Source organism: Pseudomonas sp. 313, from assembly GCF_000316965.1.
Classification (GTDB): Bacteria; Pseudomonadota; Gammaproteobacteria; order Pseudomonadales; family Pseudomonadaceae; genus Chryseomonas; species Chryseomonas benzopyrenica.
The window spans coordinates 171,739-228,429 of the sequence record NZ_ANBZ01000067.1 but is presented as its reverse complement, the minus strand read 5'-3'; the positions used below and the strand labels follow the sequence as shown (position 1 = coordinate 228,429).

Here is a 56,691-nt window from a genome sequence, read left to right as displayed (position 1 = left end):
GGGAGCTTGAGGGCTACCTGACAGCCAAGGTGCGGCTTGAGGTCTGCAAGAGCACCGACAGCCCGGCTACGCCGGGCTGTCGTGTTTGAAGCGCAGCAAGGGGCCGGTGTAGGTTGGCGCTGAGCGTAGCGAAGCCAAACGATCAGGTCTGCTGCAGGGATCAAGCGCACTGCGGCGGAGCGTCGAGGAGGCGAGGTTGGCTTCCAGGTGTTGGGCTTCGCTAGGCTCAGCCCAACCTACGACAGCGTTATGCGAGCAATAAAAAGCCCGGCGTGTGCCGGGCTTTTTGCGTTCTGGAAGGGCTCAAGCGGGGTCGGGCAGGGCCAGGTCGCGTTTGGCGATGTACTTCCAGTCGGCTTCGTCGATGTAGATACCGCCGGGGCCGCTGCCACCTTCGAGGTCGATGGCGACCTGGGCGCTGACCTGGGGTTTGACGCTGGCCAGGATGGGCACGAAGCCCAGTTGCTGGCTGGTCTCGATCAGGGCCTGCTGGTTGCGTTCGTCGATGTCGGCGGCTTCGTCCAGGTAGTAGGGCAAGCGGATCTTGGCGGCCTGCTCCCGGTCCATCAGGTGCAGCAACAGGTACATGTTGGTGAGCGCCTTGATGGTCATGGTGGTGCCATTGGACGCGGCGCCGTCGATGTCGGTGTGCAGGATCGGCTGGCCGCCCTGCTTGGTGATCTCGAAGGCCAACTCGAAGAGGTCCTTGAGGCCGAGCTGGTTGCCGTTGGCGGCCACCAGGCGTGCCAGGTATTCCTTGGCGTCCTCGTTCTTCTGGTCCTGGCTGCTGTCCTGGGTGAGATCGAACACCGAGAGGGTCTCGCCTTCCTCGTACTGACCCGCGCTGTGGATGATCTGGTCGATGTGCTTGAGCGCTTCCTTATTGGGCGCCAGGACAATGCGGAAGCTTTCCAGGTTGGAGACCTGCTTGCGGTTGATCTCGCGGTTGAACAGCTGCAGCTGGTGTTCCAGGTTGTCGTAGTCGCTGCGGATGTTTCTCAGGGTGCGGGCGATATCGGTGACGGCGGCGCGGCGGGCCTTGGCCAGGGTCAGGGCTTCGTCCTGGCGATGGGCATAGGCATTGACCAGCAGCTGCAGGCGACGCTCGGGGTCTTCCTCGTTATCGAACTTGGCGACACCCTTGAGGCGGACCTGGGCATAGAGCGCCTCGATCTGGGTGTCGGCGCGCTGCAGGGCCTGCCAGGTGTCCTGGTAGTCGTTGAGCAGCGGCAACAGGTTCTCCAGGGAATCGTCCACCGCTTCCATGAAGGGCCTGCCCTGGGGCAGGTCGCTGGGCAGCAGCTGCCGGCGGCGCAGGGCGTCGGCCAGGGTGCGGTCCTTGGCTTCCAGGTCGGCCAGCTGGCGGCCGATCAGCTGCAGCTTGGCAGAGAGTTGCTGGACGCGTTCGGTGAAGGCGTCACCAGCGCGCCTCAGTTCGTCCTGGGCGGCTTCCAGCTGGGCCAGCTGTTCGAGTTTTTCGTTTTCTTCGGCGCCGAGGGTCTGGCAGCGGCGGAAATCTTCCAGGGCCTTCTGGGCATCCAGGACCTGCTGGTAGAGGGCTTCGGCCTGGGCCTTGCTGGCCTGGCGGTCAAGGCTGACGCCCTGCTGGGCCTTGAGTTGCTTGAGTTCGCGCTCCAGGCGATCTTTCTGGTCGCGCAAGGCGGCACGGTCGGCCAGGGCCTGCAGGGTGGGCGGCTCGATCCCCGAAAGGTCGACGGACAGGCCCGGCAGTTCGAGGTGATCGCCCTGAAAACGTGCCAGGATGCCTTCGAAGGTCTTTACCCAACTGCCGTCTTCGGCCAGTTCGACGCCCTTGGGGCCGAGTGGCAGACTGAACAACTGGCCGTTGAACAGCCGCATCAGGCGGTCGACGTCGGCTTGGCTGAATTCCTCGCGCAGGCGGGCGTAGCTGTTGTTGTCGGCGTGATCGAGTTGCTGACGAATACCCTTGAGGCGCTGTTCCAGTTCGCGGACGCGCTGGTCGAGGTCTTCGCTGCTGAACTGACGCGCCTGGGAGAGGGCGCCGGCCAGCTCGTCATGGGCGTCCTTGGCCGCCAGCAGCTGAGCTTCCAGGGGCGCGGTGGAGTCCACCAGGGCGAAGCGGTGCTTGAGCTGGGCCAGGTCGGCGAGCCAGCGCTGCAGGCTGCTGATCTCGCGCTCGCGGCGCATCAGCTCACTGGTGCCGTCGCGCTGGCTCTGCTGCAGGCCGTCCTGTTCCTGGCGATAGTGCTCGGTCTGGGCCAGCAGCTCGTCGCGACGATCGATCGCGTAGTGCTGCCAGGTGCCGAGTAGGCTGTCGAGCAGGGGCGAAAGGCGATGCAGCTTGCCTCTCAGGTGATCGCGCTGTTCGACGCCCTTGGCCAGGGCTTCCACCAGGGGGCCGGCGGCCACCAGGGACTGATAGTCCTGCTCCATGCGGCGTACGTCGCGGAAGGCTTCCTCGCAGGCGGCGATGTAGTCGACGCTGCCGGATCTCAGGCTGTGCTCGAAGGCGTCGAGAAACAGCTGCTTGAGCTTGGCGGCGGTAATCTCGCGCATGTGCAGCAGATTGATGAACAGGGCGCGGAAGGTCTTGAGACTCTGTTCGCTGGTGGATCGGAGCGGAATCAGGGTCAGGTCCAGCGGAATGCTGGTGTGGCCGCCGACCAGCAGGCGGCGCAACTCCTCGGGTTTGACCTCGTAGGCCTTGAGGCCGGCACGCTCCAGGCTGGCGAAGAGTTCGCGCTGGCGCAGGCAGGCACCGTCGCGCTGGTAGTGGGCCAGATCAAGTTCGCCGGCATAGGCGAAGAACTGGTGACCGAAGCCGCCCCCCGGACCGCGACCGGCCACGCCGATGACGTGGGGGCCATGGGCCAGGCGCAATTCGATGAGGATGTAGCTGGTGTCGGTGGCGAAGTAGAACTTGCGCGACTGCTCGTTGCTGTACTTGCCGAAGCTCATGTCGGAGAGCCGCGCCAGGATGGGGAATTGCAGGGCGTTGATCGAGGCGCTCTTGCCAAGGTTGTTGGCGCCATAGACCGACAGCGGCTGTTCCAGCGGGAAGAGGCCGAGGCTGTAGCCGGCGGTATTGAGCAGGGCGAAGCGGCTGATGCCGTAGCGGATCATAGGTCGAACTCCCGTTCTGCGGCGATGGCGCGGGCCAGGGCGGCCTCTTCGTCATCCTCGTCGGCGCTCTCCTCGTCGCTGGCCAGGGTCGGAGCCGGCAGCGGCAGGTCGCTGGCATGCAGGCCGGCGGCCAGGTCGCGGTCCTGCTGTACGGTCAGGCAGACATCCAGGAAACGGTGCATGGGCGGCAGGAAGCGGTAGGTGCCGTTGCTGTCCAGGGCGAAGCCGAGCTGGGTCAGGCGGCGCAGGATCTTTTCCTCCAGTTCTTCCTGGGTGGTCACCTCGGCCTGCAGGAAGAGATCGCGGTACTTGTCCAGCAGCGCCGGCAACTCGTGCCGACCCAGGGTGCCGCCGTCGAGCACGGCCAGGGGGTCGCGGCCCTGGTCGGCCAGGTGCTCGACCAGGATGAAGGTGAACAGCGCCAGACGCTGGGCGGTCTTGTTGACCTGGGCGCCCATTTGCTCGGGGACGAAATAGTAGAAGCCGCGTGGATCGCAGACCAGTTCGAAGCCGAGTGCGCGGAACAGGGCGCGGTACTGGTCCTGCAGCTGGCTGAGCTGGGCGTAGCTCTCGGGCTCGCTGCGGGACAGGTGATAGCCCTTGAACAACTCGCGGAAGATGGGCGCGAGCTGGGTCATTTCATTGAGATCAAGTTGCATGGGCGTCGCTCGCGAGAGATCGGGCGGTCAGGGCGTAGGAGCATAGGCTGACGCGGTGTTCGAGGGTGTCGTAGTGGCGCCGATCCAGCCGCTGGCGCTGGAAGCGCGTATCCCGGGACAGGCGCGAGAACCAGTAGAGCAGCTCGTCGGTGTCGCCGGCCGGCTCCTGTTCCAGCAGCCAGGCCATGAGGTCGGGCAGCGGCAGGGCGTCCTGGCAGAGATCGAGCATCTCGCGGGCGGTACGGGGCGCGGCCGGGCGTTCGCTGTCACGCGGGCGACTGGTCTGGCTGGGGAAGCGCGCCGGCTTGGGCTCGAAGCGGGCCAGGGCGTAGACATAGCTTTCCACCTGGGCGGTGGTGCCGAGGAAGACGCTCTGCGGCCGGCTGAACAGCGGCAAGGCGGCCTGGGGCACGGCGTCGAGACCCTTGCGGCGAATGGTGGCCAGGGCCAGGGCGGCGCCGCGGGTCACGGCGTTGTGCCGACGCGCTTCCTCGCGCAGCGGCAGCAGCAATTCGCGGGCGCGTCTGAGCGCCAGCTGGGCGGCGTTGTGCATCTCCAGGATGCGCGCCTGGGTGCGCAGTAGCAGGTCGTCGTCGACCAGCTGGCCGAGGCGCTGCTGTTCGCCCAGCAGGTGCAGGAGGACCTGCTCGACGCGATGCACCCCACGCTCGAAGGCGCCATCGGCGGCCACCAGCTGGATCATCGGCTCGACGTATTCGTCCCAGGTGGCCAGCACCTCGGCATAGCGTTGGCGCAGGGGAATCTGGCGGTCGCTGGTCTTGGCGCGTTCGGCGACGCCTTCCAGGGCATGGCCATCGTTGGCGAGCTTCTTGAGGACGTCGCGCACGCGCATGTCCAGCAGGCGCAGCTGGCGAACGAGATCGGGGCCGTCGCGGTTGTCGAAGGCTTCGCGGATGTGGCCGGCGAGGCGTTCCAGGTGGCGCAGGTAGGCCTCGATTTCCAGGCACAGGCCCAGGCGGTGTTCGCGCCTGAGGTAGCCGAGGAAGTCGTGGATCTGGCCATTGAGTTCGAAGCGGTTGGGGCTCTTGGCCACCGGCACCAGGATGTCGAGGCGGATCCAGGTGTCCAGCAGGGCCGTCAGGTCGGCCGGCGTGCGTTCGGGCAACTGCTCGGCGAGGCGGGCGCGCAGTTCGGCCAGGCCCAGGGTACCGCTGTCGAAGTGGGTGCACAGCGGGTCGATGAGGTGCCAGTGTTCGGCAAGGGTACGCAGGACGCGTTTGGGGTCGATCATGGCGGGGACCGCACCAGACAAAAGCGCCATTGTACTCCAGACGCCAGAGCCTTCGATGTGACCGCGGTGGGACCGATGGGCAGGGCGGCCTTTCGATCCGGGACGATCCGAGCGACAATGCCGCCCCGCATAATCCCGCCGCGTGTCCGAAGGATCCGCCCATGTCCGACCCCGCCCCTTCCACCAGCCCCTCGCTTGCCGCCGAGGCGCGTCGTCGCGCCTATCTGCAGGCGCTGCAGCTGGATGTCTGGGTGCCGCGTACGGTATTGCCCTTCGCGGCGCCTTCGCGGCCGGAAGCCCTGTGGGTCGAGGAACCGGAGCAGGCGCCCGTCGCCGCCCGGGTGGTACGCCCGGAGCCGGTAGCCAAGGCTGCGCCAGCCGCAGCAGTAGTCGAGGCACCGACGGCGAATCGTCCGCGCATCGAGATCCCGCGACCCAGCGCAGTAAAACCGGCTGCGGCCACGGTGGTCGAGGCGGAGCCGGAGCGCGTGTCTCCACCACCGCGCGAGCCGGCGCCGCGCTTCGCCTTGCAGCTGTTGCAGGCCGGGCGTTGCCTGTTGCTGCTGGAATTGCCCACTGGCGATACTCTGGGTTCGCGCGATCCTGCCTATCTGTTGCTGCGGGATCTGCTGCGCGCTGCTGGCCTGCCGGATACGCCGCGGATCGTCAGTGAAGAACCCATTCGCTGGCCACTGCTCAACAGCGGTCAACTCGACCAGGGGCCGGCCGCGGCCTGCGAATTCGTGCAGAGCTTCGTCTCGGGGCACCAGGAGCGCCTGGGCGAAGGCCTGGGGCTCTGGCTGCTCGGCGGCGCGGCGCGGCGCTGCGGTGGCGTCGAGGATGCGCAGCTCACCGGTGTGGAACAGGACACCGCCCTGGGACCGGCCTGGCTGGTGCCAGGGCTGGATATCTTGATGGAAGAGCCGGCTGCCAAGGCCAGGCTCTGGCAAGCCATGCGCCCGCAGCGGCGCCGCTGGATGGAACAGCAATGAACGATGCGGTGAGCTTTCGGCGGATGACCGAAGCCGATCTGAACACGGTATTGAAGATCGAATATCAGGCCTTCAGCCACCCCTGGACCCGCGGCATCTTCCTGGATGCGCTCAAGTCCTACGACTGCTGGGTGATGACGGCCGGCGAGCAGCAGGTGGGGCATGGAGTGATCAACGTCATTCTCGACGAAGCCCATCTGCTCAATATCACCATCAAGCCGGAAAGCCAGGGGCGCGGTCTCGGTCTGCGCCTGCTGGAGCATTTGCTGCAGGAAGCGCGCAAGGCCAAGGCTAACGAGTGCTTTCTGGAGGTGCGCGCCAGCAATCAGTCGGCCTATCGGCTGTATGAGCGCTATGGCTTCAACGAGATCGGCCGCCGGCGGGACTATTATCCCGCGGTCGGCGGCCGGGAAGATGCGCTGGTGATGGCCTGTACGCTGCTCGACTAGGCCGTCAGCGGTTTTTAGTGATCGGCGCGTTTTTCGTCCAGATCCAGGCTGGTGTCACCGGCGAGGTCTTCGTCGTTGGCGTCCAGATCGGCGTAGCGGGCGTCCCGTTGGGTTTCGGCTTCGTTGGGCTCGTCGGCCTCGCCGTCCCACGCCTGGCCGTCCAGGGGATGGCTGCGACCGAGTTCGGCTTCGTCCTGGCCCGAGCCGCCGCCGATGTCCGTGTCTTCGACCACGCTCAGCTCCTTGTCATTGGGCCAGGCATCGCCGTAGTCGGTCGGCGAACGGGCGCCGGTCTCGTCCAGCAGGGTTTCCGGACTGGCGTCGTCCATGGTCGGTTGATGATCCAGGGTTTCGCCACCGGTCATGCCGGCCTGGCGCACGCGCTCCTCGGGGAATTGGCCTGCATAGTCGCGCTCGTCCATTTCGTCGCCGATGCGACCACCGCGCTCGTCCTTACGCTCGCTGAAGTCGAGTTCGCGCATGTCGCCCATGCGGTCCTGGATGTCATCGATCTCTTCGGGGGTCTTGGTGATGTCGGGCTTGTTCATGGTGGTCTCCAAAGGCAGGGCTGCTAGAGCATCTCCCTGAATCCGACTACGCGTCGGCAAGGGGAATTCCTCGGCACCGCCGGAAGGTGTGAACGAACCATACGGTGACCCGGCAGTCGTACCTTCCATGATCGACCTCGACAGCCTCACCTCATCGGGCCAACCGCTGGCCTTCTTCTTCGATCTGGATGGCACCCTGGCAGAATTGCAGCCACGTCCGGAACAGGTTTTCATTCCCGCCGAAACCCTCGCCGCCCTCGAACAGCTGGCGCGCCACCATGGCGTCGCCGTGGTTTCCGGGCGCCCGCTAGCCGAGATTGATGGCTTCACGGCGCCGCTGCGGCTGGCCGCGGCTGGAGTGCATGGCGCCGAATGGCGCGATCCCCAGGGCAAGACCCATCGGGTGACCCTGGACGCTGAGATGCTGGCGCAAGTCGGTGCCCGTCTAGAAGCGGCCCTGGCCGAACATCCGGACCTGCTGCTCGAACGCAAGAGCGTGGCCTTCGCCCTGCACTATCGCCAGGCGCCGGACAAGGAAGCCCTGGTACGCGAGCTGGCCGAAGGCATCGCGGCCGATCATCCCGAATTCAAGTTGCAGCCGGGCAAGTGCGTCTTCGAACTCAAGCCCGCTGCGGCGAGCAAGGGCGAAGCCATCGCCCGTTTTCTCGAACTGGAACCCTTTGCCGGCTGCCTGCCGGTGTTTCTCGGTGATGATCGCACCGATGAAGAGGGGTTCGCCGTCGTCAATGCGCGAGGCGGTCTGACCGTCAAGGTGGGGGAGGGGGAGACGGTCGCCAAGACCCGCCTGCCTTCGGTCCAAGCGGTAGCCCTCTGGCTGCAACAGCTGAGCCGCGACCTCGCGCCACATTATAAGCAAGGAGATTAGGATGAGCCGTTTAGTGGTGGTATCGAATCGGGTAGCCCCGATCGAAGAAGGCAAGGCGACCGCGGGTGGTCTGGCGGTGGGCGTGCTGGACGCCCTGCGCAAGTCGGGTGGCATCTGGTTCGGCTGGAACGGCGAGACGGTCAAGGAAAACGGGCCGGCCAAGACCCAGACCAAGGACAACATCGACTACGTAACCTTCGGCCTGACCAAGCGCGACTACGACCACTACTACCGCGGCTTTTCCAACGCCACCCTCTGGCCGATCTTCCATTACCGGATCGATCTGGCGCGCTACAACCGCGAAGAGTACGACGGCTATCGACGCGTCAACATGGCCATGGCCGAGCGCCTCAAGCCCCTGCTCAAGCCCGATGACATCATCTGGGTGCACGATTACCACCTGATTCCCTTCGCCGAAGCCTGCCGCATGCTGGGCATTCGCAACCGTATCGGGTTCTTCCTGCACATTCCTTTCCCGGCGCCGGAAATCCTCACCGCGATTCCGCCGCACAACGAATTGCTCAAGACCCTGTGCTTCTATGACCTGATCGGCTTCCAGACCGATACAGACCAGCTGGCCTTCCAGGACTACATCACCCGCGAAGTACGCGGCGTGCTGGAAAAGGATGGCAGTTTGACCGCCTATGGTCACAACTTCCGCGTGGGCGTCTATCCCATTGGCGTGATGCCGGACGTCATCCAGAAGCAGGCCGAGTCCTATCGTACGCGGCGCCAGTTCATCTCGCGCAGCATCGAGGGCGTGCCCTACAAGACCATCGTCAGCGTCGACCGGCTCGACTATTCCAAAGGTCTGGTGGAGCGCTTCCAGGCGTTCGAGAAGCTGCTGGAGCATTTCCCCGAGCATCATCGGGCGGTGCAGTTCGTGCAGATCGCGCCCTCGTCGCGGGCAGACGTGGTCTCTTACCAGAACATTCGCCGCCAGCTGGAGAGCCATGCCGGCCATATCAACGGCCACTTCTCCGAGCTGGACTGGACACCGATCCGCTACCTGAACAAGAGCTACGACCGGCGCACAGTGATGGGGCTGTTCCGCTCCTCCGACGTCGGCCTGGTGACGCCGTTGCGCGATGGCATGAACCTGGTGGCCAAAGAGTACGTGGCGGCCCAGGATCCGGAGAATCCCGGCGTGCTGGTGCTGTCGCGCTTTGCCGGTGCGGCGCGCGAACTCAATTCGGCGTTGATCGTGAATCCCTATGACCACGTTGGCATGGCTGAGGCGTTGGACCGGGCGCTGCGCATGTCGCTGGAAGAGCGCAAGTCGCGCTACGAGGACATGATGCGGGTGATCCGCCAGGCGGACCTGGCCTCCTGGCGCGACAACTTCTTGCGTGACCTGCGAGCCTTCAGCTCCAAGGCGCTGGTGCAGTCCATCGATACTCAGGACGCGGCTGCTGCGGAAGAGCTGGAGAGCAAGCAGAAGGTCGCGCTGTAAGCTTTTCGCGGTGCGATTGAGCCCGGCTTAGGTCGGGCTTTTTCATGGGGCGAGGCTGAGGTCCGGAGTGAAAGGCCCCTCACCCTGGCCCTCTCCCGGAGGGAGAGGGGACTAAAAGCGGTGCCACGGTGGACTTTTTCGTGGGCAATAAAAAAGGGCCAGCTTACGCTGACCCTTGGAAATAGGTGGTGGCTACGCAGGGACTTGAACCCCGGACCCCAGCATTATGAATGCTATGCTCTAACCAGCTGAGCTACGTAGCCATCCGAGGCGCGCATTATTGGCAAGGCGCCGGTGGCTGTCAAGCCTTCTGCTCAAGAAATTTCTGTTTGTCGATCAAGCGTTTGCGCGGCGCTGTCTCAGCGTAGCCAATGCTTGCCTACGTACTTTTGAATCTCCTGACGCATGAAACGCCCCGACTCATCGGCGCGTTCTTCCCAGCCGAACACACAGGACGTGACGATGCCGTCGAAACCCACCTTGGCCAGCGAGGAGAAGAACAGGTCCCAGTCGATCTCGCCCTGGTACATGTTCATATGCTGATGCACGCTTACCTGGGCACCTGGCGGATTGACGATATAGCGCAGGCCTGAGGAAGCCTTGTGGTTCCAGGTATCGGCAATGTGCACGTGGCCGATCAGCGAGCCGGCATCCGCGATCATCTGGGCCATGTCGTCGCCGAAGTAGAAGGTGTGGGGCGCGCAGTAGAGAAATTTGACGTTGGCGGACCCGATGCTTTTGAGCATGTCGATGGCCGGATGCAACGTCTCGCACCAGTCTTCCGGATGCGGCTCCATGTTCAGGGTGATGCCTTCGCGCTCGAAGATCGGGACCAGTTCTTCCATCGAGCGCCACCAGGCCGCTTCACTGGACTCATGACTATGGCTGCCGCCACAGCAACTGATCTTGTGACCGCGCTCGGGCGAGGGACCACGACCGAATTCGGAATTCATGGTGTCGCAGCCTAGCTCCACCGCTACCTGGATGGCTTCCTTCCAGTAATTGACTGCGGCCTGGCGTTCGTCCTCGTGGGGACTGGCCCAGCGGTACATGGGCAGTAGCGAGGCGACCTGCAGACCATGGTCCTTGAGCGCTTTTTTGAGTTCGGCGATGCGCTCCGAATGTGCTCGCGGACGCTTCCACCAGGGTAGGAAGTCTTCCCTCGGCGAGAGCTCCAGATATTCGAAGCCGGACTCCGCTACCCGCCGACAGGTCTCCGCGAGGCTCAGGTTGCGATACATGTAGGGATCAATGGCGATCTTCATGGCATGACTCCTGGATACGATGATCTTGAAGGTGAATGGCGAGCAGTGGCATCAGCCCAGCTTGCGGAAGTAGCGTTCGAGGGATTCCAACGAGTGGCCGCGGGTCTCTGGCAGGTAGCGGAACACGAAGGTCAAGGCCACCAGTCCTAGCGCGAAGAACAGGAAGAAGGTGGTGGAGATGCTGAACCAGGCCACCAGTTGCAGGAAGAAGAAACCCACCAGGAAGTTGACCAGCCACAGTACGAAGCCGGACATGCCCAAGGCGAAGCCGCGGATGCGCATGGGGAAGATCTCCGCCAGCATCAGCCAGGTCACTGGCGAGATGGCGCCTTGCTGGAAAGCCAGAAAAGCCACGGTCAGGGAGAGAATGGCGAAGCCGCGGGTAAGGCCCGGCTCGAGGATCAGGGACAGCACTCCGATCAGCAGCAGCGAGGTGGTGGTACCGAGCAGACCGATCAGCAGCATGGGGCGGCGGTTGACCCGGCCCAACAACCAGATGCCGACGAAGGTGGCCACCACCGAGATGGCGCCATTGGCGACGTTGGCGATCAGAGCGCCCTTCGTTGCGAATCCGGAATCGGTGAGGATCTGGGTGCCGTAGTACATGATGGAGTTGACCCCGGTGATCTGCTGGGTGACGGCGATGCCCAGGCCGATGAGAAAGACGCGGCGGATCCAGGGGGTCTTGAGGTCGGCCCAGCCACCTTCACCCTGGCGGGCGTCGTCTTCGGCCTGCTGGCGAACTTCACGAGCTTCAGCTTGAGCGTGGTGCTCCTCGCGAATCTGGCGCAGGGTGCGCAACATCTCGCCGAAGCGTCCCTTGGAGGCCAGCCAGCGTGGGCTCTCCGGCACGCTGAGCATGCCGATCCACAACACGATGGCGGGAAGGGTGGCGATCACCAGCATCCAGCGCCAGGTGTGGTCGCCGTCGTAGAAATTGGCGATCAGGGCGTTGTTGGTGAAGGCCAGCAACTGACCGGTGACGATCATCAGCTCCTGACGGGTAACCAGCTGCCCGCGTAAATGCTTGGGAGCCATCTCGGCCAGGTAGACCGGCACGGTGACCGAGGCGCCGCCCACGGCAAGACCAAGCACGAAGCGGGCGAGCACCATCGTGGCGGTATTGGGCGCGAAGGTGCAGCCCAGGGTGCCCAGCATGAAGATGAACGAGAGCAGCAGAATGATGCGCCGGCGGCCATGGGCGTCGGAAAAACGTCCGCTGACGATCGAGCCCAGGGCTGCGCCGAATACCAGTGAGGAGACCACTAGGCTTTCGGTGAGCGGGGTCAGGTGCAGGTCGTTCTTGATGAAGGGCAGGGCGCCGTTGATGACGCCGGTATCGTAGCCGAACAGCAGGCCGCCAAAGGTGGCTATGGTGGTGATGACCTGGAGTTTGCGACTACTGGGGGTGGCACCGGCGGGCGATGCGGTGCCGGCCAGAGCGATCTTGCTGGTTTCCATGGAAAGAGCCTCGACGAGTCGTGAAAAGAGGGGGACTAGGCGAGAGCTGAGGGCGGCCGACCGAGCGGAAGGGCTTGGACTGACAGCGTGCGGTGAGGGGGCATGGGCATGAGGACTCCTTGTTGTTCTTGTCGACCGAGGCGCGGGAGTGATCGGCCATCGAAAGGCTTGGCCTCATCCTAGGCACAGGTCTTCGCTCATGCAATTAAAATATCGTTTATATCATTTTAGAAAATATTTTCTAAAAAATGGACAAGGCTTCTTCGAGAGCGGAAGGTCTGCTCTGGCCCGCCCTTATCAAGCTAGTCGTCTTCTTCCTGAGTCAGCTGAATCTCATCCATCTTCAATTCCAGGCGATAGCCAAGGGCCAGGAACAGCGCCTGACAGAGGCACAGGGTGGCACTCAACGATCGGAAGGCGAAGGCGCTGCCTTCATTGACCAGTAGCAGCGCGCTGGCGCGCTTGGCCAGGGGCGAGAGGTTGCTGTCGGTGATGATCAGCGTCTTGGCCTTGTGGTGCTGGGCAATGCGCACGCATTGCTGACTTTCCTTGCCATAGGGGCTGAAGCTGATGGCGATCAGCAGGTCGCCCTGGGCGATGCTGCGCATCTGCTCGCGATAGCCGCCGCCCAGACCGGTGATGAGGTGGATGCGCTTGTTGGTGTGCTGCAGGTTGTAGACCAGGTAATCGGCTACGGCGAAGGAGCGACGCACCCCCACCACATAGATGTTCTCGGCATTCACCAGCAGGTCGACGGCCTTGGCGAAGGCGGCATCGTCCAGTTCCTCGGCCAGTCGATCCAGGCCTGAACGGGTGGCGTTGATGCACTCGCGAGCCAGATCGCCGCTGCTGGCCCGCTGGCTCTTGTTGGCGATCATGTTGCGGATGCGCTGCTGGTAGTTCTGCACCGGCGTGGTCTTGTGGGTGTAGGCCTCGCGAAACAGTGCCTGCATTTCGCTGAAGCCCTTGAAACCGAAGCGCTGGGAGAAGCGCACGATGGCTGAAGGATGGACTTCGCACTGGCTGGCAATGTCGCTGATGCGATCGACCATGACCCTGTCGCTCTGCTGGCTGACATAGGCCGCAACGCGCTTGAGCTGGCGTGGCAGGGCGTCGTAATCGCGGGTGATACAGGCCAGCAGTTGCTCGACATTGCCAGGCGGATCGGCCAGCGGAGCGCTGCTGGTAACGTCGTCGGCCAGGGAATCAGAGGGCATGGGCAATCTCACGGTGGGATTCTTATGTCGGCAACTTAACCCATTCGGCGGGTGGCGTCGAAGTCGGGTACCGGTCCGGGCGTCTTCCGGATATGGAAATTAAATTCCATAAATACTCATGTGGAATTTTTGTTGATTTGTTGGTGGCGGCGTTCTAGCCTGAGCTCACTTCAAAACGTATTCGGCCCTCGGGTACGAACGGTCGGCCGATAACAATAAGCAGGAGCCACCAATGGGTGACAATTTCTTCGCCAGTGGACGCCAGTTCGACGTGATCTGCCTCGGGCGGCTGGGCGTCGACCTCTATGCGCAGCAGATCGGCGCGCCACTGGAAGACGTCAGCAGCTTCGCCAAGTACCTGGGCGGGTCCTCCGCCAACATCGCCTTCGGCACTGCGCGCCTGGGGCTGAAGTCGGCGATGCTGACCCGGGTCGGCGATGACCATATGGGCCGTTTCCTGACCCAGACCCTGGCGCGCGAAGGCTGCGACACTCGCGGCGTTCGGGTGGATCGCGAGCGCCTGACCGCCATGGTGCTGCTGGGCATCAAGGACCGCGAGACCTTTCCCCTGGTGTTCTATCGCGAGAATTGCGCCGATATGGCGCTGGGCGTGGACGACATCGACGAGGCCTTCATCGCCAGCAGCAAGGCGCTATTGATCACCGGTACCCACTTCTCCACCGAGGGCGTGTTCCAGGCCAGCAGCCGGGCGCTGGACTACGCCGAGCGCAATGGCGTGAAGCGGGTGCTGGACATCGATTACCGCCCCGTGCTCTGGGGGCTGACCGGCAAGGCCGATGGCGAGACCCGCTTCATCGCCAGCGCCGAGGTCAGCGCCCATGTGCAGCGCATCCTGCCGCGCTTCGACCTGGTGGTGGGCACCGAAGAGGAATTCCAGATCGCCGGGGGCAGCGAAGACCTGCTCACCGCCCTGCGCCGGGTCCGCGAGGTGACCGCGGCGACCCTGGTGGTCAAGCTCGGCGCCCAGGGCTGCACGGTGCTCCACGGCGCCATCCCGGCGCGTCTCCAGGAGGGCGAGATCCATCGCGGCATCCGCGTCGAGGTGCTCAATGTGCTGGGCGCGGGCGATGCCTTCATGTCCGGCTTCCTGCGTGGCTGGCTGACCGGTGGCGACGATGCCGAATGCTGCCGGCTGGCCAATGCCTGCGGTGGACTGGTGGTATCGCGCCATGGCTGTGCGCCGGCCATGCCGACCCTGGCCGAACTGGACTACCTCCACCACAGCCCGGTGCCCATCACCCGGCCGGACCTCGATCCCGTGCTCACTCGCCTGCACCGGGTCAGCGTCCGCCGCCGCGTTTGGCAGCCGCTGTTCATCTTCGCCTTTGATCACCGCTACCAGCTGGTGGAAAGCGCCCAGCAAGTGGGGGCCGATCCGGCGCGCATTCCCCAACTTAAGCAGTTGTTCGTCCAGGCCATCGCCGAGGTCGAGCAGGCGCTGGCGTGCCAGGGCGTGGCGGCGGATGTCGGGCTGCTGGCCGACGAGCGCTTCGGTCAGGATGCACTGAATGCCGCCACCGGCCGTGGCTGGTGGGTGGCCCGGCCGGTTGAATTACAGAATTCGCGGCCGCTGGCCTTCGAGCATGGCCGCTCGGTGGGCAGCACCCTGCTGAGCTGGCCGGACGAGCAGATCATCAAGTGCCTGGTGCAATTCCACCCCGATGACGAGCCGCTGCTGCGGCTGGAGCAGGAGGCCCAGCTCAGGGGGCTGTACCAGGCGGCCCAGGCCAGCGGTCATGAGCTCCTACTGGAGGTCATCCCGCCGAAGAACCATGCGTCCACCCGGCCCGACGTGCTCTACCGCGCCATCAAGCGGCTGTACAACCTGGGCATCTACCCCGACTGGTGGAAGATCGAGGCCCAGCCGGCCGGTGTCTGGCAGCAACTCGACACCCTGATCGCCGAACGCGATCCCCATTGCCAAGGCGTAGTGCTGCTGGGCCTCAATGCCCCGGCCGAGGAACTGGCCGAAGGCTTTCGTCAGGCCAGTGCCAGTACCCGCTGCCGCGGCTTTGCCGTGGGCCGGACCATCTTCGGCCAACCGAGTCGGGCCTGGCTCGCCGGTGAGATCGACGATGCCGGGCTGATCGCCCAGGTGCGCGCCACCTTCGAATTCCTGATCCAGGCCTGGCGCGCCGCTCGCGCCTGATCGCTATCCAATGAGTAGGGCTGACATGACTGCACAACAACAACTCAAGATCGGCATCAATCCCATCTCCTGGGCCAACGACGACCTGCCGGCCCTGGGCGGTGACACCCCGCTTTCGACCATCCTGCGCGAGGGCAAGGAAATTGGCTTCCAGGGCTTCGAGCTGGGCGGCAAGTTTCCCAGCGAGCCCAAGGCCCTGGGCGAGGTGCTGGGTCAGCACGGATTGGAGCTGGTGTCCGGCTGGTATTCCAGCGGCCTGGCGCACCGTGATGTCGAGGCCGAGATCGAGGCGATCCGCCCACACTGCCGGCTGCTGGCCGAGAACGGCGCCAAGGTGCTGGTCTATGGCGAGGTGGCCGGGTCGATTCAGAGTCAGCGGGTGCCGCTGATCGAACGGCCGCGCTTCCACAGCGAAGCCGCCTGGCAGGCCTATGCCGATAAGCTCGATCGGCTGGCCGCCTTCACTCTGAGCCAGGGCGTGCGCCTGGCCTATCACCACCATATGGGCGCCTACGTGGAGTCGCCCGAGGACATCGCCCGGTTGCTGGCACTGACCTCCCCGGACGTCGGCCTGCTGTTCGATGCCGGTCATTGCTACATGGGCGGTGGCGATCCCTTGAGCGTGCTGCAGCAACACATCGACCGGGTCTGCCATGTGCACTTCAAGGACGTGCGCAAGGACGTGGTACAGCTGGCGCGCAACAACCAGTGGAGCTTTCCGGATTGCATCCTCAACGGCACCTTCACCGTGCCGGGGGATGGCGACATCGACTTCTCGGCGCTGCTCAAGGTGTTGGTGGCCGCCGGCTATTCAGGCTGGCTGGTGGTGGAAGCCGAGCAGGACCCGGCCGTGGCGCCGGCCTACGAATACGCCAAGAAAGGCTACGACCATCTGCGCCAACTGGTGGCGCAGGCCACTGCCTGAGGAGACCCGCGATGAATCTGCTCGTCAAAGCCGACCGGAGCGCCCGCGACATCGTCAGCGTCCCGGCCGGTGCCCTGGACTATGTCGGCTTCGCCGCCCACCGCCTGCAACCGGGGGAATCCCTGCCGGTGGTGGCGGGTGACCTGGAAGTCTGCATCGTGCTGCTCAGCGGCGGCGCCAGTATCGAAGGCGGGCATCCGCAACTGGGCGACTTCGCCTGGCGCGGACTGGCCGGTCGCCAGAGTGTCTTCGAGGACGTCTCGCCCTATGCCGCCTACCTGCCGCCCGGCAGCGAGGCGCGGGTGACCGCCGACAGCGCCGCTGAAGTGGCCGTCTGCACCTCGCCCGGCAATCCGGTGGTAGCAGACCGGCTGCCACCGCGGCTGATCGAGCCGGCGAGCATGCAGAGATCCACCCGTGGCAAGGGCGCCAATACCCGTTATGTCTGCGACATCCTGCCGGATACGGCGGCGGCCCATTCGCTACTGGTGGTGGAGGTGCGCACTCCATCCGGGCATTCCTCCAGCTATCCGCCCCATCGCCATGACCGCGACAACCTGCCTTCGGAAAGTCTGTTGGAGGAGTCCTACTACCACCGTATCGATCCGGGGCAGGGGTTCATCTTCCAGCGCGTCTACACCGACGAGCGCGACCTGGATCAGGCCATGGCGGTGGAAGACCACGACGTGGTGCTGGTACCGCGCGGCTATCACCCGGTCAGCGTGCCCTATGGCTATGAGTCCTATTACCTCAACGTGATGGCCGGCCCCAAGCGCGTCTGGAAATTCCACAACGATCCGCAGCACGAGTGGCTGCTGGAGCGGTAAGTCCCCCTTCATCAGCCGCACGGCGGCTCAGACACAAGGATGCAGCACATGAGCGAAACCCCCGTCATCGGGCATTACATCAACGGCGAGATCGTGGCCCAGGCCGAGCGTTTCAGCGACGTCTTCAATCCGGCCGAAGGCGTCGTTCAGGCGCGGGTCGCCCAGGCTACGGCGCAGACCGTCGAGCAGGCCGTCGCGGCGGCCAAGGCGGCCTTTCCTGCCTGGTCCGAGCAATCAGCCTTGCGCCGTTCGCGCATCCTGTTCCGCTTCAAGGAGCTGCTCGACCAGCACCACGAGGAACTGGCGGCGCTGATCACCCGCGAGCACGGCAAGGTGCTGTCCGACGCCATGGGCGAGGTGACCCGCGGCATCGAGGTGGTGGAATTTGCCTGCGGCGCGCCGCACCTGGCCAAGACCAGCTACAGCGATAACATCGGTGGCGGCATCGACAACTGGAACCTGCGCCAGCCGCTGGGTGTGTGCGCCGGCATCACCCCCTTCAACTTCCCGGTGATGGTGCCGCTGTGGATGATTCCCATGGCGCTGGCCACCGGCAATACCTTCATCCTGAAGCCCTCCGAGCGCGATCCGTCCGCCAGCCTGCTGCTGGCCGAGCTGCTCAAGCAGGCCGGCTTGCCCGATGGCGTGTTCAATGTGGTCCAGGGTGACAAGGTGGCGGTCGACGCCCTCCTGCAGCATCCGGACGTGGAGGCCATTTCCTTTGTCGGCTCCACTCCCATCGCCGAATACATCCACCAGGAAGGCACCCGCCGCGGCAAGCGCGTCCAGGCCCTGGGCGGTGCCAAGAACCACATGATCGTGATGCCCGACGCCGACCTGGACCAGGCCGCCGACGCCCTGATCGGCGCCGGTTTCGGCTCGGCCGGCGAGCGCTGCATGGCCATCTCCATCGCCGTGGCGGTGGGTGAGGTGGGCGATGCCCTGATCGAGAAACTGCTGCCGCGCATCGATGCCCTGCGGGTGCGCAACGGCGTGGAAGCCGATGCCGACATGGGGCCGCTGGTGACCGGGCAGCACAAGGCCAAGGTGGAGGGCTATATCACGAAAGGTGTGGAGGAGGGTGCCAAGCTGCTGGTCGATGGCCGCAACTTCAAGGTGCCCGGCGCCGAAAACGGCTTCTTCGTTGGCGCCACCCTGTTCGATGGCGTGACTCCGGAAATGACCATTTACAAGGAAGAGATCTTCGGTCCGGTACTGGGCATCGTGCGGGTGCCGGATTTCGCCAGCGCGGTGGCGCTGATCAACGCCCACGAATTCGGCAACGGCGTCTCCTGCTTCACCCGCGACGGCGGCATCGCCCGCGCCTTCGCCCGCACCATCAAGGTGGGCATGGTCGGCATCAACGTACCCATCCCGGTGCCCATGGCCTGGCATTCCTTCGGTGGCTGGAAGAGATCGCTGTTCGGCGATCACCACGCCTATGGCGAGGAAGGCCTGCGCTTCTACACCCGCTACAAGAGCGTGATGCAGCGCTGGCCCGACAGCATCGCCAAGGGCGCCGAATTCAGCATGCCTACCGCCAAGTGACCCCAACCTCAACGCCCCTGGAGTACAAGAACAAATGAGTCAGCCGCTGCGTTTTGCCTTCAATCGAATCGTTGCCCCCTCCCTGGACCTTTCGGCGTTCATTCGCTTGACCAAGGCCATGGGCAGTGACGCCATTGAAATCCGTAACGATCTCAATGATGTGGAAATAGATGATGGCACTCCACCAGAGCGGGTTCGTGACCTTTGCCAAGGCGAAAGTATCCGCCTTCTGTCCATCAACGCCCTCTATCCCTTCGACGTCTGGAACGACGAACGCCGCGCCCAGACGCTGAAACTGGCTGCCTATGCCAAGGCCTGTGGCGCCGAGGGGCTGGTGATGTGCCCGCTCAATGACCGTACCGACAGCCGCGACGCCGCTCAGCGTGCCCGTGACCTGCGCACGGCCCTGAGCGAGTTGGCCCCCATTCTGCGCGACCACGGCATCCTCGGCTTCGTCGAACCGTTGGGTTTCGAAGAGTGCTCACTGCGCCTCAAGCGGCAGGCGGTGGAGGCCATCAAGGCAGTTGGCGGACTGGACGTGTTCCGTCTGGTGCACGACACCTTCCACCATCATCTGGCGGGCGAGACCGAGTTCTTCGCCGAGCTGACTGGCCTGGTGCACATCTCCGGCGTTGAAGATGCGGACTTGCCTCTTAATCAGATTCGCGATGTGCACCGGGTACTGGTAGGTGAGGCGGATATTCTCGGCAACGCAGAGCAGATCAAGCACCTCCTCGACGACGGTTACCGCGGCTATCTCTCGTTCGAGCCCTTCGCTGCCAGCGTCCATGCACTCGCTGATCCGCAATCAGCCCTAGCGCAGAGCGTAGCCCTGTTGGAAAAACAGGTGGCTGGCGAAGCTGTCGCTGGGTGACGCGCCTCCCGGGTGGATAACTCCCGGGAGTCTCTAGATCGAAGAGGTGAATCCATGAGCACCCAACGTTTGACCATGGCCCAGGCCCTGGTGAAGTTCCTCGATAACCAGTACCTCAGCGTCGACGGCGTGGAAACCAAGTTCGTCGCCGGCGTCTTCACCATCTTCGGTCACGGCAACGTACTGGGCCTGGGCCAGGCGCTGGAGCAGGATGCCGGTGACCTGGTGGTGCACCAGGGGCGCAACGAGCAGGGCATGGCCCACGCCGCCACCGGTTTCGCCAAGCAGAAGCTGCGTCGGCAGATCTATGCCTGCAGCTCCTCGGTGGGTCCGGGCGCGGCCAACATGCTGACCGCCGCAGCCACCGCTACTGCCAACCGCATTCCGCTGCTGCTGTTGCCCGGTGACGTCTATGCCAGTCGCCAGCCCGATCCGGTGCTGCAGCAGATCGAGCAATTCCACGACCTGTCGATCAGCACCAACGATGCCTTCCGCGCGGTGAGCAAGTACTGGGATCGCATCAACCGGCCCGAGCAGCTGATGAGCGCGGCGATCAACGCCATGCGCGTGCTGACCGATCCGGCCGAGACCGGTGCCGTGACCCTGGCGCTGCCCCAGGATGTCCAGGGCGAGGCCTACGACTATCCCGACTACTTCTTCGCCAAGCGGGTGCACCGTCTGGATCGGCGGCCGCCGGTGGCCGCTGCCATCGAGGAGGCGGTGCAGCTGCTCAAGCGCAAGCGCAAGCCGCTGCTGATCTGCGGCGGTGGGGTGAAGTATTCCGGCGCCGCCGAGGCCCTGCAGCGTTTCGCCGAGCGCTTCGAGATGCCCTTCGCCGAGACCCAGGCCGGCAAGAGCGCCATCGTCTCCAGCCACGAACTCAATGTCGGCGGCATCGGCGAGACCGGCTGCCTGGCCGCCAACCTGCTGGCCAAGGACGCGGATCTGATCATCGGCGTGGGTACGCGCTACACCGATTTCACCACCTCCTCGAAGTGGCTCTACCAGCATCCCGAGGTGGAGTTCCTCAACCTCAACGTGGCCGCCTTCGATGCTGGCAAGCTCGACGGCCTGGCCGTGGTGGCCGATGCCCGCGAAGCCCTCAGCGCCCTGACCGAGGCCCTGGACGCTGTCGGTTATCGCGCCGACTGGGGGGCTCAAGTGGGCGAGGCCCGTGAGCAATACCGGCAGGAAATCGATCGAGTCTACGCCGCACGCTACGACGCGCCCGACTTCGTACCGGAGATCGACGACGACTTGCCGCGAGCGGTGCTGGAGGATTTCGTCCAGCTGACAGGTTCTTCGCTCACCCAGAGTCAGGTGCTCGGCCGTCTCAACGAACGGCTGGACGACGACGCCGTCATCGTCGCCGCCGCCGGCAGCCTGCCCGGTGACCTGCAGCGCGCCTGGCGCAGCAAGGGGGTCAATACCTATCACCTGGAATACGGCTACTCCTGCATGGGCTACGAGATCAACGCCGCCCTGGGCGTGAAGCTGGCTGAACCCGAGCGTGAGGTCTACGCCTTGGTCGGTGACGGCTCCTACCAGATGCTGCACTCGGAACTGGCCACCTCCATCCAGGAGCGCCGCAAGATCAATGTGGTGCTGCTCGACAACATGACCTTCGGCTGCATCAACAACCTGCAGATGGAACACGGCATGGGCAGCTTCGGCACCGAGTTCCGCTTCCGCAATCCGGAGACCGGCAAGCTCGACGGTGACTTCGTGCCGGTGGACTTCGCCATGAGCGCCGCCGCCTACGGCTGCAAGACCTATCGCGTGAAGACGCTGGAAGAGCTCGATGCCGCCCTGGCCGATGCCCGCCAGCAACAGGTCTCTACCCTGATCGACATCAAGGTGCTGCCCAAGACCATGATCCACAAGTACCTGTCCTGGTGGCGCGTCGGCGGCGCCGAGGTTTCCACCAGCGAGAAGATCGCTGCCGTCTCGCAGATGCTCAAGGAGAAGACCGCCCAGGCTCGCCAGTACTGATCGCTTTCGTCCCCGGCTTTCTCGCGTAACAACAATTTCAATCGGAGAACAGAAGTCATGACCTTGAACATCGGTGTTATCGGTACTGGCGCCATCGGCCGCGAACACATCCGTCGTCTCAGCCACAAGCTGCTGGGCAGCCGTGTGGTGGCGGTAACCGACATCAACCTCGAACAGGCCGCCCGGGTTGTCCAGGAGGAAGGCATTACCGCCGAGGTCTATCCGGATGGCCACGCCCTGGTCGGCGCGGCGGACGTCCAGGCGGTAGTGGTCACCTCCTGGGGTCCGACTCATGAAGAATACGTGCTGGCCGCCATCGCCGCCGGCAAACCGGTGTTCTGCGAAAAGCCACTGGCGGTGACCGCGGAAGGTTGCAAGCGCATCGTCGACGCCGAGCAGGCCCATGGCAAGCGTCTGGTCCAGGTGGGCTTCATGCGTCCCTACGACGCTGGTTATCGCCAGCTCAAGGCGGTGATCGATGGCCAGCGGATCGGCGAGCCGTTGATGATCCATGCCGCACACCGCAATCCCAGCGTGGGCGAAGGCTATACCACCGACATGGCCATCACCGATACCCTGATCCACGAGATCAATGTGCTGGCCTGGCTGCTGGACGATCAGTATGTGTCGGCCCAGGTGGTCTTCCCACGCAAGACCTCACAGGCCCTGGCGCACCTCAAGGATCCCCAGGTGGTCCTGCTGGAGACGGCCAAGGGGGTACGTATCGACGTCGAGATCTTCGTCAATTGCCAGTACGGTTACGACATCCAGTGCGAGGTGGTTGGCGAGCATGGCATTGCCCGACTGCCGGAGCCCTCCTCGGTGCAGCTGCGCAGCGACGCCAAGCTGTCCAACGAGATTCTGGTGGACTGGAAGCAGCGCTTCCTGCTGGCCTATGACGTGGAGCTGCAGGCCTTCATCGACGATCTCAAGGCCGGCCAACTGACCGGGCCGTCCTCCTGGGACGGCTACATCGCTGCGGTGACCGGCGATGCCTGCGTCAATGCCCAGCGCAGCGGCACCATCGTGCCCATCACCCTGCCGACTCGGCCAGCCTTCTACGGCTGAGTCCCGACCCCCGCTGGCGCGCTGCCTGCGGGGGTTTTTCTTTGCTGTACGAGGAGAATCGAACCATGCGTATCGGATTGGTCGGCTATGGCCTGGGTGGCCGTTTCTTTCATGCCCCCCTGATCGTCAGTACCGCAGGCGCGCGGCTGGTCGGCGTCGTCACCCGCTCCCCGCAGCGGCGTGCCGAGGTGGCTCAGGATCATCCCGGGGTGGCCTGCCACGATGACCTGGCCAGCCTGGTCGCCGCCGGGATAGATGCCCTGGTGATCTCAGCGCCGGTCGCCGAGCGCAAGGCCCTGGTTCTGGAGGCGATCCAGCACGGCATTCCCGTGGTAAGCGACAAGCCGTTCGCGCTCAATTTTCAGGATGCCCAGGACATGGTGCAGGCGGCCGAGCGTGCCGGCGTAGCTCTGACCGTCTACCAGAATCGTCGTTGGGACTCGGATGTGCTCACCGTCGCTAAATTGCTACGCGAAGGTACTCTGGGCCCGGTGCGGATCTTCGAGTCGCGCATCCAGGTGGATGAGCCGCACAAGGCCAGCGCCACCAGCGGTGGTGGGCTGCTGCGCGATCTTGGCAGTCATCTGGTGGACCAAGCGCTGACGCTGTTCGGGCCGGTCACTCAGGTGTATGCCGAGGTGCTTTTCCATCAGGGCGATCCCGAGCGGGACGATGAATTCTTCATCTCCCTGCAGCACCAGGGCGGCGTGATCTCGCATCTTTCCGGCAGTTGTCTGCAGGGTTGCCCCTGGCGTCTACGGGTAGTGGGCGAGGAGGGCGTCTACACGGTGGAGGGGCTGGATGGACAGACTCAGGCGCTGTTGCAGGGCCTTTCGCCGCGTAGCGAGAAAGGCAACTGGGGGGCTGAAGAGCATCAGCGCTGGGGTTGGCTCAGTCGGGGCGAAGAGCGTGAACGGATACCCAGCGAACGCGGTCGCTGGGACCTTTTCTATGCCAGGTGGCTGGCGACGCTGACCCAAGGCAGTGCCCCGCCGGTCTCCACCCGCGAGGCGCTGGCCTGTCAGGCCGTGCTGGATGCCGCGCGCCAGAGCGCCCTGGATGGGCAGGCAGTGAAGGTAGCGTCCGTCCCTTCGCAGCCTGACGCTCAGGCATTCGAGCAGGCGTCGTGAAGCTCGAAACAAGACCTGGATAGTTGTCTCGCGTAGATTTTGAATTCTATTTTTATCTTGTTATGGAATTAAATTTCCAATAAAGTCAGATGCAGTTGCTGTAACGAGTCACCAGGGTACTGCGCACGTCAGGTGCGTCCCGACAACAATAATGACAGGTGCCGCGACATGAACTCCTCCGCACACTCCACCCATCTTCCGCTCTTCGCCGTTCACCGCCTGCGCATTCGGCGGGATTCACGGCTGCTCGCCTTGCTGGGTCGGCTGTTCTGCCACGAGCGCCAGGGCGTGGTGCTTTGCGCCTCGCCTGGAGCAGCCGTGCTCTTCCGCTCGAGCTGACCTGGGCGGCCTGCGGCCGCCTCCCAATGCCTTATCTCGATAGCCGCGCGCCTGGCTACAGGCGCGTGGGCATCCGATCGCCAGCAAAAAGCCTTACCACCGCAATAAAACAATAACGACTGGAGCTATCTCGATGCGCATGAAAATCCGTTTTGCCACCCTGGCGCTTTCCCTGCTCGTAGCCAGCACGTCCGCCTTGGCCGATCTCAAGGTCGGCGTGAGCATGTCGCAATTCGACGACAATTGGCTGACCTACTTGCGTGAGTCCATGGCCAAGAAAGCCAAGAGCGAGCACGTCCAATTACAGTTCGAGGACGCCCGCGCCGATGTCGTCAAGCAGTTGAACCAGGTGCAGAGCTTCATCAGCCAGAAGGTGGACGCCATCATCGTCAATCCGGTCGACACCGCTGCTACTCGCAACATCACCGAGGCCGCGGTCAAGGCGGGCATCCCGCTGGTCTACGTCAACCGTCGACCGGATGAACTCAAGCTGCCTGAAGGTGTGGTCACCGTAGCCTCCAACGATCTGGAGGCCGGCACCCTGCAGATGCAGTACCTGGCGGAGAAAATGGGCGGCAAGGGCAGTGTCGTCATCATGCTGGGGGATCTGGCCAACAACTCCACGCACAACCGCACCAAGGGCGTGAAAGAGGTCCTGGCCAAGTATCCGGACATCAAGGTGGTGGAAGAGCAGTCCGCGGTCTACCTGCGCGACAAGGCCATGGACCTCATGAGCAACTGGCTGCTGGGCGGCAAGGAATTCAATGCCGTGGCCGCCAACAACGACGAGATGGCGATCGGCGCGGCCATGGCCTTGCAGCAGGCCGGCAAGGCCAAGGGCTCGGTACTCATCGGCGGCGTCGACGGTACCCCGGATGGCCTCTCGGCGATCAAGCGTGGCCTGCTCGCGGTCTCGGTGTTCCAGGATGCCAAGGGCCAGGCCAATGGCGCGGTCGAGGCAGCGATCAAGCTGGCGAAAAAGGAGAAGGTCGAGCAGAACGTCTGGGTGCCTTACCAGCTGATCACCCCTGAGAACGTCGACAGTTTTCAGCAACGTCTGAAAGACTGATAGTCCGCCTCGCTCCAGTCGCTCCAAACCCTTACGCCTTAGCCACCGCCGCGAGCACGAGTCCTGGACCCGTGCTCCGCGAGCGGCTGGGCGGCGTTTGGCTTCCGGGCCGGCAATGGCTCGCTCAAGACAGGCGCCCTGCAGTGCGCCGGTACGTTTCGCCTCATAAATAAAAAATAGAGAGAGCATGATGAACAGAGCTATCACCAGGGTCATGTTGACGGGCTTGTTGGGTGGCACCCTGCCGCTGGCGCACGGCCTGGATTTTTCCGGCTACCTGAGAGGCGGTCTGGGGACGTCCACGGGGTCGCAGTCCCAGCAGTGTTTTCAACTGCCAGGAGCGTCTTCCAAGTTTCGTCTGGGCAACGAATGCGAGCAGTTGGCCGAACTCGCCTTGTCCCACGATCTGCTCAGGCTCGACGACGGCTCGCGTCTTGGGCTCTATGGCATGGTCCAGCTATACAACGCCTATGACCATACGCCGCGCTTCGACGGCGACTTCGGCAGGACCCGTCTGGTCCAGGGCTATGCCTATTGGAACGGTGTACAGGCCCTCAACGGCGGCGCGGTCTGGGTGGGGCGCCGTTACTACAAGCGCAACTCCATCGATATCTCCGACTTCTTCTACTGGAATCAGAGTGCTACCGGTGGCGGCCTGGAAGACATCCCCATTGGGGATCTCAAATACAGCCTGGCCTTCTCCCGCAAGGATAACTTCGACCAGACACGTTACATCAGCCGCTACGATTTCAACGTGGCCGGTTTCCAGACCAACCCCAACGGCCTGCTGGAACTGGGCGCCAGCTACATCGACAAGCCATCGAACATGCAGGACGCGCACAGTGGCTGGTCGGTGACGGCCCAGCACAAGCAGCAGAACTTCCTGAATTGGGGTGGGGTGAATACGCTGGCCCTGCAATACGGCGAGGGGCCCGGGGTAGCGCTGGGTTCCACCGGTGACATTGGCACCCGACGCGACTCAGCCAGCTATCGCCTGGTGGAGTTCTTCGACTGGCAGATCGGTCCGCGCTGGGGTGGTCAGTTGCAATTCGTCTACCAGACCGACAAGCGCGATACGGGTGACCAGCACTGGTTGTCCACCGGCGGCCGGACCGTCTATGGCTTCGCCGAGCAGTGGAAGCTGGCGACCGAGCTTGGCTACGACCAGGTCCAGGCGCCCGGTGGTACCCGCAAGCTGACCAAGCTGACCCTCGCGCCGACCTGGTCGCCGCGCGGGTTGACCTTCAAGAACGCCCATCCCGAGGTTCGCTTCTACGTGACCTATGCCAAGTGGAATCGCGCAGCCCAGGACGCGGCCAACCTGCTGGCGGCGGGATCGGCGCTTTCCGATACCGGCAGCTTCGGTTCCTCGCTGGATGGCGCCAATCTCGGCGTACAACTCGAGCATTCCTGGTAGACCAGGGTACGACCGGTCGATGCCAGCTATTAAAATTCCAAACTCTATTGATATGGAATTTTTTTTCTAATAGATTGCGAGTCATTGACCGCCAAGGCGGGCACGGGTCGCCGTGTACCGCCGCTCCAACAATAAGTAGGTGATGTCGATGTTTCAGAGCCCCGCTGCCCGTCCGTCCATTTTCCGTCGTCTGCTACTCGCCCTGGTCCTGGCCTCGCTGCCAGGTCTATCCCTGGCGGAGCTGCGCATCGGCGTTACCGTCGGCAATCTCGACAATTACATCGCCTACCTGGTCCGCGCCATGCAGGACCGTGCCAAACAGGTAGAGGGCGGCGCCACCTTGCAGGTGGAAGACTCCGCCAGTGATGTGGTCCGTCAACTTGGCCATGTCGAGAACTTCATCGCCCAGAAGGTCGATGTGCTCATCGTCAATCCAGCCGATACCGCGGCTACCCGCAAGATCACCCAGCGTGCCACTGCCGCCGGCATCCCCTTGGTCTACCTCAACAGCCGCCCGGAAGTGGAGAGCTTCCCGGCCGGGGTGGTGTTCGTGGGCACCGACGAGCGCGCCATCGGCCAGCTGCAGATGGAGTATCTGGCCAAGCAGATGGGCGGCAAGGGCCACCTCGCCATCCTTCTCGGCCGCCTGGCCCATGACGACACCCGCAAGCGTACGGCCGGCGTCAAGGACGTACTGACCAAGTACCCGGATATCAAGGTGGTGGAGGAGCAGTCCGGCGACTGGCAGCGCGAGAAGGGGCTGGACCTGATGAGCAACTGGCTGCTGGGCGGACGCGAGATCGATGCCGTGGCAGCCAACAACGACGAGATGGGCATCGGCGCGGCCATGGCCCTGCAGCGCGCCGGTCGCCGGGACATTCCCGTGGGCGGTATCGACGGCACTCCCGATGGCCTCGCCGCTATCGCGCGCAAGCAGCTGGCCGTGACGGTGCTGCGTGATCCGGTGGCCATGGGCAACGGCGCCGTGGACGCTGCCGTCAAGCTGGCCCAGCACCAGGCGCTGCAGGGTGATCTCTGGATCCCGGTGCATCTCGTCACCCCGGACAACTATCAGCAGTTCCAGCGTCAATGACCTAAACCGCCGGCCGGCTCAGCACGGCCGGCGAGGAGATCGTGATCATGCTCAGTCCTGCCACCCCTGCGGCTGTAATTCCGCTATCGGCCACGGCCGCGCCCAGCGAATACCTGCTGGAAATCGTCGATGTCACCAAGGAGTTTCCCGGCGTCAAGGCGCTGTCCCACGTGCAGTTGCGGGTGCGTCCCGGCACCGTGCTGGCGCTAATGGGCGAGAACGGCGCGGGCAAGTCGACGCTGATGAAGATCATCGCCGGCATCTACCAGCCCGATGCCGGCGAAGTGCGGTTGCGCGGCGTGCCGGTGCGCTTCGAGACACCGTTGCAGGCGCTGCAGTCGGGGATCGCCATGATCCACCAGGAACTCAACCTGATGCCCTTCATGACCGTTGCCGAGAACATCTGGCTGGGTCGCGAACCACTCAATGCCCTGCACCTGGTGGACCACGGCAAGATGCGTCACCAGACCCAGGCATTGCTGGACCGGCTGCGCATCGCCCTGGATCCGGAAGACAGCGTGGGCAGCCTGTCCATCGCCGGACGGCAGATGGTGGAGATCGCCAAGGCGGTGTCCTACGACAGCGATGTGCTGATCATGGACGAACCCACCTCGGCCATCACCGAGACCGAAGTGGCGCACCTGTTTTCCATCATCGCCGACCTCAAGGCCCAGGGTAAGGGCATCGTCTACATCACCCACAAGATGGACGAGGTGTTCCAGATCGCCGACGAGGTCGCGGTGTTCCGCGATGGCCAATACATCGGCCTGCAGCGCGCCGACAGCATGAACGGCGACGGACTGATCGCCATGATGGTGGGGCGCGAACTGACCCAGCTGTTCCCGGAGCGGACCGCGCCGCGCGCCGAGGTGCTGCTGTCGGTGCGCGACCTGGCGCTGGATGGGGTGTTCTCCGGCGTCTCCTTCGACCTGCGCGCCGGCGAGGTGCTGGGCATCGCCGGGCTGATGGGCTCGGGGCGCACCAACGTCGCCGAGACGCTGTTCGGCGTGACCCCGGCCACCGCTGGCGAGATCCACATCGACGGCCAGTCGGTGCGTATGAACGATCCCTGTCTCGCCATCCAGAAAGGGCTGGCGCTGCTGACCGAAGACCGTAAGGACACCGGCATCTTTCCCTGCCTGTCGGTGGGGGAAAACATGGAGGTGGCGGTGTTGAAGGGTTTCGCCAGCGGCGGCTTCGTGCAGCAGCAGCGCCTCGACCAGCTCTGCGAGGAGATGCGCCAGCAGCTGCGAGTGAAGACGCCCTCGCTGGACCAGTGCATCGCCAACCTCTCCGGCGGCAACCAGCAGAAGGCGCTGATCGCCCGCTGGCTGATGACCCGCCCGCGCATCCTCATCCTCGACGAGCCCACCCGCGGCATCGACGTCGGCGCCAAGGCCGAGATCTACCGGCTGATCGCCAAGCTGGCCGCAGAGGGCCTGGCGGTGATCATGATTTCTTCCGAACTGCCCGAGGTCCTGGGTATGAGCGATCGGGTGATGGTGATGCACGAAGGCACCGTCACCGGCTTTCTCGATCGCGGCGAAGCCACCCAGGAGCGGGTCATGCACCTGGCCTCGGGTAATCCCGTACTGCACTAGCGCGCGTCATGCGCGGCGGGTGCCTACCCGCCGCCTCCGGCCTACAACGAGGTAGAACAAGATGAGTGCCCTCCTGGACAAGAAAACCGCCGAGCTACCCACCGCGCGCCCGCGGCGCCGCATTCCCACCGAGCTGGGCATCCTGCTGGTGCTGCTGGGCATCGGCCTGGCCTTCGAGGCCTTCGGCTGGGTCCTGCGCGACCAGAGCTTCCTGATGAATTCCCAGCGCCTGGTGCTGATGATCCTGCAGGTCTCGATCATCGGCCTGCTGGCCATCGCCGTGACCCAGGTGATCATCACCACCGGCATCGACCTCTCCTCCGGCTCGGTGCTGGCGCTGTCGGCCATGGTGGCGGCGAGTCTGGCCCAGACCTCGGACTTCGGCCGCGCGGTGTTTCCCTCGCTGACCGACCTGCCGGTCTGGGTGCCGGTCATGGCCGGCCTCGGAGTGGGGCTGCTGGCCGGCGCCATCAACGGCAGCATCATCGCCGTCACCGGTATTCCGCCCTTCATCGCCACCCTCGGCATGATGGTCTCGGCCCGCGGCCTGGCGCGCTACTACACCGAAGGCCAGCCGATCAGCATGCTGTCCGACGACTACACCGCCATCGGCGCCGGGGCCATGCCGGTGATCATCTTCCTGGTGGTGGCGGTGATCTTCCACATCGCCCTGCGCTACACCAAGTACGGCAAGTACACCTATGCGATCGGCGGCAACATGCAGGCCGCGCGCATCTCCGGCATCAACGTCAAGAAGCACCTGATCATCGTCTACAGCATCGCCGGCCTGCTGGCGGGCCTGGCCGGGGTCGTGGCCTCGGCCCGCGCTGCCACTGGCCAGGCGGGCATGGGCATGTCCTACGAACTGGACGCCATCGCCGCGGCGGTGATCGGCGGCACCAGCCTGGCGGGCGGGGTAGGGCGCATCACCGGCACCGTGATCGGCGCCCTGATCCTCGGCACCATGGCCAGCGGCTTCACCTTTCTCGGGGTGGACGCCTACGTCCAGGACATCATCAAGGGCCTGATCATCGTGGTCGCCGTGGTCATCGACCAGTACCGCAACAAGCGCAAGGCCAAGCGCTAGGGCTTGCGCCTTCCCCTGTCCTTGGGAGAGGGCCGGAGGTGAGGGGCGAGCCAGCACCCGATTGCTCTTCCCCCTCTCCCCCTGGGAGAGGGCCGGGGTGAGGGGCGCCCCCACCCCTAAGCCATCCCTTTTACCCGGTCGGCTACTGGCTTGGCCGGCCGGGTCTTTCTACACCCCTGACGGAGAACGACATGCGCGACATCGGCATCGGTCTGATCGGCACCGGCTTCATGGGGCATGCCCACGCCCAGGCCTTCCATCACGCGGCCAGCAGCTTCGCGCTCCCGGTCCGCCCGCGGTTGGTGGCCCTGGCCGATGCCGATCCGGAGCGCGCCGCTCGCTGCGCCGACGCCTGGGGCTTCACCCGCAGTTGCGACTGGGAGCGCCTGATCGCCGATCCCCAGGTCGAGCTGGTGGCCATCACCACCCCCAATCTGCTGCACGCACCCATGGCCCTGGCCGCCCTTGCGGCCGGCAAGGCGGTCTACTGCGAAAAGCCCCTGGCGGTGAGCCTGGAGGAGGCGGCGCAGATGCGCGACGCCGCGCGCCAGGCCGGGGTGGTCAATCGGGTCGGCTACAACTACCTGCAGAATCCCATGCTCAAGCAGGCGCGCGAGCTGATCGAAAGCGGAGAACTGGGCGAGATCGTCAGCTTCAGCGGCGAATTCAGCGAAGACTTCATGGGCGATCCCCAGGGGCCCTTCACCTGGCGCTGCGAAACCCGCCAGGCCGGCGGCGCCCTGGCCGATCTGGGCAGCCATATCCTGTCACTGGCGCGCTTCCTGCTCGGCCCGGTGGCGGCGCTCTGCGCCGATCTGCACACCGCCCATGGCCAGCGGCCCCATCAGGGTGGCCCCCGGGCGGTGGAGATCGACGACCAGGCCCATCTGCTGCTGCGTTTCGCCAATGGCGCCCGCGGCACCCTGACCACTAGTTGGCTCAAGCACGGGCGCAAGAATCGCCTGGCCTTCGAGGTCTGCGGCACCCGCGGCACCCTCAGCTTCGACCAGGAGCGCCTCAACGAACTGCGCCTCTACCAGGTCGGCGACCGTCCGGGCCTGGCCGGTTTCCGTACCCTGCTGGCCGGTCCGCACCTGCCGGACTACGCCGCCTTCTGCCCGGCGCCCGGCCACCAGCTCGGCTACAACGAGCTCAAGACCCTGGAGGTCCGCTCGCTGCTGGAAGCCCTGGGCGGCAACCCCGGGCATACCGGTGTCGACTTCCAGGAGGCCTGGGAAGTGGAGCGCCTGGCCCAGGCCGCGCGGCAATCGGCCCAGGAGGAGCGCTGGGTCAGACTCTAGTCTGGGGTAGGATGCTGGGATCATCCCGCGTGAGGATTGTCCCTTTTCCATGACCACACTCTCCGGCGACGGCCTCACCCCGGTCCGGCGCATGAAGCTCATCGCGCTGCTGCTGCTGTTCCTGGCGGCGGCGCTCTACTGCCTGGCCACCGCCCTGGAGGCCCGCCACCCGGCCTGGGGCTACGCCGCCGCCTTCGCCGAGGCGGCCATGGTCGGGGCCATCGCCGACTGGTTCGCGGTGACCGCGCTGTTCCGTCATCCGCTGGGCCTGCCGATTCCCCATACCGCCATCATCCCGCGCAACAAGGCCGGGGTCGGGCGCAAGCTGTCGGACTTCATCTGCCTGCACTTCCTCGCCACGCCCCAGGTGCTGGCCAAGCTGGAAGAACTGGACGCGGCCGGACGCCTGGCCGGCTGGTTGCGCCAGCCGGACAACGCCGCCGCGGTGGCCAGCCAGGCCACTGGTGTCGCCCGCTACTCCCTGGAAGCCCTGCGCGAGGTGCGGGTGCAGGCCTTCATCCGCCGGGTGGCGGTGGAGCGGCTGCAACGCCTGGACGTGGCGGCGCTGTCCGGCGAATTGCTCGACATGCTGACCGCCGACGACCGTCACCAGGCGGTGCTCGACGAGGTGCTGCAGGAGATCGACCGGCTGTTGCAGGACGAGGACACCCAGGCGCTGATCGCCCGCACCATCGGCGGCGAGTTGCGCACCCTCAAGTACCTGGGGCTGGACGAGCGGGTCGGGCGCTGGTCGGCGATCAAGGTGGTGCAGGCGGTGTCGCGCCTGATCGGCGAGATCGGCCACGACCGCGAACACGAGTTACGCCGTCACTTCGATGGCTATCTGGTCGGCTTCATCGAGCGCCTCAAAGAGGACCCGGCCTTTCGCCTGCGCGGCGAGCAACTACGTGATCGACTGCTTGCGCATCCGGCGCTGGCCGGCTATCTGCAGGAGCTGTGGGACGAACTGGTGAACTGGCTGCAGGCCGATCTCGCCGCTCCGGATTCGCGCATCCGCCGCCGCCTGGGCCGGCTGCTGGCCGAGCTGGGCGAGACCCTGAGTCGCGACGAAGCCATGCGGCGCTGGATCAACGAGCAGCTGATGGCGGTGGCACCGCCCTTCATCGACCGCAACCGCCAGCGCATCGGCGACTACATCGCCGCCCGCGTGGCCGCCTGGGATACCGGCGAACTGGTCCAGCAACTGGAGCAGAGCGTCGGCAAGGACCTGCAGTTCATCCGCATCAACGGCACCCTGGTGGGCGGCCTGGTGGGACTGGTGCTGCATGCCCTAACGCAGTGGTTCGGGCCGGGGTAGGGGCTCGATCGCGGCCATGGGCCGCTCCTACACTAAACCCGAGCCTGTAGGAGCGGCCCATGGCCGCGATAGCCCTGAGCACCCATAGCTAAGCCCTGCTGCTATACCACCCCCTCTCTCTGGGAGAGGACCGGGGTGAGGGCAAACCCGGACGCCAAAACCCCAAGCCCCCTCCACCCATCACCCCACCCGCACCCAACCGGCGCCGCGCGGACTAATCCCCATAGTCCCTGTCCCGAGCGCCCCATGTATCGAATCGGCTTTGCCTGCATGTACCGTCATCCCGAGCGCAGTCTGTCGCTCAAGGCACTGGAGCAGGTCGAGCGGGCCTTCAACACCCGCACCACCACCCTGCGCTGGCTGGGCAGCGTCGAGCGCGCCGCCGCCGAGGCCAAGTTGCTGGACGTGGTCACTCACAACCTGGATGCCCAGCTGAGATTCGTCGAGCACGTCGCCGACCTGCCGGACAATCTGCGCATGCTGCGCCTGAGCAGCGATCTGCTGCCCTTCTACAGCCACGCCGAATTCGCCTACTTCTATCGTTCCCAGGAGTTGCAGGCGCTGCTGGCCGATCGCTTCGGTCGGCTGGGCGAGCTGGCCCGCCGCCGCGATGTGCGGCTGTCGCTGCATCCCGGGCAATTCTGCGTGCTGGGCTCGGATCGCCCCGAGGTGGTGGAGAACAGCCTGAAGGAGTTCGAGTACCACGCCGACATGATCCGGCTGATGGGCTACGGCCAGAAATTCCAGGACTTCAAGTGCAATGTGCACATCGCCGGCCGCCTGGGCGTGCCTGGCATCCGCGCGATCTGGCCGCGACTCTCCACCGAGGCACGCAACTGCATCACCTTCGAGAACGATGAAAAGACCTACGGTGTCGACGACTGCCTGCAGCTGGCCGATCTTGCTCCGGTGGTACTGGACATCCACCACTGCTGGATCCACGAAGAGGCCTACATCGACCCCTGGGAGCCGCGCGTGGAGCGTATCCTCGACAGCTGGCGCGGGGTGCGTCCGGCCATGCACTACTCCCAGCCGCCGGAAGCCCTGATGGAAATGGGCGTCTCGCCCACCGAGCGGATCGACATCAAGTTTTTGCTGCAGCAGATCAGCAAGCGGGTGCTCTATGCCCACAGCGACATGATGTGGAACGACTGGTGCAACCGCTACGCCTGCCAGTTCCTCGACCGCTTCGACATCATGTTCGAGGCCAAGCACAAGAACGTCACGGTGCGGCATTTCTATGACCGCTACCTGGGCGGCGACGGCAGTCTGCCGCCGGCGGATCACGGCATTCTTTCGTAGGTTGGGCTGAGACGGCTCCATCGTCGAAGCCCAACGGGGGTGCTCGACCTTGGCACTGCTGGGCTTCGCTGCGCTCAACCCAACCTACTGTCTCGTCACGTAGGTTGGGTTGGGACGGCTCTATCGTCGAAGGCCAACGGGGGTGTTCGACCTTGGCACTGTTGGGCTTCGCTGCGCTCAACCCAACCTACGAAAACGGCTCTCACTGCAACATGCCGCAACGAGCCTGGCGGGCGACAGGCTGGAAGACCCGCTTAACTCAAGGGTCATCCTTTCGAAACGATCGTCGCGAGGCCCGCCATGCCGACCCGTCGCCATTTCCTGCAGACCACCACCGCCCTGGCCGCCGCCGTGACCGCCGCACCCTGGCTATGGCAGAGCGTCCAGGCCGCCGAGCCGCTGCTGACCCGCAAGATCCCCCGCAGTGGCGAGGCCCTGCCCGTCATCGGTCTCGGTACCTCGGGCAATCTCGATGTCGACTTGAACGACGCCGCTCTGGTGCCGCTGCAGGAGGTGCTCAAGGCGCTGCTCGACGGCGGCGGCACCCTCATCGACACCGCGCCCAGCTATGGCAACTCCGAACGGGTGGCCGGCGAGCTGGTGAAGCGGGCCCAGGCCCGGGAGCGGGTCTTTCTCGCCACCAAGGTATCGGCTACCGGCCGCGAGCGCGGCGCGGCGCAACTGGCCGCCAGCTTCAAGGCCCTGCAGACCGATCGCCTGGACCTGGTCCAGGTGCACAACCTGCAGGACACCGCCAACCAGCTGGCCCTGCTGCGCGAGCAGCAGCAGGCCGGCAAGGTGCGCTATGTGGGCGTCACCCACTACCGCGAAGCGGCGCTGGACGATCTGCTCGCTACCCTGAAAAAGGATAAGGTCGACTTCGTGCAGTTCAACTATTCCGTGGGCGAGCGCGAAGCCGAGCGGCACCTGCTGCCCTATTGCCGCGACCAGGGCATCGCCGTGCTGATCAATAGACCCTTCCAGCGCGGCAATCTGCTCTCCGGCACCCGCGGCAAGCCACTGCCACCGCTGGCCGCCGAACTGGGCGCGACCAGCTGGGCGCAGTTGCTGCTCAAGTTCATCCTCGCTGACCCGACGGTGACCGCGGTGATTCCCGCCACCAGCAACCCGCGCTACATGGTCGACAACCTTCAGGCCGGGCGGGGGAGGCTGCCCGATGCTCGCCAGCGTGAGGCCATCGCCGGGCTGTTCGCCTAGATGAAGGATTGGCTCGGTCGCGTCCTTGACGCCCGCGCCGGTGAGTCGCCCGCGGCCCTGGCGGGCTTCGCGCTGTTTCTCTGCCTGTTCGCCGGCTACTTCATGCTGCGGCCGATCCGCGAGGCCATGGGCATCGCCGGTGGCGTGGAGAATCTGCAGTGGCTGTTCACCGCCACCTTCGTGGTGATGCTGCTCGCCGTGCCGCTGTTCGCCTGGCTCAATTCGCGGGTGGCGCGGATTCGCTTCGTCGACTGGGTCTACGGCTTCTTCGCCCTCAACCTGCTGGCTTTCGCCGCCTGCTTCGCCAGCCTGGGCGACAGCGTCTGGCTGGCGCGTACCTTCTATGTCTGGATCTCGGTCTACAACCTCTTCGTGGTCTCGGTGGCCTGGAGCCTGATGGCCGATGTCTTCGACGGCGCTCAGGCGCGGCGGCTGTTCGCCTTCATCGCCGCTGGGGCCAGTGTGGGCGGGCTGCTCGGCCCGGTATTGGCCGCCGTCCTGGCCCCGCTGATCGGCGAGGCGGGCCTGGCGCTGCTGGCCGCGGCGTTGCTGCTCCTGGCGCTCAGGCTCAAGGCCTATCTGATGGGCTGGCGCGAGACCCGGGGCGCCGGACGCCCGGGGGCGCCACCGACGGAAAGCCCGCGGCGCCCGGTGGCCGGCAATCCCTTCAGCGGCCTGACCCGGGTGCTTGCGTCACCCTATCTGCTGGCGGTGAGCGCCTTCGTCATCCTGCTGGCCACGGTCAGCACCTTTCTCTACTTCGAGCAGGCGCGGCTGGTGGCCGAGCTGTTTCCCGATCGCGCCCGCCAGGTGCAGGTGTTCGGCCTGCTGGATTTCGTGGTCCAGGCCGGCGCCCTGGTCAGCCAGGTGCTGATCACCGGTCGCCTGGCCCAGCGGCTCGGGGTACGGGTGCTGTTGGCCGGGGTGCCGCTGCTGATGTGTATCGGCTTCCTCGGACTGGCGCTGCTGCCCACCTTCGCCATGCTGGCCGGGCTGATGATCGTCAGGCGGATCGGTGAATACGCCTTCATCCGCCCGGGGCGCGAGATGCTCTTCGCGCCGCTGGACGCCGAGACCCAATACAAGGCCAAGAACTTCATCGACACCGTGGTCTATCGCGCCGGTGACGCCGCCAGCGGCTGGGCCAAGAGTCTGCTGGATCTGCTCGGCCACGGCGCCTGGCTGCCGGCCCTGGTGGGTGCCGGTTGCGCGGCGCTCTGGGCCTGCCTGGGTTTCTATCTGGGCCGCCGCGCAGATCAGGCCGCCCAGGCGAACGAAGCGGAGCGGCGCTGAATGCCGGCTGAATCGTTGTAGCCGGAAACAACCCGGGGCTCCGAGGGGCGACCGACGGGGTGCTAAGGTAGGCCCTTCTCCTTGCCTCTGGGCCCTCCATGTTCCGCTCCCGCGCCATGATGTATCTGGTTCTCCTCGCCCTGCATCTGTTCATCGGCCTCAGCGTCATCGGCGATCTCGGGCTGTCGCCCGCTGCGCAGCTGCCGTTCTGGATCTTGCTGCTGCTGTCCTTCGTCCTGGTGCCCCTGGGCTTTCGCTCACGGGACATGAACTCGCGCTTGCTGGCCTGGGCCGCGCTGATCGCCATGGGCGTGTTCTCCAGCCTGGCGGTGTTCAGTCTGCTGCGCGGGCTGGTGGTGGCGCTCGCCAGCCTCGTCGGTCAACCGCTGGACGCCGCCTGGCGTGCCGGCAGTGCCTGGGCGGTGCTGGGTCTGGTGCTGCTGGTGGCCCTGCGCAGCGTCTACAACGCTCGCCGTACCGCCAAGGTCAAGGACGTGGAACTGGCCCTGCCGACGCTGCCTGCCGGCCTGGACGGGCTGCGTATCGTCCAGCTCAGTGACCTGCACATCGGCCCCACCATCAAGGCCGGCTACCTGCAGCGCATCGTCGACCGGGTCAACGGCCTGGATGCCGATCTGGTGGCCATTACCGGCGACCTGGTAGATGGCAGCGTGGCCGAGTTGCAGCACGAATTCCTGCCGCTGCAAGGACTCAAGGCGCGCCTGGGCACCTACGCCATCACCGGCAACCACGAATACTATTCCGGCGCCGAGGCCTGGGTGCGCGCCTGGCGCGAGCAGGGCCTGACCCTGCTGCTCGACGAGCATGTGGTACTGCAGCACCAGGGCACGCCCTTCGTGCTGGCCGGCATCACCGACTACTCGGCGCCGCTCTATGTGCCCAGCCACCGCAGCGACGCCGCGGCCGCCTTCGCCGGTGCCCCGGAAGGACTGTTCCGCCTGCTGCTGGCCCACCAGCCGCGCTCGGCGCCCAAGGCCGAAGCGGCCGGTGCCGATGTGCAGCTCTCCGGCCACACCCACGGCGGCCAGTTCTGGCCCTGGATGCACTTCGTGCGCCTGCAGCAACCCTGGGTGGCCGGCATTCACCGCCTGGGTCGGCTGACCGTCTACATCAGCCGCGGCACCGGCTACTGGGGTCCGCCGCTGCGCTTCGGCGCGCCGAGCGAGATCACCCTGATCAGGTTGCGAAAGGGGTAGCGGCAGGAGAAACGTCAGCAACGGCATTGAGTTCGCCAAGAATCCCGCACCAGAGGCCCTGCGTTCGGCCAAGCCTCAGTGGAAACCATAAAAAGACAGATAGATGGCCTTTTGCCAGTGCTTGTCCCTTCGAGACAGTTCTCTATCCTCGTCCCTACCTTGACCCGGACGCCCCGGCACCCAAGGACAAACTGCAACACGGATAAGGATGTATCGCCATGACGAGGACAGTGGCTTTCTTGCTGGTCCCCGAGGTGCTGATGCTGGATTTCGCCGGGCCGGTGGAGGTGTTTTCCATCGCCAATCGCTATCTGCCCACGGCCGACCACTATCGCATCGTGACCATCGCCGCGGGGCGGCGGCGGACCCTGCGTTGTTCCAATGGCATGACGATACGCACGGAGCTCACCACCCAACAGCCGCCGGGGAGCTATGACCTGCTGCTGGTGCCCGGTGGGCCGGGGGCCTACCTGGAGCCCCATCCGGACGTCGCGGCCTGGCTGCGGCAGGTGCCCGCGCAGTGCACCCGCTACGGAGCGGTCTGCACCGGCACCTTCCTGCTCGGCAGCGCCGGTCTGCTCGACGGCCGACGGGTCACCACCCACTGGAATTATCGCGAGCGACTGGCGCGACGCTTTCCCCGCGCCCAGGTGACCGCCGATGACATCTACCTGAGCGATGGCCCGCTGCTGAGCTCGGCTGGGGTCACCGCCGGTATCGACCTGGCGTTGGCCCTGGTGGCCGAGGACCATGGCAAGGTCATCGCCCGGGAGGTGGCCAAGGTGCTGGTGGTGGTGACCCAGCGGCAGGGCAAGCAGGCGCAGTTCAGCCCGCTGCTCGACGAGCCGGAAGCCACCACCGCCATCAACCGGGTGCAGCACCATGTGCTGGCCAATATCGACCAGGCCTATTCGATCAGCCGGCTCGCCGAGCTGGCGACCATGGGTACCCGCAACTTCGCCCGGGTGTTCAAGCGCGACACCGGCATGACGCCCCTGGAGTTCGTGCTCAGGGCGCGCATCGATCATGCACGCGAATTGCTGGAGACCAGTGAGCTGCCGCTGAAGACGGTGGCCTTTCGTAGCGGCTTCGCCAGCGACCGCTGCATGCGCGCCGCCTTCCAGAGCCATCTGGGGCTGACTCCGGCGCAATACCGTTACCAATTCAGCTGAAATCGACCTCTGATGGCGGTATCACGCCCATCGATGGCAGCTTCTGGCCGTATATCGTCATACGGCTTTCCTGGGTAGCAGCCAGAATGGTCGTACCTATCGGCAAGGAGAGGCGCACACCGTCGAGGGACTGCGGAGTCTGGTGCCCGCAGAACCCGAGGCAAGGTGGCGCGACACGGTCATGCAAGAGCTCAAGTCCCTGGAAGACGCCAGTGCCTTCCGCTTCTGCGGCCTGGTCCTGGATGCACGTCGGCGCCTGCTGCTGGATGGCGAGCGTGTGCTGCCCCTCGGCGGACGGGCCCTGGACATCCTGCGGGTGCTGCTGCAACACCCCGGCGAACTGGTCGGCAAGCAGACCCTGATGGCCCGGGTCTGGCCTGGCGCGGTCGTCGAGGACATCAACCTGCGGGTGCACATCTCGGCCCTGCGCCGGGTACTGCGCCCCTACAGCGATCGGGATCCCATCCTCAGCGCCCGGCATCGCGGCTACGGCTTCGCCCTGGCGGTGGAGCGCCTGAGCGAGGAAGACCTCACGCCGCTGGCCGAGACGCCACTGCCCCTGACGCCCCTGGAGGGGCGCGAGACCAGCCTGGTCGAACTACGCCGCTTGCTCGCGCAACGCCGTCTGGTGTCGGTGGTGGGTACCGGCGGTGTCGGCAAGTCGCTGCTGGTCCAGCATCTGCTGCCTGCGCTGGCGGAAGACGTTGCCGACGGGATACAGAGTCTCGATCTCGCGGCACTGGGCCACATGATGGCGCTGGTGGATCGGCTCGCCAGCGACCTGGGACTCGCCAGTGGCAGTGGTTTGCCGGCGCTGCAGGAAGCCCTGGCCACGCGGCGCCTGCTGCTGGTGCTGGACAATGCCGAGCGGCTGATCGAACCCGCGGCCTGGCTGGTGGAAAACCTGCTGCAAGGCTGTCCGCAGCTCAGGGTGCTGGTCACCAGTCGCGAGGCCTTGCGGGTGGAAGGGGAGGCCGTGTTGCGCCTGGCGCCGCTGCCGGTCGTGAATCCACCCACACGGCGGCTGCGCGAGGCCATGCGCCAGCCGGCCTTTCGGCTGTTCGTCCGGCGTGCCCGGGCGCGCCTGCCGGGGCTGCAGTTGCGGCCAGCCGACGTGCAGCTGGTGGGCGAGATCTGCCGCCGCAGCGAAGGCGTGCCCCTGGCGCTGGAGATCCTGGCCGAGCAGGTGGCGGCACTGGGGCTGGCGGGGGTCTTGGCGCAACTCGATGGCGGCTATTACCTGAGCGTGGCCGGGCGGCGCACGGCGGCGCAACGCCAGCGCAGCCTCCGCGCCATGCTCGACTGGAGTCTGCACAGCCTGAGCGAGTCGGAATTCGCCGTGCTGGCGACCCTGGCCGAGGCCGGGGAGCATTTCAGTCGGCAGGAGGCCCTGCGACTGGCGGCGCAGCGCGGGCTGGAGGAGGCGCTGTTCATCCCCCTCCTGGGACAATTGGTGGACAAGTCGCTGATCCTGGTGGAAGGCAGCGGGGCGACCCTAGGCTACCGCCTGCTGGCCATGTTGCGCCTGCACCTGCGCCAGTTCCGCCAGCAACCGCCGCTCCAGGGCCTGCTGCTGCCAGGCCAGCGGCGGGATCCCCACGGCGCGGGTGAATACCCGGCTCAGATGCGCCTGGTCGAAGAAGCCGCATTCCAGGGCGATCGCCGCCAGGGGTAGCCGGCGCTCGGCGAGCAATTGCCGGGCACGGTCGATGCGCTGCTGGCGCAGCCATTCCAGTGGGGCGAGTCCGGCGCTGAGCTTGAACTGGCGGGTGAAGTGACTGCGCGACAGGCCGCAGACGGAGGCGACCTGGCTGACGCTGATGCCGCGCTCCAGATGCTGCAGCAGGACTTCCTTGGCCAGACGTTCCTGCCAGGCGGCCAAGCCGACCAGTCGGGTATTGGATAGAGCCAGGGTGCTATCGACGGTCATGGACATGGCGCTCTCCCTGTCAAACCAGCCGTGTGGCGCGCTGGCCTGGCTGAGAATGATTCCCTGCAGTTGTCTGACGTGCGAGTTGTCTATCGTTAATTAGCGTTAAGCCGGCAACGGCTTAGGCGCAATACTGTCGCGCCGGGCTTGGCCGACCGTGGCGGCGAGCCAGCAGGTGCCAGCCCAGCAGGGCGAGGCCGAGCAGTCCGGCGAGCAGCAGGGGCGCCGGGCCATAGGCCTGGAGTGCGTCGAGCAGGGCCAGGATGTGCGCCTCGAACAACCGCCCCAGGGCCAGGCCGGAGCCGATCCACAGAGTGGCGCCGCCCAGGTCATAGGCCAGGAAGCGCCGCAGGGGCATGGCGCTGGCGCCCGCGCTCAGGGTGGCCAGGGCCGCGGCGCCGGGGATGAACTTGGCCACCAGCAGCAAGCTGGGCAGGCGGGTGGCGGCCGGGACATGCTGGCCAGGCAGATGGCGCAGCAGCCAGGCGCCATGGCGCCGACCGGCCCAGTACCAGAGCAGATCGGCCACGCCGGTGACCGCCACGCTGGCCAGCAGCGCCAGGAGCAACTCGGCTTCATCGGCCGCGGCGCCCATCACCAGTAAAGACGGATAGGCCGGTACCGGCAGGCCCAGCTGTTCGCCAAAGACGTTCAGCGTCAGCCAGAGGGTGGCGTTACCGGCCACCAGGGAAGTCAGGGCTTGGGTGCTCATGGCGCGTTCTCGGCAAGGGGAGGCCGTGGGAGCGGCCTCCTAGCGCAAACGGGGCCTACGATTTCGCGAGCTAGAGCCAAACAAGGCGAAAAGACCTGAGGAAGCGGAGTTTACGAGTGGTAAATGAGCATTCCGAAGGTCTTTTCAACGCAGTTTGGCCGACGCGCAGCAAATCGTAGTCAGGGCATTTGCGGCAGTTCGTTGGGCCGCAGATCAAACACCAGCACCTCGGCATCGGTCCCGTGGGCCAGCTGCAGCTCGCGCTCGCCGCGCAGCCTTGCGCCGTCACCGGCCTGCAGCAGGACGCCATTCAGCTCCAGGCTGCCGCGGGCGACGTGCACATAGGCATGGCGCTCGGGGGCCAGTTGCAGCGCGGCGCTTTCGCTGCCGTCGAACAGACCGGCGTAGACCCGGGCGTCCTGGCGTACTTCCAGCGAGCCCTCGGCGCCGTCCGGCGAGATGATCAGGGCCAGACGACCACGCTTGGCCTCGGCGCTGAAGTGCTGCTGCTGGTAGCGCGGTTCGGCGCGGCGCACGTTGGGCACGATCCAGATCTGCAGGAAATGCACACTCTCGCGCTCGGAGTGGTTGAACTCGCTGTGGCTGACGCCACTGCCGGCGCTCATCAGCTGGACGTCGCCCGGGCGGATCACCGAACCGGTGCCCAGGCTGTCCTGGTGCTCCAGGGCGCCTTCGAGCACATAGGAGAAGATCTCCATGTCGCGGTGCGGGTGCTCGCCGAAGCCCTGGCCCCCGGTCACGGTGTCGTCGTTGATCACCAGCAGGTCGGAGAAGCCCTGTTCCGCCGGATTGCGGTAGCTGGCGAAGGAAAAGGTGTGGAAGGACTTGAGCCAGCCGTGGTTGGCGGCGCCGCGATCGGAAGCTTTACGAATGGCCAGCATGATGAGGCTCCTTGTCTGAGTGGGGCGCGGTCTGTTCCGACGCCATGGAAGTCATCCTACTGTGGCGCCCTGGTTTGATTAACGAGCTGGAAGGAGAATGGTCGTCCTGTTTTGGTTGACGATACCTTCAGCCAAAGGGCGCCGTGCTGTTTACCGTGATCGTTACTCCAGGCGCGGACGGGCAGGCCAGAGCCGTACCGCCAGGGCCAGCAGGGCTGTCGCCAGCGCCAGGCCGGCGACGCCATTCCAGCCCAGGTGGGCCAGCAGCAGACTGCCCAGCGCCGCGCCGCTGGCCATGCCGATGAACATGCCGGTGAAGAGCACCGCGTTGAGGCGGCTGCGCGCCTCGGGTTCCAGGCCGTAGACCTGGGCCTGGTGGGCGATCAGAGTGGCCTGGACGCCGAGATCGAAGACCACCGTCGCCAGCGCCAGCAGCACCAGACCGGCCACGCTCGGCAGCCAAGGCAGCAGGAGCAGGCTGGCAAAGGCCGTGGCCGCCAGGCCAATGCCCAGGCGCGTCACCCATTCCGAGCCATGGCGATCCGCCAGGCGCCCGGCCCAGGGCGCGGCCAGGGCACCGGCGGCACCGGCCAGGCCGAAGGCGCCGGCGGCGGCGCTGCCCAACTGGAAGGGCCCGGCATGCAGATAGAGGGCGAGGGTCGACCAGAAGGCACTGAAGCCCACGGACAGCAGCCCTTGCGCCAGGGTCGCCCGGCGCAGGGCGGCATGCTGGCGCCAGAGGGCACCCAGGGAGCCGAGCAGGGCCGGATAGCTGAGCCGGGTGGTGGCGGCGAAGGCCGGCAGACCACGCCAGACCGCCACGGCGATGGCGGCGATGCTGAGGGCGGCGAACAGATAGACCGCGCGCCAGCCCAGCCACTCACCCAGCAGGCCGCTCACCACCCGCGACAGCAGGATGCCCAGCAGCAGCCCCGTCATCACCGTGCCGACGATGCGCCCGCGCTCGGCCGGCGGCGCCAGGGTCGCGGCGGCGGGCACCAGGTCCTGGGCCACGGTGGCGGCCAGGCCGGTGACCAGACTGGCCACCAGCAGCCCGTGCAACCCCGGCGCCAGACTGGCGCCGAGCAGCGCCAGCAGCAGCACGGCCAGCTTGGCCAGGATGATGCGGCGGCGATCGAAGCGATCACCCAGGGGCGCGAGCAGCAGCAGCCCCAGGGCATAGCCGAGTTGGGTGAGGGTGGGGATCAGCCCCACGTCGGCAGCGGGCGCGGGCAGGGCACTGGCCAGGGTGCCCAGCAGGGGCTGGCTGTAATAGAGGTTGGCTACGCTGAGGCCGGCGCCGGTGGCCAGCAGGCCGAGCAGGGCCGGGGACAGACTGCCGCTGAGAGGCGAGGTCTGGCTATGCGAGAGTGGAATGTCGGTCATGGCGATTCTCCGGGTGGGAAGACGATGAGCGCATTCTTCGCTAGAGTGGTCGCTGCCTGTAGCCGAACGCGGGGTACAGGGGGTATACGTAGGCCGTATGAACACCACCTTTACCCATGACCGTCTCGACCTGCTGGAAACCTTCGTGCGTATCGTCGAGGCCGGCAGCCTGTCGGCGGCCGCGCGCCAGCTTGGCACCACCCAGCCCACCGTCAGCCGACGTCTGCAAGCGTTGGAGGGGGCGCTGCAGGTGCGCCTGGTACAGCGCTCGACCCACGCCCTGCGCCTGACCGAGGACGGCCAGCGCTGCTATCGCCAGGCCCAGCAACTGCTCGGCGACTGGCAGGCCTTCGCCGCCGCCTTGCACGGTGCCCATGCCGAGCCCGAGGGACGGCTGCGGGTGGTGATGCCCCATGCCTTCGGCCAGGAGCAACTGCTCGATCCGCTGGAGACCTATCTGCGGCGCTATCCCGGCATGCAGGTGGATTGGGTGCTCAGCGACCGGGCGCCCAATTTCGTCGCCGATGGCGTCGACTGCGCCATCCGGGTGGGGGTGGTGGAGGATCCGGATACCGTGGCGGTGCGCCTGGGTGATGTGCAGCGCATCCTGGTGTCGGCGCCGGAGCTGGCGAGCACGCTGCAGGCACCCGAGGAGCTGGCGGCACTGCCCTGGATCGCCATGACGCAGTTCTACCAGACCGAACTGCGCCTGCAGCTGGGCGCAACTGGCGAAAGCCGGCTGATCCCCTTGCGCCCGCGGCTGGCCACCGAGAGTCTCTTCGTCGCCCGTCATGCCGCGGTGCGTGGTCTGGGCTGCGCGGCGCTGTCGCACTGGATGGTACGCGAGGACGTCGCCGCGGGACGCCTGGTGCACCTGCTGCCGGAATGGCAGGCCGCGCCCCTGCCGATCTATCTCATCTATCCCTATGCCCGCGTCTACCCGGCGCGGCTGCGCCTGTTTCTCGAGCTGGTGCGCGAGGCCTGCGCCAGGATGCTGGATGTGACGGCGCCCGCCTGACCTCAAGGATCGGGCGGGCGCATCGACCGAGGGCGATCAGGCGAGGCGGGCCGACCGCACCGGCCGCCAACCATCCAGGCTCAGCGCCCCGGCGCCGAAGGCCGCCACCTGCAACAGGCCGCCGGCGATGGCGATGTTCTTGAGGAAGTGGATCAGTTGGTTCTGATCGGCGAACTGGCTGTGAAACACCAGGGCGGTCACCAGGGTGAAGGCGGCCATGGCCAGGGCCACCGGGCGGGTGCGGTAGCCGATCAGCAGGAGGCTGGCGAGTCCCAGCTCCACCACCAGGGCGCCCAGGTAGGCGAGGTCCGGGAAGGGCAGGCCCATGGCGGCGATGTAGCCCTTGGTGGCGGCGGGGGCGAGCAGTTTGCCCACGCCGCTGAACAGGAAGAGGCTGGCGAGCAGCAGGCGGCCGGTGGTGGCGGTGAGGGCTTGGGTGTTCATCGTTGACTGTCCTTTTCCAGGTCTGGCATCCGGCTTGGATGCGATGGGGCAAGCTTACTGTCCACTCGATTCCCGAATAAGTAGTGATGGCGCGTTAAACAGTCACCCTTAGGTTGACTATTTTCCCGTTGCTGCAACCTGAATCCTTTCAGCTACACGCCACAGCACAGGCGTACAAAAACCAGCACAGACGTCCAAGGCCGTCCGCCGTCGTCCGGGCGAAAGTTCGCTCCATCGACGGCGCGAGGTCTCTCTCGCAGCCGACTCTTTCATCAGGGGGATGGGTCATGGGAAGCGTGAGGCTGGATCTGGGACTCCTGTTCCTGCGCCTGGGCGGCGCCGGGCTGCTCCTGGCGGTGCATGGTCTGCCCAAGGCGCTGCACTTTCGCCAGCAGCTTGGCCTGATCGAAGACCCGCTGCACCTGGGCGCCTGGCCGACGCTGGGCTTCGCCGTCTTCGCCGAGGTGCTCTGTCCGTTGCTGATCGCCCTGGGTTGGGCGACGCGCCTGGCCTGCTTGCCGATCCTCGGGTTGCTGCTGATCGCCCTGCTGGTGGTGCACCCCGAGTGGTCTCTGGAGCAGGGTCAGTTCGGCTGGCTGCTGCTGGTGCTGTTCGGCACCCTGGCGCTCACCGGGCCCGGTCGCTATTCACTGGAAGCCCGGCTGGTCAGGCGTCACGCCGCCCAGGGTGGCTTCGCGAGGGCCCTGTCATGAGCGCCGCACGCGGGCAGGACCTGCATCAGGCGCACAGTCGCATCGTCACCCTGGTGATCCGCCACCAACCCCTGGCCGGCCAGCAGGACGCCTATCAGCGCTGGCTGCAGCGCGCGGTCACCGCTGCCCGTGAAGCCTGTGGCCATCTCGGTGTGGATGTCATCCCGCCGGCCGAGGCAGGCACCGCCTTCACCACCCTGGTGCGTTTCGCCGACGTCGAGCGGTTGCAGGCCTGGCTGGCCTCGCCGGAACGCCAGGCGCTGATCGCCGAGGTGGCACCGCTGCTGCGCGAGGCCGATGCGCCTGAGGTGCATGCCGACGCCGAGTTCTGGTTCAACCCACCGCGCCCCGGCGTGCGCCAGCCACCGGCCTGGAAGCAGGCGGTGCTGACCTACCTGGTCATCGCGCCCCTGGCGATGCTGATCCCGCCACTGTGGCAGCCGCTGTTCACGCGCTATCCGCTGCTGGCCGGGCCGGTGCCGAGCAACCTGCTGATCACCCTGTGCATCGTGCCGCTGGTGGTGTTCCTGATCATGCCGAGGGTGAGCCGCCTGTGCGCGCCCTGGCTCAACGCCCGCTCGGGCGCCTTTTCCACTCCTTCCACCCTTAGAGGCGAACAACCATGAGCACCTTCACCACCCGCGATGGCGTCGAGATCTATTTCAAGGACTGGGGCAGCGGCAAGCCCGTGCTGTTCAGCCACGGCTGGCCGTTGGACGCCGACATGTGGGATTACCAGATGCATCATCTGGCCAGCCACGGCTATCGCGCCATCGCCTTCGACCGCCGCGGCTTCGGGCGCTCCGGCCAGCCGTGGAATGGCTATGACTACGACACCTTCGCCGACGACATCAAGGAGCTGATCGAGCACCTGGATCTGCGCGACGTCACCCTGGTGGGCTTCTCCATGGGCGGTGGCGACGTCAGCCGCTACCTGGCGCGCCACGGCTCGGCGCGGGTCGCCAAGCTGGCGCTGCTCGGCGCCGTCACCCCGCTGTTCGGGCAGAAGCCGGACTTCCCCCAGGGCGTCGACCAGGGCGTCTTCGACGGCATCCGCGGCGGTCTGCTGAAGGACCGCGCCCAGTTCCTCGCCGACTTCGCGCCAGTGTTCTATGGCACCAACCAGGGCCAGACGGTCTCCGCGGGCGTCTTCACCCAGACCCTCAACATCGCCCTGCTGGCTTCGCTGAAAGGCACCCTGGATTGCGTCACCGCCTTCTCCGAGACCGACTTCCGTCCGGACATGGCCAAGATCGACGTGCCGACCCTGGTGATCCACGGCGACGCCGACCAGGTGGTGCCCTTCGCGACCACCGGCAAGCTGGCGGCCGAGCTGATCCGTGGCGCCGAGCTCAAGGTGTACGCCGGCGCCCCCCACGGCTTCGCGGTGACCCACGCCGCGCAGTTGAACCAGGACCTGCTGGCCTTCGTCGCCCGCTGACCACCCGCCCGGTCAGCAGCAGACGCTGCCCGGGTCGCGAGTACGGTTATGAGCCAAGAACCCCTGGACCCTCAACGCCGCCGCGCCCTCCTGTTGGGCGCCGCCGGCGCGCTCTGGTCCGTCCTGCCCCTGGCCGGACGCGCCGACACTGCCTCTGGAGGCACCATGCAACACGCCGATCTGATCCTGCACAACGGCAAGCTCCACACCGTCGATCCCGAGCGCCCCGCGGCGACTGCGGTCGCCATCAAGGACGGCGTCTTTCTTGCCGTGGGTAGCGATAGCGACGTCATGGCCCATCGCGGCCCGGGCACCCAGGTGGTCGACCTGCGCGGTCGCCGCGCCATCCCGGGCCTCAACGACTCCCACCTGCACCTGATCCGCGGTGGCCTGAACTACAACCTGGAACTGCGCTGGGAGGGCGTGCCCTCGCTGGCCGATGCCCTGCGCATGCTCAAGGACCAGGCCGAGCGTACCCCTGCGCCCCAGTGGGTGCGGGTAGTGGGCGGCTGGAACGAATTCCAGTTCGCCGAGCGCCGGCTGCCGACCCTGGAGGAGCTCAACCAGGCCGCGCCGGACACCCCGGTGTTCATCCTGCACCTTTATGACCGGGCCCTGCTCAACCGCGCCGCCCTGCGTGTCGTGGGCTACACCAAGGACACGCCCAATCCGCCAGGCGGCGAGATCCAGCGCGACGCCCGGGGCGAGCCCACCGGCATGCTCATCGCCCGGCCCAACGCCATGATCCTCTACGCCACCCTGGCCAAGGGGCCCAAGCTGCCGCTGGAATACCAAGTCAACTCCACGCGCCAGTTCATGCGTGAACTCAATCGCCTGGGCCTGACCAGCGCCATCGACGCCGGCGGCGGCTTCCAGAACTACCCGGACGACTACCAGGTCATCCAGGAGCTGGCCGATGCCGACCAGCTCACCGTACGCATCGCCTACAACCTCTTCACCCAGCGGCCCAAGGAAGAGCTGGCCGACTTCAAGAACTGGACCAGCAGCGTCACCCTGCACCAGGGCACCGACTTCCTCCGCCACAACGGCGCCGGCGAGATGCTGGCCTTCTCGGCGGCCGACTTCGAGGACTTCCTCGAACCGCGGCCGGACCTGCCGTCCAGCATGGAGGCCGATCTGGAGCCGGTGGTGCGTCACTTGGTGGAACAGCGCTGGCCGTTCCGCCTGCACGCCACCTACGACGAATCCATCTCGCGCATGCTCGACGTCTTCGAGCGGGTCAATCGCGACGTGCCCTTCAACGGGCTGCCCTGGTTCTTCGACCACGCCGAGACCATCAGTCCGCGCAACATCGAGCGGGTCAAGGCCCTCGGCGGCGGCATCGCCATCCAGGACCGCATGGCCTTCCAGGGCGAATACTTCGTCGACCGCTATGGTGCCAAGGCCGCCGAGCAGACCCCGCCGATCCAGCGGATGCTCGCCGAAGGCGTACCGGTAGGGGCGGGGACCGACGCCACCCGCGTCTCCAGCTACAACCCCTGGACCTCACTGTACTGGATGGTCAGCGGCCGCACCGTCGGCGGCCTGGCGCTCTATCAGGAGGGCCTGCCGCGGGCCACCGCCCTGCAGCTGTTCACCCAGGGCAGTGCCTGGTTCTCCTCGGAACAGGGCAAGAAGGGCCAGTTGCGGGTGGGCCAGCTGGCCGACGTGGCAGTGCTCTCGGCGGACTTCTTCACCGTCGAGGAGGAGGCCATCAAGCACCTGGAGTCGGTGCTGACCGTGGTCGGCGGCCGCATCGTCCATGGCGCCGAGGAATTCGATCGCCTCGGCCCGGCGCCCTTGCCGGTCACACCGGACTGGTCGCCGGTGGTCAAGGTACCTGGCCACTGGAAGCCCGGCGCGCCCCTGCAGGCCGCCGTGCACCAGTGCGCCGGCGCCTGTTCCGTGCATGGCCACGGCCATGAGCGGGCGCGCCAGAGCCAGGTGCCGGTCAGCGACTTCAGTGGCTTCTGGGGCGCCTTCGGCTGCTCCTGCTTCAGCTTCTGAGGACCGCCACCATGACCGCCGCCGCCTTGAACCCCAACGCCGCCTCGCCCTGGCAGCCCCTGCGTCAGCGCACCTTCCGCTGGCTGTGGCTGGCCAGCATCGCGTCCAACATCGGTACCTGGATGCACGAGGTGGGCGCCGGCTGGCTGATGACCTCGCTGTCGGCCAGTCCCCTGGCGGTGGCCCTGGTCCAGGTGGCGGGGGCGTTGCCGATGTTCCTGCTGGCGCTGCCAGCCGGCGCCCTGGCCGACATCGTCGACCGCCGCCGCTACCTGCTCGGCGTACAGCTATGGATGGCCACGGTGGCCCTGGCTCTGGCCGGGCTGACCCTGGCCGGCTGGATGACCGTACCGCTGCTCCTGGGGCTGACCCTGGCCATGGGCGTGGGCACGGCGCTGATGCTGCCGGCCTGGTCGGCGCTGACGCCCGAACTGGTGGACAAGAGCGAGCTGCCGGCGGCCATCGCCCTGTCCAGCCTGGGTATGAACGTGGCCCGTGCCCTGGGGCCGGCCCTGGCCGGGGTGCTGGTCAGCCTGGCCGGTCCCTGGCTGACCTTCGCCCTTAACGCCGTTTCCTTCCTTGCCGTCATCGTCGCGCTCCTGACCTGGCGGCGCCAACCTGCAGCCGCCGTGCTGCCCGCGGAGCGCCTCTTGGGCGCCGTCCGGGTCGGTTTCCGCTATGCCCGCAGCTCGCTCCAGCTGCAGGTGGTGCTGGCCCGGACCGCCGCGTTTTTCCTCGGCGCCAGCGCCGGTATGGCCCTGCTGCCGCTACTGGTACGCCAAACCCTGCAGGGCACCGCCCTGGATTTCGGCATCCTGCTCGGGTGCGTCGGCCTGGGTGCCATCGCCGGCGCCATGCTCCTGCCGCGGCTGCGCGAGCGGCTGTCCAGCGACCTGCTGGTGGCGGGTGCCAGTGCGCTCTATGCCCTGGTCCTGCTCGGCCTGGCCTGGATTCGTGACTTCGCCTGGCTGCTGCCGGTGATGCTGGCCAGCGGCCTGGCCTGGATCGCCGTGCTCTCCAGTCTGCAGGTGGCGGCCCAGACCGCCGTGCCCGGCTGGGTGCGCGCCCGTGCCCTGGCCGTCTACATCCTGGTGTTCTTTGGCACCACCGCCCTGGGCGGCTTCCTCTGGGGCGCCCTGGCCAGCCACTTCTCCCTGAGCGTGGCCCTGAGCGCGGCGGCCGGGGTGCTGCTGGCCGGCATCGGGCTGACCTGGCGCCTGCGCCTGCCGGTCACCCCGGCGGCCGATATCGCCCCCGCACTGCACTGGCCGACACCGATCCTCGACGACTCCCTGGATCGCGAGCGCGGCCCGGTGATGGTCACCCTGGAATACGACATCGCTCCCGAACACGGTCCGGCCTTTCGCCAGGCCATGCAGGCGGTTGGTGCCATGCGCCGACGCAACGGCGCCTTCTCCTGGGCCCTGCTGCAGGACAGCGCCGAGCCACGCCGCTGGCAGGAATTCTTCTGCGACGAATCCTGGCTGGAACACCTGCGCCACCACCACCGCGTCACCCAGGGCGAACAGCGCCTGGAAGCGGCGGCGCGCCAGTACCAGACCCCCGGCGTACCCATCGCCATTCGCCATCTCCTGGGCGGCGCCTGATGCCGCCCTTCACCCGCAACCCCCAAACCACTCCCTGAGGACTCCACCATGAGCAAGCCCTACAACCGTCTCGACAAGAACGATGCCGTCGTCCTGCTGATCGACCACCAGGCCGGTCTGATCTCGCTGGTCCAGGATTTCACCCCCAGCGACTTCAAGAACAACGTCCTGGCCCTGGCCAACAGCGCCAAGTTCTTTGGCCTGCCCACCATCCTCACCACCAGCTTCGAGCAGGGCCCCAACGGCCCGCTGGTGCCCGAGCTGGTCGAGCTGTTCCCCGAGGCGCCGTACATCGCCCGGCCCGGCCAGATCAACGCCTGGGACAACGAAGACTTCGTCGCCGCCATCAAGGCCACCGGCCGCAAGCAGCTGATCATCGCCGGCGTGGTGACCGACGTCTGCGTGACCTTCCCGGCCCTGGCGGCCATCGCCGAAGGCTTCGACGTCTTCGTGGTGACCGATGCCTCCGGCACCTTCGACAAGACCGTGCAACAGGCCGCCTGGGCGCGCATGAGCGCCGCTGGTGTGCAGCTGATGAACTGGTTCAGCGTCGCCTGCGAACTGCACCGCGACTGGCGCAACGACATCGAGGGCCTGGGTGCCCTGCTGTCCAACCACATCCCCAACTACCGCAACCTGATGACCAGCTACGCCAAGCTGTCCGCCAAGTAAGGGGAACGATGGTCCGGCGCCTCCCTCGGCGCCGGACCATCCCTGCCAGACCTTCGCGGAGGGACGCCGTGAACCGCAACGACCTGCGCCGCATCGACCTGCACCTCTTGGTGGTGTTCGAAAGCCTGATGCACGAGCGCAATCTCACCCGCACCGCGGAAAAACTCTTTCTCGGCCAGCCGGCCATCAGCGCCGCCCTGGTGCGCTTGCGGCAATTCTTCGACGATCCGCTGCTGGTGCGCAGTGGCCGCACCATGGAACCCACGCCGCGCGCCCTGGCCATCCTCGCACGCCTGCAACCGGCCCTGGACGGTCTGTCCAATGCCCTCAGCGAGGTCGACGACTTCGATCCCGGTGCCAGCCGTGCGGTCTTTCGCCTGGGCATGTCCGACGATGTCGAATGCGGTCTGCTGCCGCCGCTGCTGGCCCATCTGCGCGAGGTGGCGCCGCACTGCGTGCTGGTGGTGCGCAACGCCAACTTCCTGCTCTTGCCCGGCCTGCTGGCCAGTGGCGAGGTCTCCCTGGGTATCAGCTACACCACCCAGCTGCCGGCCAACGCCAAGTGCCGCACCCTGAGGCACATCCGCGCCCTGGTGGTTCGCGCCGACGCCGCTCCCGCTCCCCTGACCCTGGACGACTATTGCGCGCGGCCCCATGTGCTGGTGTCCATGTCCGGCGATCTTTGCGGCAACATCGACGACGACCTGGCGCGCCTCGGGCGTAGCCGCAAGGTGGCCCTGGGCGTGCCCCACTTCAACGGTCTCGGCGCCTTGCTGGCCGGCAGCGACCTGCTCGCCACGGTGCCCGACTACGCCGCCCAAGCCCTGGCCGCCAGTGGCAGTCTGCGCATCGAGGAGCCGCCGTTTCCCATCGTCCCGGCCAAGCTGTCGCTGGTCTGGCGCGCGGCCCAGGACCAGGATCCCGGCGAGCGCTGGTTGCGCGGCGAGATCGTCAGATTCATGGGCGAGACGTCCTAGCGAACTGGGCTATCAGCCCCGTCGATAAGCGCTATCCGCCGGTACGATTTATTGGCGAGGGGGTTGGCTTTCTAGGATGGCTGCATGTCTTCCGGAGCCACGCCCATGAACCTCGCCACCTTCCGCAACGCCCTTCGCCTGCTGGCCTGCGCCGGCTTCCTCGCCCTGCTGGGCGGCTGCGCCAACTCCCACAACGCCTACCTCAAGGATGGCAGCACGGCCTACCTGGTGCAGTGCAACGGAGTCTTCGGCCGCTGGTCCGGCTGCGCCGGCGAAGCCGCGGAGCGCTGCAGCATCAGCAGCACCGGTAGCTACCGGGTACTCGCCCGCAATCATCTGGACGGCGCCAGCGAAGCCCAGGCCGAGGCCAGCGTCGCCGGCCAGTCCTATCCGGTGCGCAACCTGCTGGTGCAGTGTCAGGGCGAACAACTGGCCTGGCGAGTGGGCAACTTCGTGCGCCGGCTACCGGTGAGCGAGGGCTAAGGGTAGCTCAGCGGGCTGCCGCGTTTTCCAGGCTGTGGCGCTGCAGTCAGACCGTAGGTTGGGTTGAGACGGCTCCAGCGTCGAAGCCCAACAGGGATGCTCAGCCTTGGGCAATGTTGGGCTTCGCTGCGCTCAACCCCACCTGCGCGGGCTATTAGCCGTAGCCGCATCGGCGGACCACCATGCGCGCGGACGGCGGTCAGACCGTAGGTTGGGTTGAGACGGCTCCATCGTCGAAGCCCAACAGGGATGCTCAGCCTTGGGCAATGTTGGGCGTCGCTGCGCTCAACCCAACCTACGAGGGCGTCGTGGGCGCAACCGCAGCGGCGAAGGCTACTCCGCCATGGCCTCTCCCAGCACCTTGAGGAATTCCCGCGTCGCCGGTGTCGGCAGCGGCGACCAGATGGCATGGACGTTACGCTGGGGCGCATCGCTGACCGGCACCCGGGCGAGGCCGGCAAAGGTACCGGCGATACTGTCAGGCACCAGACCGATCGCCAGCCCGCGCCGGACGAAGCGTTCCAGCAACTGCATGTTGCCCGTCTCGAAACGCACCCGGTGGGGCAGACCCAGGGCGGCGAAGGCCTCGTCGGTCTGCCGCCGCGCCCCGCTGCCGGCGGGCAGGTCGACCAGCGGCAGATCCACCAGTTCGTGCAGCGACAGCCTTTCCCGCCCCGCCAGGGCGTGCGCGGCGGGCAGCACCGCCACCAGTTCCTCGCTGAGCAGCAGGCGGCTAGCCACCGCCTCCAGGGCCACCTGGCGCGACAGGCCGATCAGGGCGAAATCCAGTTGTCGCTCGCGCACCGCCGCCAGCAGCGTCTCGCTCTTGTCCTGGCGCAGCCGGATGTCCACCTGGGGATGGCGGGCATGGAAGGCGGCCAGTAGCTCGACGATGTCCAGCCGCGGCACCGAGGAGATCAGGCCCACTGTCAGGCTGCCGCGAATGGCACCGACCGCCGCAGCCACGTCCTGCCGCGCTCTTTCCACCGCGGCCAGCGCCTGCCGCGCCTGGACCAGCAGCGCTTCGCCGGCGGGGGTGAGGCGCACCTGCCGCGGCAGGCGTTCGAACAGGGTAGCGCCCAGTTCGGCTTCCAGGCGGGCGATCTGGTGACTGAGCGCCGACTGCACCACATGACAACGCTCGGCGGCGCGGGTGAAGTGGCGCTCCTCGGCCAGGGCGACGGCGAATTCCAGCTGCTTGAGGTTCATGGCGCTATCTTGAAATGAGATCGAAACCATCTTAACGATTCATTTAACCGATGGCTGCCGTTGTCTGATACTGACCAGCCTTTCCCATGCCGGACCTCGCGGATGTCGAACCCCACACCTCCTCTCAGCCGCTGGCTGACCCTGCTCATGGCCGTCGCCACCGGTATCGCGGTGGCCAGCAACTACTACAACCAGCCGTTGCTGCACACCATCGCCCAGCGCTTCGACCTCAGCTACACCCAGGCCGGCAGCATCGTCACCACCGCCCAGCTCAGCTACGCCGCCGGGCTCCTGCTGCTGGTGCCCCTGGGCGATCTGCTGGAGCGCCGCCGGCTGATCGTCACCATGAGCGTGATCGCCGCCGCCGGCCTGGCCCTGAGTGCCACCGCCACCAGCCTGACCTGGCTGCTAGTGGGCACCGCCATGACCGGGCTCTTCTCGGTGGTGGCCCAGGTGCTGGTGCCCTTCGCCGCGACCCTGGCCGCGCCGGAGCAGCGGGGCAGGGCGGTGGGCACCGTCATGAGCGGACTTATCCTCGGTATCCTGCTGGCCCGCACCGTGGCCGGGGCGCTGTCGTCCCTGGGCGACTGGCGTACCGTCTATGCCGTGGCGGCCGGTCTGATGCTGGCCACCGCCCTGGCCCTGCGCCTGGCGCTGCCGCGCTATCAGCAGTCGGCGGGCCTGAGCTACCCACGGCTGCTGGGCTCGGTGTTCGTGCTCTTGCGCGACGAACCCCTGCACCGGCTGCGCACCCTGCTGGGCTGTCTGGGCTTCGCCGTCTTCGCGGTGTTCTGGACGCCCCTGGCCTTTCTGCTCGCCGCCGAACCCTATGGCTTCAGCGATGGCACCATCGGCCTGTTCGGTCTCGCCGGGGCAGTGGGGGCGCTGGCCGCCAACCTGGCCGGGCGCATGGCCGACCAGGGCAAGGGTGGTCTCGCCACCAGCATCGGCCTGGCCTCCCTGACACTCGCCTGGCTGCCCCTGGCCTTTGCCCAGCAGTCGCTGGCGGCGCTGCTGGTCGGCATCCTGGTGCTGGATCTCGCCGTGCAGCTCAGCCACGTCAGCAACCAGAACGTGGTCTACCGCCTGCGCCCGGAGGCCCGCAGCCGCCTCAACGCCGGCTACATGACCGGCTACTTCCTCGGCGGCTCCCTGGGTTCGCTGCTGTCGGCGCGGCTGTACGAGCACTTCGGCTGGACCGGCGTCAGTCTGGCCGGCTGCCTGCTGGCGGCCACGGCGCTGGCCGTCTGGTGCCTGTTCCTGCTGCGCCAGCGTCAGGCGCGGGCCTGAGCGCCATCATCAGCGCGGTCGATGATCGCTATCCCGCGGGACGATTTCTAGGCGCGGGGTGGGCTGGCGACAATGAGTCCACACCCACCCGACACAGGTACTCGCCATGAAAGCCCTCACCGCTCTCTTCGCCGCCACTCTGCTCACCACCGCCATCGCCCAATCCGCCCAGGCCGAGGAAAGCGCCCTGCGCCCCTTGGGTTCACTGATCGAAAAGCACCAGCAGCAGGATCGCACCCTGGCCGAGAACGGCACTGATCGCAGCCTGCAGCCGTCGATCCAGCGCCAGCAGCAGCGTCTCGACCCGCGTCGTGCCCTGGCTGAAAACGGCGCCGAGCGCAGTCTGCAGCCGGCGATCCAGCGTCAGCAGCAGCGTCTGGATGGCCAACGCCTGGCTGCCGACGGCGCCGAGCGAACCCTCCAGCAGTGGCCCCAGCGTCAACCGACCCGCGGCGCCGTGGCGTGAGTCGGCCCGACCGTCAGGCGGTCGCGCAGATAGTCCGAGAACAGTTGGACGATGCGTGCCGACTGACGATGCTGGGGATAGACCGCATAGACCGCCGCGCTGGGCAGGGCGAAGTCTTCCAGCACCTGTACCAGCGCCCCTGAGGCCAGCGCCGCGCCGATGATGAAGGTCGGCAGCACCGCGATG

Annotated in this window: 50 protein-coding genes, 1 tRNA gene and 1 pseudogene (1 of these 52 only partly in view); 37 read left to right on the top strand and 15 right to left on the bottom strand. The window is 66.2% G+C overall.

Going from position 1 to position 56,691, the window contains the following annotated elements; all coding sequences use genetic code 11:
* Positions 1-303 precede the first annotated feature (303 nt).
* Genes mksF through mksB form a run of 3 tightly spaced genes read right to left on the bottom strand, consistent with a single transcriptional unit; the run spans position 304 to position 5,016 of the window.
* On the bottom strand, positions 304-3,105 hold the full coding sequence (mksF, locus tag C722_RS0114280) for an Mks condensin complex protein MksF (RefSeq protein WP_017641147.1): 2,802 nt from the start codon (positions 3,103-3,105) through the stop codon (positions 304-306).
* Positions 3,102-3,764, bottom strand: coding sequence for an Mks condensin complex protein MksE (gene mksE / locus C722_RS0114275; RefSeq protein ID WP_026083855.1), 663 nt, complete (start codon positions 3,762-3,764; stop codon positions 3,102-3,104). Before mksE ends, mksF begins: the two co-directional genes overlap by 4 nt.
* A complete protein-coding gene (gene mksB, locus C722_RS0114270; RefSeq protein WP_017641145.1) occupies positions 3,754-5,016 on the bottom strand; it encodes an Mks condensin complex protein MksB in 1,263 nt (420 codons plus the stop codon). The genes mksE and mksB overlap by 11 nt, the downstream gene beginning before the upstream one ends.
* 161 nt (positions 5,017-5,177) lie before the next feature.
* On the opposite strand from mksB, the gene C722_RS0114265 reads away from it, so the two are divergent.
* Both C722_RS0114265 and rimI read left to right on the top strand, forming a co-directional pair.
* Positions 5,178-6,008: a hypothetical protein gene (locus C722_RS0114265; protein ID WP_017641144.1), complete on the top strand. Its 831-nt coding sequence runs from the start codon at positions 5,178-5,180 to the stop codon at positions 6,006-6,008.
* On the top strand, positions 6,005-6,457 hold the full coding sequence (gene rimI / locus C722_RS0114260) for a ribosomal protein S18-alanine N-acetyltransferase (RefSeq protein WP_017641143.1): 453 nt from the start codon (positions 6,005-6,007) through the stop codon (positions 6,455-6,457). Before C722_RS0114265 ends, rimI begins: the two co-directional genes overlap by 4 nt.
* 14 nt (positions 6,458-6,471) lie before the next feature.
* Here rimI and C722_RS0114255 read toward each other — a convergent pair whose 3' ends face one another.
* The gene (locus tag C722_RS0114255; protein ID WP_017641142.1) at positions 6,472-7,005 is read right to left on the bottom strand and encodes a hypothetical protein; all 534 of its coding nucleotides are present in this window, start codon (positions 7,003-7,005) and stop codon (positions 6,472-6,474) included.
* A gap of 127 nt (positions 7,006-7,132) precedes the next feature.
* On the opposite strand from C722_RS0114255, the gene otsB reads away from it, so the two are divergent.
* Together otsB and otsA are read left to right on the top strand one after the other, a co-directional pair.
* Positions 7,133-7,891: a trehalose-phosphatase gene (gene otsB, locus C722_RS0114250; protein ID WP_017641141.1), complete on the top strand. Its 759-nt coding sequence runs from the start codon at positions 7,133-7,135 to the stop codon at positions 7,889-7,891.
* Position 7,892: 1 nt separating this feature from the next.
* Positions 7,893-9,344, top strand: coding sequence for an alpha,alpha-trehalose-phosphate synthase (UDP-forming) (gene otsA / locus C722_RS0114245; protein WP_017641140.1), 1,452 nt, complete (start codon positions 7,893-7,895; stop codon positions 9,342-9,344).
* 186 nt (positions 9,345-9,530) lie between these two features.
* Here otsA and C722_RS0114240 read toward each other — a convergent pair.
* From C722_RS0114240 to C722_RS0114225, 4 genes are all read right to left on the bottom strand, one after another.
* A tRNA-Met gene (locus tag C722_RS0114240) sits at positions 9,531-9,607 on the bottom strand.
* Positions 9,608-9,703: 96 nt separating this feature from the next.
* Complete coding sequence (locus tag C722_RS0114235) at positions 9,704-10,609, bottom strand: sugar phosphate isomerase/epimerase (RefSeq protein WP_017641139.1); 906 nt, start codon at positions 10,607-10,609, stop codon at positions 9,704-9,706.
* Between the two features lie 51 nt (positions 10,610-10,660).
* Positions 10,661-12,070, bottom strand: a complete 1,410-nt coding sequence (locus C722_RS0114230; protein WP_017641138.1) for a sugar porter family MFS transporter — start codon at positions 12,068-12,070, stop codon at positions 10,661-10,663.
* 302 nt (positions 12,071-12,372) lie between these two features.
* Positions 12,373-13,287 carry a MurR/RpiR family transcriptional regulator gene (locus tag C722_RS0114225; RefSeq protein ID WP_007161507.1) on the bottom strand — a complete coding sequence of 305 codons (915 nt, stop codon included), beginning with the start codon at positions 13,285-13,287 and terminating at the stop codon, positions 12,373-12,375.
* Positions 13,288-13,519: 232 nt separating this feature from the next.
* Between C722_RS0114225 and iolC the strand changes: the two genes are divergently transcribed.
* The 22 genes and pseudogenes from iolC to C722_RS27065 form a co-directional block, all read left to right on the top strand.
* The gene (gene iolC / locus C722_RS0114220) at positions 13,520-15,457 is read left to right on the top strand and encodes a 5-dehydro-2-deoxygluconokinase (protein ID WP_017641137.1); all 1,938 of its coding nucleotides are present in this window, start codon (positions 13,520-13,522) and stop codon (positions 15,455-15,457) included.
* A 25-nt stretch (positions 15,458-15,482) separates the two neighbouring features.
* Positions 15,483-16,382, top strand: a complete 900-nt coding sequence (iolE, locus tag C722_RS0114215) for a myo-inosose-2 dehydratase (RefSeq protein ID WP_017641136.1) — start codon at positions 15,483-15,485, stop codon at positions 16,380-16,382.
* A gap of 11 nt (positions 16,383-16,393) precedes the next feature.
* Positions 16,394-17,209: a 5-deoxy-glucuronate isomerase gene (gene iolB, locus C722_RS0114210; RefSeq protein WP_017641135.1), complete on the top strand. Its 816-nt coding sequence runs from the start codon at positions 16,394-16,396 to the stop codon at positions 17,207-17,209.
* 48 nt (positions 17,210-17,257) lie between these two features.
* Positions 17,258-18,757: a CoA-acylating methylmalonate-semialdehyde dehydrogenase gene (locus C722_RS0114205; protein ID WP_017641134.1), complete on the top strand. Its 1,500-nt coding sequence runs from the start codon at positions 17,258-17,260 to the stop codon at positions 18,755-18,757.
* Between the two features lie 34 nt (positions 18,758-18,791).
* Positions 18,792-19,631 (top strand): TIM barrel protein, encoded by an 840-nt coding sequence (locus C722_RS0114200; protein ID WP_017641133.1) that lies wholly within the window; start codon positions 18,792-18,794, stop codon positions 19,629-19,631.
* A 54-nt stretch (positions 19,632-19,685) separates the two neighbouring features.
* Complete coding sequence (iolD, locus tag C722_RS0114195; RefSeq protein WP_017641132.1) at positions 19,686-21,623, top strand: 3D-(3,5/4)-trihydroxycyclohexane-1,2-dione acylhydrolase (decyclizing); 1,938 nt, start codon at positions 19,686-19,688, stop codon at positions 21,621-21,623.
* Between the two features lie 57 nt (positions 21,624-21,680).
* Positions 21,681-22,691, top strand: coding sequence for a Gfo/Idh/MocA family protein (locus tag C722_RS0114190; RefSeq protein WP_017641131.1), 1,011 nt, complete (start codon positions 21,681-21,683; stop codon positions 22,689-22,691).
* A gap of 65 nt (positions 22,692-22,756) precedes the next feature.
* Positions 22,757-23,821 carry a Gfo/Idh/MocA family protein gene (locus tag C722_RS0114185; RefSeq protein ID WP_017641130.1) on the top strand — a complete coding sequence of 355 codons (1,065 nt, stop codon included), beginning with the start codon at positions 22,757-22,759 and terminating at the stop codon, positions 23,819-23,821.
* Positions 23,822-23,989: 168 nt separating this feature from the next.
* Entirely contained in the window at positions 23,990-24,160 is a 171-nt protein-coding gene (locus C722_RS26230; protein WP_156522377.1) for a hypothetical protein, read from the top strand.
* Positions 24,161-24,293: 133 nt separating this feature from the next.
* The gene (locus C722_RS0114180; protein WP_017641129.1) at positions 24,294-25,229 is read left to right on the top strand and encodes a sugar ABC transporter substrate-binding protein; all 936 of its coding nucleotides are present in this window, start codon (positions 24,294-24,296) and stop codon (positions 25,227-25,229) included.
* Between the two features lie 190 nt (positions 25,230-25,419).
* The gene (locus C722_RS0114175; RefSeq protein WP_026083851.1) at positions 25,420-26,646 is read left to right on the top strand and encodes a carbohydrate porin; all 1,227 of its coding nucleotides are present in this window, start codon (positions 25,420-25,422) and stop codon (positions 26,644-26,646) included.
* Positions 26,647-26,794: 148 nt separating this feature from the next.
* Positions 26,795-27,739: a sugar ABC transporter substrate-binding protein gene (locus C722_RS0114170; RefSeq protein WP_017641127.1), complete on the top strand. Its 945-nt coding sequence runs from the start codon at positions 26,795-26,797 to the stop codon at positions 27,737-27,739.
* A gap of 47 nt (positions 27,740-27,786) precedes the next feature.
* Positions 27,787-29,340 carry a sugar ABC transporter ATP-binding protein gene (locus C722_RS0114165; RefSeq protein WP_017641126.1) on the top strand — a complete coding sequence of 518 codons (1,554 nt, stop codon included), beginning with the start codon at positions 27,787-27,789 and terminating at the stop codon, positions 29,338-29,340.
* 61 nt (positions 29,341-29,401) lie between these two features.
* A complete protein-coding gene (locus C722_RS0114160) occupies positions 29,402-30,427 on the top strand; it encodes an ABC transporter permease (RefSeq protein WP_017641125.1) in 1,026 nt (341 codons plus the stop codon).
* A gap of 191 nt (positions 30,428-30,618) precedes the next feature.
* Positions 30,619-31,728, top strand: a complete 1,110-nt coding sequence (locus tag C722_RS0114155) for a Gfo/Idh/MocA family protein (protein WP_017641124.1) — start codon at positions 30,619-30,621, stop codon at positions 31,726-31,728.
* Positions 31,729-31,777: 49 nt separating this feature from the next.
* Entirely contained in the window at positions 31,778-33,046 is a 1,269-nt protein-coding gene (locus C722_RS0114150) for a DUF445 domain-containing protein (protein WP_017641123.1), read from the top strand.
* A gap of 246 nt (positions 33,047-33,292) precedes the next feature.
* Positions 33,293-34,348: a UV DNA damage repair endonuclease UvsE gene (gene uvsE, locus C722_RS0114145; protein WP_017641122.1), complete on the top strand. Its 1,056-nt coding sequence runs from the start codon at positions 33,293-33,295 to the stop codon at positions 34,346-34,348.
* 300 nt (positions 34,349-34,648) lie between these two features.
* Positions 34,649-35,566 carry an aldo/keto reductase gene (locus C722_RS0114140; protein WP_017641121.1) on the top strand — a complete coding sequence of 306 codons (918 nt, stop codon included), beginning with the start codon at positions 34,649-34,651 and terminating at the stop codon, positions 35,564-35,566.
* Positions 35,567-36,859, top strand: a complete 1,293-nt coding sequence (locus C722_RS0114135; protein ID WP_017641120.1) for an NTP/NDP exchange transporter — start codon at positions 35,567-35,569, stop codon at positions 36,857-36,859.
* 98 nt (positions 36,860-36,957) lie between these two features.
* Positions 36,958-38,076, top strand: coding sequence for a metallophosphoesterase (locus C722_RS0114130; RefSeq protein ID WP_017641119.1), 1,119 nt, complete (start codon positions 36,958-36,960; stop codon positions 38,074-38,076).
* 218 nt (positions 38,077-38,294) lie between these two features.
* Positions 38,295-39,248, top strand: coding sequence for a GlxA family transcriptional regulator (locus C722_RS0114125; protein WP_177323664.1), 954 nt, complete (start codon positions 38,295-38,297; stop codon positions 39,246-39,248).
* A 181-nt stretch (positions 39,249-39,429) separates the two neighbouring features.
* A pseudogene (locus C722_RS27065) lies at positions 39,430-40,122 on the top strand (transcriptional regulator); the annotation flags it as partial.
* A gap of 621 nt (positions 40,123-40,743) precedes the next feature.
* Here the strand turns inward: C722_RS27065 and C722_RS25825 are convergent.
* The 4 genes from C722_RS25825 to C722_RS0114100 form a co-directional block, all read right to left on the bottom strand.
* A complete protein-coding gene (locus C722_RS25825; protein WP_026083850.1) occupies positions 40,744-41,184 on the bottom strand; it encodes a helix-turn-helix domain-containing protein in 441 nt (146 codons plus the stop codon).
* A gap of 115 nt (positions 41,185-41,299) precedes the next feature.
* The gene (locus tag C722_RS0114110) at positions 41,300-41,890 is read right to left on the bottom strand and encodes a DedA family protein (protein WP_017641115.1); all 591 of its coding nucleotides are present in this window, start codon (positions 41,888-41,890) and stop codon (positions 41,300-41,302) included.
* A gap of 179 nt (positions 41,891-42,069) precedes the next feature.
* The gene (locus C722_RS0114105) at positions 42,070-42,792 is read right to left on the bottom strand and encodes a pirin family protein (protein ID WP_017641114.1); all 723 of its coding nucleotides are present in this window, start codon (positions 42,790-42,792) and stop codon (positions 42,070-42,072) included.
* Between the two features lie 162 nt (positions 42,793-42,954).
* Positions 42,955-44,178 carry an MFS transporter gene (locus C722_RS0114100; RefSeq protein ID WP_017641113.1) on the bottom strand — a complete coding sequence of 408 codons (1,224 nt, stop codon included), beginning with the start codon at positions 44,176-44,178 and terminating at the stop codon, positions 42,955-42,957.
* 97 nt (positions 44,179-44,275) lie between these two features.
* Between C722_RS0114100 and C722_RS0114095 the strand changes: the two genes are divergently transcribed.
* Positions 44,276-45,196: a LysR family transcriptional regulator gene (locus C722_RS0114095; protein ID WP_017641112.1), complete on the top strand. Its 921-nt coding sequence runs from the start codon at positions 44,276-44,278 to the stop codon at positions 45,194-45,196.
* A 36-nt stretch (positions 45,197-45,232) separates the two neighbouring features.
* On the opposite strand, the gene C722_RS0114090 is transcribed toward C722_RS0114095, so the two are convergent.
* Positions 45,233-45,640 carry a DoxX family protein gene (locus C722_RS0114090; RefSeq protein ID WP_017641111.1) on the bottom strand — a complete coding sequence of 136 codons (408 nt, stop codon included), beginning with the start codon at positions 45,638-45,640 and terminating at the stop codon, positions 45,233-45,235.
* A 287-nt stretch (positions 45,641-45,927) separates the two neighbouring features.
* On the opposite strand from C722_RS0114090, the gene C722_RS0114085 reads away from it, so the two are divergent.
* The 8 genes from C722_RS0114085 (at position 45,928) to C722_RS0114050 (ending at position 53,540) form a co-directional block, all read left to right on the top strand.
* Entirely contained in the window at positions 45,928-46,353 is a 426-nt protein-coding gene (locus C722_RS0114085; RefSeq protein ID WP_017641110.1) for a DoxX family protein, read from the top strand.
* Positions 46,350-46,979, top strand: a complete 630-nt coding sequence (locus tag C722_RS0114080) for an antibiotic biosynthesis monooxygenase (protein WP_017641109.1) — start codon at positions 46,350-46,352, stop codon at positions 46,977-46,979. Before C722_RS0114085 ends, C722_RS0114080 begins: the two co-directional genes overlap by 4 nt.
* Entirely contained in the window at positions 46,976-47,794 is an 819-nt protein-coding gene (locus tag C722_RS0114075; RefSeq protein ID WP_017641108.1) for an alpha/beta fold hydrolase, read from the top strand. The genes C722_RS0114080 and C722_RS0114075 overlap by 4 nt, the downstream gene beginning before the upstream one ends.
* Before the next feature lie 165 nt (positions 47,795-47,959).
* On the top strand, positions 47,960-49,801 hold the full coding sequence (locus tag C722_RS0114070; RefSeq protein WP_177323665.1) for an amidohydrolase: 1,842 nt from the start codon (positions 47,960-47,962) through the stop codon (positions 49,799-49,801).
* A gap of 11 nt (positions 49,802-49,812) precedes the next feature.
* Positions 49,813-51,408, top strand: a complete 1,596-nt coding sequence (locus C722_RS0114065; protein WP_017641106.1) for an MFS transporter — start codon at positions 49,813-49,815, stop codon at positions 51,406-51,408.
* A gap of 48 nt (positions 51,409-51,456) precedes the next feature.
* The gene (gene ycaC, locus C722_RS0114060; RefSeq protein WP_017641105.1) at positions 51,457-52,080 is read left to right on the top strand and encodes an isochorismate family cysteine hydrolase YcaC; all 624 of its coding nucleotides are present in this window, start codon (positions 51,457-51,459) and stop codon (positions 52,078-52,080) included.
* A gap of 68 nt (positions 52,081-52,148) precedes the next feature.
* Positions 52,149-53,057, top strand: a complete 909-nt coding sequence (locus C722_RS0114055) for a LysR family transcriptional regulator (protein ID WP_017641104.1) — start codon at positions 52,149-52,151, stop codon at positions 53,055-53,057.
* A gap of 84 nt (positions 53,058-53,141) precedes the next feature.
* Positions 53,142-53,540: a hypothetical protein gene (locus tag C722_RS0114050; protein ID WP_177323663.1), complete on the top strand. Its 399-nt coding sequence runs from the start codon at positions 53,142-53,144 to the stop codon at positions 53,538-53,540.
* Between the two features lie 333 nt (positions 53,541-53,873).
* Here C722_RS0114050 and C722_RS0114045 read toward each other — a convergent pair whose 3' ends face one another.
* Positions 53,874-54,749: a LysR substrate-binding domain-containing protein gene (locus tag C722_RS0114045; protein WP_017641102.1), complete on the bottom strand. Its 876-nt coding sequence runs from the start codon at positions 54,747-54,749 to the stop codon at positions 53,874-53,876.
* 102 nt (positions 54,750-54,851) lie between these two features.
* On the opposite strand from C722_RS0114045, the gene C722_RS0114040 reads away from it, so the two are divergent.
* Together C722_RS0114040 and C722_RS0114035 are read left to right on the top strand one after the other, a co-directional pair.
* Positions 54,852-56,039 (top strand): MFS transporter, encoded by a 1,188-nt coding sequence (locus C722_RS0114040; protein ID WP_017641101.1) that lies wholly within the window; start codon positions 54,852-54,854, stop codon positions 56,037-56,039.
* A 106-nt stretch (positions 56,040-56,145) separates the two neighbouring features.
* Positions 56,146-56,505: a hypothetical protein gene (locus C722_RS0114035; RefSeq protein ID WP_017641100.1), complete on the top strand. Its 360-nt coding sequence runs from the start codon at positions 56,146-56,148 to the stop codon at positions 56,503-56,505.
* On the opposite strand, the gene C722_RS0114030 is transcribed toward C722_RS0114035, so the two are convergent.
* Positions 56,478-56,691, bottom strand: the end of a protein-coding gene (locus tag C722_RS0114030; RefSeq protein WP_017641099.1) for a LysR family transcriptional regulator. Its footprint extends 698 nt past the window's final position; the window shows 214 of its 912 coding nt (coding positions 699-912); the start codon falls outside the window, past its right edge; its stop codon occupies positions 56,478-56,480. The two genes, C722_RS0114035 and C722_RS0114030, sit on opposite strands and share 28 nt — an antisense overlap.

Excerpts from the sequence above, each read along its gene's own strand:
- C722_RS0114130 (WP_017641119.1), top strand. The coding sequence starts at position 36,958 with ATGTTCCGCTCCCGCGCCATGATGTATCTGGTTCTCCTCGCCCTGCAT.
- C722_RS0114235 (WP_017641139.1), bottom strand. The coding sequence starts at position 10,609 with ATGAAGATCGCCATTGATCCCTACATGTATCGCAACCTGAGCCTCGCG.
- C722_RS0114065 (WP_017641106.1), top strand. The coding sequence starts at position 49,813 with ATGACCGCCGCCGCCTTGAACCCCAACGCCGCCTCGCCCTGGCAGCCC.
- C722_RS26230 (WP_156522377.1), top strand. The coding sequence starts at position 23,990 with ATGAACTCCTCCGCACACTCCACCCATCTTCCGCTCTTCGCCGTTCAC.
- C722_RS0114090 (WP_017641111.1), bottom strand. The coding sequence starts at position 45,640 with ATGAACACCCAAGCCCTCACCGCCACCACCGGCCGCCTGCTGCTCGCC.
- C722_RS0114110 (WP_017641115.1), bottom strand. The coding sequence starts at position 41,890 with ATGAGCACCCAAGCCCTGACTTCCCTGGTGGCCGGTAACGCCACCCTC.
- C722_RS0114155 (WP_017641124.1), top strand. The coding sequence starts at position 30,619 with ATGCGCGACATCGGCATCGGTCTGATCGGCACCGGCTTCATGGGGCAT.
- C722_RS25825 (WP_026083850.1), bottom strand. The coding sequence starts at position 41,184 with ATGTCCATGACCGTCGATAGCACCCTGGCTCTATCCAATACCCGACTG.
- C722_RS0114045 (WP_017641102.1), bottom strand. The coding sequence starts at position 54,749 with ATGAACCTCAAGCAGCTGGAATTCGCCGTCGCCCTGGCCGAGGAGCGC.
- C722_RS0114200 (WP_017641133.1), top strand. The coding sequence starts at position 18,792 with ATGAGTCAGCCGCTGCGTTTTGCCTTCAATCGAATCGTTGCCCCCTCC.
- mksF (WP_017641147.1), bottom strand. The coding sequence starts at position 3,105 with ATGATCCGCTACGGCATCAGCCGCTTCGCCCTGCTCAATACCGCCGGC.
- C722_RS0114180 (WP_017641129.1), top strand. The coding sequence starts at position 24,294 with ATGCGCATGAAAATCCGTTTTGCCACCCTGGCGCTTTCCCTGCTCGTA.
- C722_RS0114080 (WP_017641109.1), top strand. The coding sequence starts at position 46,350 with ATGAGCGCCGCACGCGGGCAGGACCTGCATCAGGCGCACAGTCGCATC.
- C722_RS0114175 (WP_026083851.1), top strand. The coding sequence starts at position 25,420 with ATGAACAGAGCTATCACCAGGGTCATGTTGACGGGCTTGTTGGGTGGC.
- C722_RS0114040 (WP_017641101.1), top strand. The coding sequence starts at position 54,852 with ATGTCGAACCCCACACCTCCTCTCAGCCGCTGGCTGACCCTGCTCATG.
- uvsE (WP_017641122.1), top strand. The coding sequence starts at position 33,293 with ATGTATCGAATCGGCTTTGCCTGCATGTACCGTCATCCCGAGCGCAGT.
- C722_RS0114125 (WP_177323664.1), top strand. The coding sequence starts at position 38,295 with ATGACGAGGACAGTGGCTTTCTTGCTGGTCCCCGAGGTGCTGATGCTG.
- C722_RS0114255 (WP_017641142.1), bottom strand. The coding sequence starts at position 7,005 with ATGAACAAGCCCGACATCACCAAGACCCCCGAAGAGATCGATGACATC.
- C722_RS0114100 (WP_017641113.1), bottom strand. The coding sequence starts at position 44,178 with ATGACCGACATTCCACTCTCGCATAGCCAGACCTCGCCTCTCAGCGGC.
- C722_RS0114140 (WP_017641121.1), top strand. The coding sequence starts at position 34,649 with ATGCCGACCCGTCGCCATTTCCTGCAGACCACCACCGCCCTGGCCGCC.
- mksB (WP_017641145.1), bottom strand. The coding sequence starts at position 5,016 with ATGATCGACCCCAAACGCGTCCTGCGTACCCTTGCCGAACACTGGCAC.
- iolE (WP_017641136.1), top strand. The coding sequence starts at position 15,483 with ATGACTGCACAACAACAACTCAAGATCGGCATCAATCCCATCTCCTGG.
- C722_RS0114265 (WP_017641144.1), top strand. The coding sequence starts at position 5,178 with ATGTCCGACCCCGCCCCTTCCACCAGCCCCTCGCTTGCCGCCGAGGCG.
- iolC (WP_017641137.1), top strand. The coding sequence starts at position 13,520 with ATGGGTGACAATTTCTTCGCCAGTGGACGCCAGTTCGACGTGATCTGC.
- C722_RS0114105 (WP_017641114.1), bottom strand. The coding sequence starts at position 42,792 with ATGCTGGCCATTCGTAAAGCTTCCGATCGCGGCGCCGCCAACCACGGC.
- ycaC (WP_017641105.1), top strand. The coding sequence starts at position 51,457 with ATGAGCAAGCCCTACAACCGTCTCGACAAGAACGATGCCGTCGTCCTG.
- C722_RS0114075 (WP_017641108.1), top strand. The coding sequence starts at position 46,976 with ATGAGCACCTTCACCACCCGCGATGGCGTCGAGATCTATTTCAAGGAC.
- C722_RS0114170 (WP_017641127.1), top strand. The coding sequence starts at position 26,795 with ATGTTTCAGAGCCCCGCTGCCCGTCCGTCCATTTTCCGTCGTCTGCTA.
- C722_RS0114230 (WP_017641138.1), bottom strand. The coding sequence starts at position 12,070 with ATGGAAACCAGCAAGATCGCTCTGGCCGGCACCGCATCGCCCGCCGGT.
- C722_RS0114070 (WP_177323665.1), top strand. The coding sequence starts at position 47,960 with ATGCAACACGCCGATCTGATCCTGCACAACGGCAAGCTCCACACCGTC.
- C722_RS0114160 (WP_017641125.1), top strand. The coding sequence starts at position 29,402 with ATGAGTGCCCTCCTGGACAAGAAAACCGCCGAGCTACCCACCGCGCGC.
- C722_RS0114035 (WP_017641100.1), top strand. The coding sequence starts at position 56,146 with ATGAAAGCCCTCACCGCTCTCTTCGCCGCCACTCTGCTCACCACCGCC.
- C722_RS0114095 (WP_017641112.1), top strand. The coding sequence starts at position 44,276 with ATGAACACCACCTTTACCCATGACCGTCTCGACCTGCTGGAAACCTTC.
- C722_RS0114135 (WP_017641120.1), top strand. The coding sequence starts at position 35,567 with ATGAAGGATTGGCTCGGTCGCGTCCTTGACGCCCGCGCCGGTGAGTCG.
- C722_RS0114225 (WP_007161507.1), bottom strand. The coding sequence starts at position 13,287 with ATGCCCTCTGATTCCCTGGCCGACGACGTTACCAGCAGCGCTCCGCTG.
- otsB (WP_017641141.1), top strand. The coding sequence starts at position 7,133 with ATGATCGACCTCGACAGCCTCACCTCATCGGGCCAACCGCTGGCCTTC.
- iolD (WP_017641132.1), top strand. The coding sequence starts at position 19,686 with ATGAGCACCCAACGTTTGACCATGGCCCAGGCCCTGGTGAAGTTCCTC.
- C722_RS0114050 (WP_177323663.1), top strand. The coding sequence starts at position 53,142 with ATGTCTTCCGGAGCCACGCCCATGAACCTCGCCACCTTCCGCAACGCC.
- otsA (WP_017641140.1), top strand. The coding sequence starts at position 7,893 with ATGAGCCGTTTAGTGGTGGTATCGAATCGGGTAGCCCCGATCGAAGAA.
- rimI (WP_017641143.1), top strand. The coding sequence starts at position 6,005 with ATGAACGATGCGGTGAGCTTTCGGCGGATGACCGAAGCCGATCTGAAC.
- C722_RS0114165 (WP_017641126.1), top strand. The coding sequence starts at position 27,787 with ATGCTCAGTCCTGCCACCCCTGCGGCTGTAATTCCGCTATCGGCCACG.
- C722_RS0114190 (WP_017641131.1), top strand. The coding sequence starts at position 21,681 with ATGACCTTGAACATCGGTGTTATCGGTACTGGCGCCATCGGCCGCGAA.
- C722_RS0114205 (WP_017641134.1), top strand. The coding sequence starts at position 17,258 with ATGAGCGAAACCCCCGTCATCGGGCATTACATCAACGGCGAGATCGTG.
- C722_RS0114185 (WP_017641130.1), top strand. The coding sequence starts at position 22,757 with ATGCGTATCGGATTGGTCGGCTATGGCCTGGGTGGCCGTTTCTTTCAT.
- iolB (WP_017641135.1), top strand. The coding sequence starts at position 16,394 with ATGAATCTGCTCGTCAAAGCCGACCGGAGCGCCCGCGACATCGTCAGC.
- C722_RS0114150 (WP_017641123.1), top strand. The coding sequence starts at position 31,778 with ATGACCACACTCTCCGGCGACGGCCTCACCCCGGTCCGGCGCATGAAG.
- C722_RS0114085 (WP_017641110.1), top strand. The coding sequence starts at position 45,928 with ATGGGAAGCGTGAGGCTGGATCTGGGACTCCTGTTCCTGCGCCTGGGC.
- mksE (WP_026083855.1), bottom strand. The coding sequence starts at position 3,764 with ATGCAACTTGATCTCAATGAAATGACCCAGCTCGCGCCCATCTTCCGC.